We start from the raw sequence: 56,645 nt of genomic DNA, 5'->3' as shown, positions 1-56,645 counted from the left end.
CGGGTCCATGCGCGACGCCGGAGATCCCACCCGGATGCTCTGGCACGTCATGCAGTCCGGACTCGGTCTGCCCGATGAGTCCTACTACCGCGACGAGAAGCTGGCCGAGATCCTCGCCGCGTACCAGGACCACCTGGTCCGGGTGCTTGAGCTCAGCGGAGTCGACGACGCCGCGGACGCCGCCGCCGCCGTCGTCGAACTCGAAGGTGTCATCGCCGCCGAGCACTGGGACAAGGTGACCCTGCGTGATGCGCAGAAGCGCTACAACCTGGTGACCGACGACGAGGCCGAGACCTTCATGCCGCTGCTGCGCGAGGCGTTCGCCGGCTGGGGGCTGCAGCCGCGGCACACCGAGCAGCTCGTGCTCGCCCAGCCCGACGTGCTCCCCGGGATGCAGGCGGCGCTGACTCAGCAGCCGCTGCGCACCTGGAAGCTCTGGCTGCGAGTCCAGCTGCTGCGCTGGGCAGCCCCGCTGCTCCACGAAGAGCTGGTGAACGAGAACTTCGACTTCTACTCCAAGCGGCTCTCCGGAGCCCAGCAGCTCAAGGAGCGCTGGAAGCGCGGGGTCGCGCTGACCAACGCCCACCTGGGTGAGGACGTGGCGCAGATCTACGTGGCCCGGCACTATCCGCCTCAGGCGCGGGCCGCGATGGACGAGCTGATCAACGCGCTGATCGAGGCCTACCGCCAGTCCATCAGCGAGCTGAGCTGGATGGGGGAGGAGACCAAGGGCCGCGCGCTGGAGAAGCTCGACGCGTTCAAGCCGATGGTCGGCTTCCCTGAGCGCTGGATCGACTATTCCCGCGTCGACGTGGACCCGACCGACGTGGTGGCAAACGTCCGCCGTGCCGCGGCGTTCGAATGGGAGCGCGACATCACCAAGCTCGACGAGGGACCGGACCCCGACGAGTGGCACATGCACCCCCAGACGGTCAATGCCTACTACTCGCCGCTGGAGAACGTGATCTGCTTCCCGGCCGCGATCCTGCAGCTCCCGTTCTTCTCCGCCGAGCGGGACATGGCGCAGAACTTCGGCGCCATCGGGGCCGTCATCGGCCATGAGCTCGGACACGGCTTCGACGACCAGGGGTCCCGCTACGGCGCCGACGGCTCGCTGAGCAACTGGTGGACCGAGGCTGACCGCAGCGCCTTCGAGGAGCGCACCACGAAGCTGGTGGAGCAGTACAGCGCACTCACCCCCTCCCAGGCGCCGGAGCACAAGGTCAACGGCGAGCTGACCCTGGGTGAGAACATCGGTGATCTCGGCGGGCTCGGCATCGCGCACAAGGCCTACCGGGTGTGGCTGCAGGCACAGGGCGCTGAGGCCGCCGACGTCGAGGGCTACAGTGCTGACCAGCGGTTCTTCTTCGCCTGGGCGCAGGCCTGGCGGAACCTCACCCGCCCCGAGCGGGCGGTCACGCTGATCAGCATCGATCCTCACGCACCGGCCGAGTTCCGCGCCACCCAGGTGGTCAAGAACCTCGACGCCTTCCACTCCGCCTTCGAGACCCAGCCCGGGGACGGGATGTACCTGTCGCCGCGGGAGCGCGTCACCATCTGGTGACTGCGGGGCCCAGGCTGCCTGAGGGCTGCCTCGGCCCGGTCGGAGCGACGGGGTGACGGGACTGCCGCCGCGATTCAGGCAGGGCGCACGGCACGTAGAATGGCCGACTGTGACTGCCCAGAATTCCGCCGCCTCCGGCGCCAATGACCTTGACACCCACGACCAGCGCGCCGTGCGCCTGGACAAGCGTGAGCGCCTGCTCGCCGCCGGGGTCCAGCCCTATCCGGTGAACGTCGAGCGCTCCGCCTCGCTGAGCGAGGTCCGGGAGCGCTTCCCGGACCTGGAGCCCGGGGCCTCCACCGGCGAGACGGTGGCGGTGACCGGTCGCGTGATGTTCGTGCGCAACACCGGCAAGCTGTGCTTCGCCACGCTGCAGGAGGGCGGCCCCGACGGCAGCGGAGTCCGGCTGCAGGCGATGATCTCCCTGGCCGAGGTGGGGGAGGCCGCGCTCGCCGACTGGAAGTCGCTCGTGGATCTCGGTGACCATGTCCGGGTCAGCGGTGAAGTCATCGCTTCGCGCCGCGGGGAGCTCTCCATCATGGCGAGCTCCTTCGAGATCGCCTCCAAGGCCGTGCGGCCGCTGCCGGTGCTGCACGCGGAGCTCAACGAGGAGACCCGGGTGCGTCAGCGCTACGCGGATCTGATCGTGCGGGACGAGGCGCGGCAGATGGTCTTCCGTCGTGCCGCGATCACCCGCTCCCTCCGCGAGACCCTGCACGGACGCGGCTACGTGGAGGTGGAGACCCCCATGTTGCAGCTGATCCACGGCGGCGCCCAGGCGCGGCCTTTCCAGACGCATCTCAACGCCTTTGATCAGGGCATGACGCTGCGCATCGCCACCGAGCTCTACCTCAAGCGCGCCGTGGTGGGCGGCATCGATCGGGTCTTCGAGATCGGCCGGGTCTTCCGCAATGAAGGTGTGGACTCCACGCATTCCCCGGAGTTCACCACGCTGGAGTCCTATGAGGCATGGGCGGACATGTACGTCATGGCCGAGCGGATGCGCGAGATGATTCTGAATGCAGCAGATGCCGCCGGGGCGAGCCGTCAGATCCCGACGGATCAGGGCGTCATCGACCTCGACGGCGAGTGGGCCTGGGTCTCGGTCTACCCGGGCCTCTCCGAGGCCGTGGGGCAGGAGATCACTCCTGAGACTCCCGCCGAGACGCTGCGCGCCGTCGCGGCCGCACGCGAGGTCTCCGTGGACCCGGCCTGGGACGCGCAGAAGCTGGTGATCGAGCTCTTCGCCGAGATCGTCGAGCCCACGCTGATCCAGCCCACCTTCGTCTGTGACTACCCGCCTGCGGCACAGCCGCTGGCCCGCGCCCACCGAGACAAGCCCGGCGTCATCGAGGCCTGGGACCTGATCATCGGGGGCATGGAGCGCGGGACCGCCTTCTCCGAGCTGGTGGACCCCGTGCTGCAGCGGGAACGCCTGGTGGAACAGGCCCGGATGGCGGCCGCCGGTGACGACGAGGCCATGCAGCACGACGAGGACTTCCTGCGGGCCCTGGAATATGGTGCACCACCGATGGGGGGCATCGGTCTGGGCGTCGACCGCCTGGTGATGCTCTTCACCGGCACCGGTATTCGCGAGACGATCCTCTTCCCGCTGCTGAAACCTGAAGCGCAGGCGTGAACGTCATGCCGCGCAAAGACGTAGCATGATTAGCAATGGCAGCGACAGTTTTTTAACCTGAATGTAAGCAAGGAATTCCATGGAAAATTTCTGGACGTACTTCGAAGTTCTTGCCCCCTCCATCGGCGTCGGGCTGGTCTTCTGGCTGGCTATCCGCGCCATCTTCCGGGCTGATCGGAATGAGCGCGCCGCCGAGATTCAGGTGCGCGAAGAGGCCTCTCAGCAGGGAGTTCAGCGCGATGAGCCGACTTCTGGCCCGCACAGCTGAACACCTGATCTGCTGCCGGATCCATGATTCTCATGGCGCTGTCATGGCCGTCTCCAGCCGAGAAACTGGTTCCATATGAGAATCATCTTCCGGGTCCGAAAAAGTAACAATCTCTCCAGCTTGACCGTGAATTGTATTTCTTGAAATACTTGGCTTCACATAGATCGTTCTTGATCTATCGCAGCGAGAAATGCGCCGAGCGAGATGAGACCCATTGCGTCTCGGCGTGTGAGTGAGCAGTGAGGTGTATGAGATGGCCCAGAAGGTGGAAGTGGTTCTCGTCGATGATCTTGACGGCAGCGAAGCAAAGGAGACGGTCACATTTGGGCTGGACTCCCGCTTTTATGAGATTGACCTCAGCGAAGAGCACGCCAAGGAGCTTCGCGAGACGCTGAAGAAGTACATCCGCAAGGGTCGGGCCATCGCCCCGCCCTCGCCGCAGAATGAAGCCCGTCAGATTCGTGACTGGGCCGTGAAGAACGGATATCAGGTCTCCAGCCGAGGTCGCTTGCACCGCGACATCGTAGAGGCCTACCGAAACGCCAAGAAGCGCTGATTCTGCGCACCCGTTGCGGTGCGGCGAAGACGACCGACCGAGGTTGGCCTCAAGCCCGGACGCAGCATGATGCTGCGGCCGGGCTTCGCTCGTGCCCGGCGCAGCGACCCTTCCGGGGAGCCGTCGGAGCAGGCAGAACTTTTCCCTATGGCGAACAGCGGCGACTAGACCGCGCGATGCCCGTAGCCTTGAGGCAGAGCACCAACGCTAGGAGTGTCTGTGGCTATGTTCGAGAGATTTACTGATCGCGCCAGGCGCGTGGTTGTGCTTGCCCAAGAAGAGGCACGCATGCTGAACCACAACTACATCGGCACCGAGCACATTCTGCTCGGCCTGATCCACGAAGGTGAGGGTGTCGCGGCCAAGGCCCTTGAGTCGCTGGACATCTCACTGACCGGCGTGCGCGAAAAGGTGCAGGAGAAGATCGGACCCGGCCAGAACGCGCCGAGCGGTCACATCCCCTTCACCCCGCGCGCCAAGAAGGTCCTGGAGCTCTCGCTGCGCGAGGCGCTCCAGCTGGGCCACAACTACATCGGCACCGAGCACATCCTGCTGGGCCTGATCCGTGAGGGCGAGGGTGTCGCAGCCCAGGTGCTCGTGGAGCTGAACGCCGACCTGAACAAGGTCCGCCAGCAGGTCATCCAGCTGCTCTCCGGCTACTCCGGGGGCAACCAGGAGAAGGCAGGCGCCGGCGTCGGACAGGGCGGCGCCAACGAGGGCACCCCGGCTGGATCCGTGGTGCTCGACCAGTTCGGTCGCAACCTCACAGCCGCCGCCCGCGAAGCGCAGCTGGACCCGGTGGTCGGCCGTGACTACGAGCGTGAGCGCGTGATGCAGGTGCTCTCCCGCCGCACCAAGAACAACCCGGTGCTGATCGGTGAGCCCGGCGTCGGCAAGACCGCCGTCGTCGAAGGCCTGGCCCAGGCCATCGTCAACGGCGATGTGCCGGAGCTGCTGAAGGACAAGCAGCTCTACACCCTGGACCTCGGGTCCCTGGTGGCCGGCTCGCGCTACCGAGGCGACTTCGAGGAGCGCCTGAAGAAGGTGCTCAAGGAGATCCGCACCCGCGGTGACATCATCTTGTTCATCGACGAGATCCACACTCTGGTCGGTGCAGGCGCCGCCGAAGGTGCGATCGACGCCGCGAACATCCTGAAGCCGCTTCTCGCCCGCGGTGAGCTGCAGACCATCGGCGCGACCACGCTCGATGAGTACCGCAAGCACATCGAGAAGGACGCCGCGCTGGAACGTCGCTTCCAGCCGATCCAGGTCGAGGAGCCCTCCGTGGAGGTCACCGTGCAGATCCTGCGCGGACTGCGCGACCGCTACGAGGCCCACCACAAGGTCTCCATCACCGAGGAGGCGCTTGAAGCCGCCGCCTCGCTGGCGAACCGGTACATCAACGACCGCTTCCTCCCGGACAAGGCCATCGACCTGATCGATGAGGCCGGCGCCCGGCTGCGGATCCAGAAGATGACCGCGCCGCCGGAGCTCAAGGAGTTCGACGGCAAGATCGAAGACGTCCGGCGGGAGAAGGAATCCGCCATCGACGCCCAGGACTTCGAGGGTGCTGCCAGCCTGCGTGACAAGGAGCAGAAGCTCGTCGAAGAGCGCCAGGCCAAGGAAGACGCCTGGAAGTCGGGCCAGATCGACGAGATCGCCGAGGTCGACGCCGATCTGATCGCCGAGGTCCTCGCGTTCTCAACCGGCATCCCGGTCTTCAAGCTCACCGAGCAGGAGTCCGATCGCCTCCGCCGCATGGAGGAGGAGCTGCACAAGCGGGTCATCGGTCAGGACGAGGCGGTGAAGTCGCTCTCCCGGGCGATCCGCCGCACCCGCGCCGGGCTCAAGGACCCCAACCGGCCCTCGGGCTCGTTCATCTTCGCCGGGCCCACCGGCGTCGGCAAGACCGAGCTGGCCAAGTCCCTGGCCGAGTTCCTCTTCGGCGACGAAGACGCCCTCATCACCTTGGACATGTCCGAGTTCTCCGAGAAGCACACGGTCTCCCGGCTCTTCGGCGCCCCTCCAGGCTATGTGGGCTACGAGGAGGGCGGTCAGCTCACCGAGAAGGTGCGTCGCCGTCCGTTCTCCGTGGTCCTCTTCGATGAGGTCGAGAAGGCCCACGCGGACCTGTTCAACTCGTTGCTGCAGATCCTCGAGGACGGTCGACTGACCGACTCCCAGGGCCGCGCCGTGGACTTCAAGAACACGGTGATCATCATGACCACCAACCTCGGCACCCGGGACATCTCCAAGAACGTGATGACCGGCTTCACCTCCAGCGGGGACACCTCGACCAACTACGAGCGGATGAAGGCCACGGTCAGCCAGGAGCTGCGCCAGCACTTCCGGCCCGAGTTCCTCAACCGTGTCGATGACACGATCGTGTTCCCGCAGCTCAAGCAGGAGGAGATCGTCCAGATCGTGGACCTCTTCGTGAACAGGCTGCGCTCACGGCTCGCCGAGCAGGCCATGACCCTTGAGGTCACCCAGCCCGCTCGGGTGTTCCTCGCCGAGACCGGCTACGATCCGGCGATGGGTGCCCGGCCGCTGCGCCGCACCATCCAGACCCTGATCGAGGACGAGCTCTCCGAGCGGATCCTCTACGGCGAGATCCCCCACGGCGCCGGCATCGAGATCGGCGTCGAGGGTGAAGGCAAGGAGCGCAAGCTCACCTTCGAGTGGCACGAGCCGCAGGATCAGATCGAGGCGTCAGAAGAGCCCGCCGCCATCGAGAGCTGATCCCTCGGGTCGGCCAGCGCTGACCCAGACATGAGTGAAGCGCCGTCGGAATCATCCGGCGGCGCTTCACTCATGTCTGGGTCCCTGCAACGCTGAAGCTCTCGGGCCTTCCGGGGCTGTCAGCCCCCGGGCGGGCCGATGATCAGCAGCACCACGAAGAGCATGACGACCCCGGCGCTCAGCACCCCGCCGACGAGCCCGGGCCGGTTCAGCAGCACCCGCAGTGCGCGGTCATGCCAGCTTCTGTCCCGCGGATCTTCGGTGAGCGCCGTGCGCCAGGGCCCCTCGAGCCGGCCGCTGCGCTTGAGCCAGAGATCCACCGGAATCGTCGCGTAGGGGATCACCGCGCTGATCACCGCCACCGAGGTGGGGCCGGCGCTCCAGCGCTGATTCTTCGCGACGATCACTGCGGTCGCGGCATAGGCCAGGAACACAAAGCCGTGGATGCCGCCGCCGATGCTCACCGCGATGTCCAGGCCGTTGGTCGCGCGCAGGATCATCCCGCCGATCAGCAGGGTCCAGGAGACGGCTTCGGCGAAGGCCAGCACGCGGAAGAACATCTTGGGGGAGCGGAACACAGGTCTCCTGAGTCGAAAGGGGGATGGGGGCTCCGAGCATCGTACGGGTTGTGACCGGGGTGCGCCGAAATGTGTCTGTGCCCCGCGGTAACGTAGGGACCATGGCAACTCGCACCGCGTCACGGAGTACGGGGAAGTCCCGGTCCAAGGGATCCCCGGCGTTTGAATGCACTGAATGTGGCTGGCAGACCGTCAAGTGGGTCGGCCGCTGCCCGGAGTGCCAGGCCTGGGGCTCGGTGGAAGAGAAGGGCCAGGTCACTGCCAGAACAACGGCGGCGAGCCAGCTTGCTCAGCCGGCCCGGGTGATCCACGAGGTGGATGCCTCCGAAGCGGAGTTCCGTCCCACCTCCATCGGGGAGCTGGACCGGGTGCTCGGCGGAGGGCTCGTCCCGGGCGCGGTGATCCTGATGGCCGGCGAGCCCGGCGTAGGCAAGTCCACGCTGCTGCTGCAGGTGGCCTCCGCGGTGGCCCGCGCCCACCCCGATGCCCCGGTGCTCTACCTGACCGGTGAGGAATCCGCAGCCCAGGTGAAGAAGCGCGCCGAACGCATCGACGCGATCTCCGACGGCCTCTACCTCGCCGCCGAATCCGATCTGGGCCAGGCGCTGGGCCAGGTGGAGAAGCTCTCACCCCAGCTGACGATCATGGACTCGGTGCAGACCTTCTCCTCGGCCGAGGTCGACGGCGCCCCCGGCGGCGTCACCCAGATCCGCGAGGTCACCGCCTCGATGATCGAGTCGGCCAAGCGCAAGAACATGACCACCATTCTGGTGGGGCATGTGACCAAGGACGGAAGCATCGCCGGGCCGCGGATGCTCGAGCACCTGGTGGATGTGGTCTGTCAGTTCGAAGGGGAGCGGCATTCCCGGCTGCGTCTGCTGCGCGCGGTGAAGAACCGTTACGGTCCCACCGATGATGTGGGCTGTTTCGATCTCAATGAGGACGGCCTGACCTCGCTGGCGGACCCCAGCGGGCTCTTCGTCTCAGCGATGACCGAACGCGTCCCCGGCACCTGCATCACCATCACCCTGGAAGGTCGCAGGCCGCTCACCGCAGAGGTCCAGGCCCTGGTGGCCGAGTCTCAGGCGGCCCAGCCCCGCCGTGCGGTCTCCGGCCTGGACTCGCCTCGGGTCTCGATGCTGCTCGCAGTGCTCCAGCGTCGCGCCAAGCTCACCGCGCTGATGAAGTCCGAGGCGTATGTGGCCACAGTGGGCGGGGTCAGGATCACTGAACCCGCGGCTGATCTCTCCATCGCTCTGGCGGTGGCCTCCGCGGCGCTGGAGAAGCCGCTGCCGAACCGGTTCGTGGCCTTCGGGGAGGTGGGCCTGGCTGGGGAGGTGCGCCCGGTGCCGGGTCTGCGTCAGCGACTGGAGGAGGCCCAGCGGCTGGGCTTCACCCATGCGATCGTCCCGCGCAGATCCACCGGCACGGAGAAGGACGCCACCCCGGAGGGGATGCGGGTCCGCGAGGTCGGCTCACTGGCCGAGGCGCTGAACCTGGTGCTCGACGGCGGCCAGTCAGGCTGAGCCTGCAGAATCTCTGGCGGCAGTTCCGGCAAGGACAGGCGCGGAGGCGCCCAGCCCACCGGGAAGGCTGATCTGCCCTTCATCGGCGGCGGCGAGCCCGTCGCGCAGCAGCGAGTCCAGGCACCGGCTCCGCTGTTCTTCCGCGGCCTCGGGCAGCGCCAGTCCGGCGAGAAGCTCCGTGCGCTCCACGGTCTGGCCCGTGCGCAGCACAGCCATGATCGCGCCACGCACCTGACGGTCTGTGCCCGCCCAGGCCTGGCCGCGGGTCTGCTGCTCCGCGGTGGGCGGTGGCGATCCTGCGGCACGCCAGGCACACAGGTCAGCCACCGGGCAGGACTGGCACTGTGGCGCGCGTGCGGTGCAGATCAGCGCCCCGAGCTCCATGGCCGAGGCGTTCCAGGCGCAGGCGGTGGCGCCGCCGTCGTGCTCGGTGGTGGGCATCAGCTCCTGGGCGAGCCGGCGCTGCGCGGAGGTGTAGGTCTTGCCCGGCAGGGCGTGTCCGGTGAAGGCTCGGGCGTGGACTCGTCGGATATTGGTGTCCACCACAACTTCGGGCTCCTGAAAGGCGAAGCAGGCCACGGCGGCGGCGGTGTACTCGCCCACTCCCGGCAGTGCGCGCAGCTCCGTCGCAGCGCTGGGCACCTTCCCGCCGTGGCGTTCGACCATGGCCGCCGCGGCGGCCTGCAGTCGCAGTGCGCGGCGTGGGTAGCCGAGCCGGTCCCAGGCGGTGAGGATCTCCGCGGTCGGCGCCGCAGCGAGGTCAGCCGGGCGAGGCCAGCGCTTCATCCAGAGCTCCCAGCGAGGGAGAACCCGGACCACCGGGGTCTGCTGCAGCATGATCTCGCTGACCAGCACGCCCCAGGGGGTGCAGCCGGGCTCACGCCAGGGAAGCGGGCGGGCGTTGTCCTCGAACCACTCGATCACACGGTCATGGACCAGCGTGGGCTCGGGCGTGAAGCCAACGTCGGGACGGACGGAGCCGTCCCGAGCGGCAGCAGGAGGGCTCGCGGGAGTGGCGCTGGCGGGAGACTCGGCGGCGGGTGTCATCGCCATGAGTCTAGAGAATCTCGGCCTCCGCCGTGCTCAGCTGGTGGAACCGGCTGAGCTCAGACCTTCACGTTCAGGCTGCCGAGAAGCTGGCGCACGCGGGTGCGGATGTCATCGCGGATCACCCGGACCTTCTCGAGGCTCTGCCCTGCCGGGTCATCGAGCTTCCAGTCCTCGTAGCGCTTGCCCGGGTAGAACGGGCACTCGTCCCCGCAGCCCATGGTGATGACCACGTCGGACTGCTTCACCGAATCATCGGTGAGCTTCTCAGGTGTGTTCTCCGAGATGTCGATCCCGAGCTCCGCCATGGCTTCCACCGCGATGGGGTTCAGCGACTCCTTCGGCGCCGTGCCGCCGGAGAACACCTCTACGGCATCACCGGCGATCTCGCGAAGGAATCCGGCGGCCATCTGCGAGCGCCCAGCGTTGTGGACGCAGACGAAGAGGACGGTGGGCCTGGGGGTGCTCATGGTGTTCCTTCCGAGAAGCTGTGAGAACAGTGGGGGTCAGAGACTGTGTGGGGCAGCTGCAGCGATCGGGCTCTCCTGCTTGGCGGGGATGTTCGATCCGATGAAGAACCGGCGCGCCCACAGCGCCACGTAGACCAGCGCGACCAGCACCGGGACCTCGATCAGCGGGCCGACGACTCCTGCCAGGGCCTGACCGCTGGTGGCGCCGAAGGTGGCGATGGATACCGCGATGGCGAGTTCGAAGTTGTTGCCGGCCGCGGTGAAGGACAGCGTGGTGGTGCGCTCGTAGCCCATCCGCAGCATCCAACCGATGACCATCGAGGCGGCGAAGATGACCACGAAGTAGACCAGCAGCGGGACGGCGATCCGGACCACGTCCATCGGACTACTGAGCACCTGTTCGCCCTGCAGCGCGAAGAGCACCACGATCGTGAAGAGCAGGCCGTAGAGCGCCCAAGGGCCGATCCTCGGCAGGACCTTGGCCTCGTACCATTCGCGACCCCGGGCTCGTTCGCCAAGGGTGCGGGTGAGGTACCCGGCGAGCAGCGGGATGCCCAGGAAGACCAGCACCGAGACCGTGATCGCAACGATGGAGAACTCGGCCGAGGTGGTCTCCAACCCGAGCCAGCCCGGCAGGACCTGCAGGTAGAACCAGCCCAGCACGCCGAACATGAAGACCTGGAACACAGAGTTGATGGCCACCAGCACCGCAGCAGCCTCACGATCACCGCAGGCCAGATCGTTCCAGATCAGCACCATGGCGATGCAGCGGGCGAGACCGACGATGATCAGCCCGGTGCGGTACTCCGGCAGATCGGCGAGGAAGACCCAGGCCAGGACGAACATGAAGGCCGGTGCGAGGATCCAGTTGATCAGCAGCGAAGTGACGACCAGCTTCTTGTCCGAGAGCACCCGGCCGGTCTCGTTGTAGCGGACCTTCGCCAGCACCGGGTACATCATGATCAGCAGTCCGATGGCTATCGGCAGCGAGACGCCTGCCACCTCCATGGACTCCATCGCCACACCCACCTGGGGGACGACGGCGCCCAGCGCCAGTCCCAGCCCCATGGCCGCGATGATCCACACGGGGAGGAAGCGATCGAGCACCGAGAGCTTGGCCACCACGGCCGAGGGGTCCGGGACGGGTGGGGCAGACTGGCTCACAAACACTCCTGGGAAGATCGACAAACTTCGATGCCCCGAGTATCGTCAGAAACATCGATGCATGTCAATCCATGTGACGTTCGCCATGGGGGCAGGCTGGGACGATAGAGCTCGGAGCACTGCTCCCAAGACCGATGACGAACCCTCGAGGAGAAGCGATGATCACCCAGATCGACTGCACGCCCCCGCAGGCGCCCCTGGCGGAGAGCGTCACGCTGGACCCAGAGGGCGCCGCCGAGCTCGCCGTCGGATTCAAGGCGCTCGCGGACCCGAATCGCATCACGCTGCTCACCCTGATCGCCGCCGAGGAGACCGGGGAGGCCTGCGTCTGCGACCTCACCGAGCCGCTCGGCCTCGGCCAGCCCACCGTCTCCCACCACCTGAAGGTGCTGGTCGATGCCGGATTGCTCATTCGTGAGAAGCGCGGCACCTGGTCCTACTACTCGGTGGTGCCCGGCGCCCTGCAGGACCTCTTCAACTCCATGACCGAAAGGACCGCACACTGATGCGCGAGACGACCACCCCGGAGAACTCCACGAGACCCTCGGATCAGCCGGTGCGCGGCGCAGAGGAGGAGGTCGCCCCGGTGGCGCACTCCACTGAGCGCGCCGAGAAGCCAGCGGTGCTCTTCGTGTGCGTGAAGAACGGCGGCAAATCTCAGATGGCCGCCGGGCTGATGCGCCAGGACCTCGCTGCGGCGGGACTCGAGGGCGCCGTCGTCGTCTCCTCGGCCGGCACGCGGCCGGGTTCGAAGGTCCATGCGCTCTCGACAGAGGTGCTTGCGGAGATCGGGGCCGACATCGCCGGAGAGACTCCCACCCAGCTGACCCCGGAGGCGATGCGTGAGGCTGGGCACGTCGTGATCATCGGTGCCGAAGCTGAAGTGGAGCCATTGGAGGGTGTTGAGATCGAACGCTGGGAGGTCGATGAGCCCAGCAGCCGCGGGATCGAAGGGCGGGAGCGCATGGAGCTGGTCCGCGATGACATCCACCTGCGCGTGCGCGAGCTCAGGGAACGCCTGCTCGGCTGAGAAACAGCGCCAGTCTCCTCCGCTAACCTGGGGCCATGGGTTCCCAGCGAAGGCGGCAGTCTGCCGAGGTGTACAGGCGCCGACGCATCCTGGTCGGGGTGCTCGCCGTGGTGCTGCTGGTCCTTGCAGGATGGCTCACCGGCCTCGCCATGGGCGGGGGCCAGGACACGGACGAGGCCGATCCGCAGGAGGCCGCTGAGGGTGCCGCTGCGCAGGACGAGGCAGGTTCAGATCCAGGGTCCCAGAATGACTCGCAGCCAGGCTCCGAGGACTCCGCCGACGCCGACGGCCAGGACTCCGAGGCGGAGGCGCCTCAGGACCAGCCTCCCGAGGATGGCAGCTGCCGCACCGGCGATCTCGAGGTTCGGGCATCCACCGGTTCAGAGTCCTACGGACCTGGCTACGCCCCCAGGCTGGTCATGGAGGTGGAGAACACCGCCGACTACGCCTGTGAGGCTGACCTGGGTACGGCGGAGCAGGAGTTCCTGGTCGAGCACGCCGGAGCCACCGTCTTCTCCACCGCCGAATGCTCCGTCTCCCGAGAGTCGCTTCCGGTGCAGCTGGAGCCGGGCCAGGTGGAGCAGGCGCATTTCACGTGGCCACGCTCAGACTCAGCCGAGGACTGCGCAGAGCCGATCGCGCTGAATCCCGGCAGCTATCAGCTGACCGTGAGCCTCAGCGGCATCCGTTCGGAGCCGCATGACTTCACCCTGAACGAGGGCTGATCGACTCAAGTGCAGTCCGCGATGCGCAGCCCGCCTGGCTCTGCGTCCGCGCTTAGACTGTGCCGATGGGTTCCTTCATCATCAGGCCGGCGCGCACCGCCGATGTCGCCGCGATCATGGGCATGGCGGAGCCCCTGGTGGATCAGCGCGTGCTGGTGCACAAGGAGGCCGTCGCCTACTACGAGGCGATCCAGGAGTTCGTCGTCGCCGAAGCCCAGGACGGTGCCCTGATCGGGTTCGGCGCCCTGCACGTGATGTGGAAGGACCTCGCCGAAGTGCGCACCCTGGCCACCGATTCCCGCTGTCGGGGTCACGGAGTGGGTTCAGGACTGCTGAAAGAGCTCACGGCTCGTGCCCACGCCCTCGGTGTCAGCAGGGTGTTCTGCCTGACCTTCGAGGTGGAGTTCTTCACCCGGCATGGCTTCGGGATCATGGATGACCAGGCGGCGGTGGATCCGGAGGTCTACACCGAGCTGCTGCGTTCACCTGATGAAGGTGTCGCGGAGTTCCTGGACCTCGCCCGGGTCAAGCCCAACACCTTGGGCAACACCAGGATGATCCTGCAGCTCTAGATGTATTGAGTCACGACGTCGATGACACCTGATTGGCAGGACTCGTTCCGATGTTGGCGCGGATGCGATCAGCGCTGCGACCGGGTCAGGATCTCCACGAGAAGGTCTCGCTCGCCAGGGGCCGCGCCGAGGGGGCCCACGTTGACGAAGGTCATGGCTCCGACTGTGGACGAGAAGGGTTGCAGCCGCTTCACCTGCCATGGACGTCGCATCAACCGCCGCCGTACCGGGTCTGGGAGACGCAGACCCTCTCGCCACTGATCGACCGTCGGTTAGGGTGCTTGTGACGAAGGCGGCACATCATGGACCGAGCATGGGTGACATGGACGGCAGCTGCGGTGCTGCTCCTGGGGGCAGGCTCTGTCGGCTGCGGGCGGCCGTACCTGCACGCGGTGGATGACGGGGTGTACGGCGCGCTGCTCCCTACGACGGAGCAGTGGGCCGAGGAGGGGTCTGAGGGGATCCCGGGAGGCTACGCCGCTCTCAGCGCCGACGGCGCGGAGCGTGTCGTGCTGCGGATCGAGGACGACACTGTCACGTTCGAGCTGGACGGGGAGAGCGCGGTGACCCGACAGGTGGTGCAACGCCGCGACATCCAGGACAGCGAGGGATCGGGCCCGTTCAAGGCCGACTCCCAGGCCCTGGCCCTGGGGGATGAGCCTCTGGTCCTGGGCTCGCTGACGATCAGCGACCCGGTGATCTGGTACGCCGGAGGCTATGACAGCACCGAGGTGGTCGCGATCAAGCCGTGGGACCCCGAAGAGCGGGGGCCGATCGTGCAGTGCGCGGCCGCGGACGAGCAGTGCCTGGCGCTTCCGGTCGGCGAGAGCCTGGTCGGAGATCCGATCGGTGACTACACGGACATGACCCGGCCCGGCGCTGCGGAGAACCCGGTTACCGGCATTCGGGTGACCGCCACGGACATCGTGTACACGCTCGACACCGGACAGGAGGTGCGCAGCAGCCGTGCGGAGGAGACCCTCATCCAGGCATGTGCTCTCTGGAAGTCGGCGGTGTGGCCAGTCCCAGCCGAGATCGGTCTCTCCTTCGACGAACCTGTGCTCGTGGAGACCAGCTGCCCCTTGCCCTCCGGGGAGGCGCCCAGACTCACCGTGATGGAACGCGCCTCGCTCCCCGTGCTCGCGCCGTTGGAGCCTCATCGGGCCGGGCAGTGGTGCCGGCCGGGGCCAGACTGCCTGTGGTTCGTCGACGAGGAAGGCGGCCCTGGCTGAGCGCGACAGCCTCACCCCGGCGACCAGGCCATGTCTGAGCGTGCACATTCATCCGCGTGTGGCACTAGCCGGCCTGAGTCACGACGTAGGTGACACCTGGTTGGCGGGGCCTCAAAGCTCGGGCAGCTGCTCGGTGGCGTCTTCGTGGCTGGCCCCTGTCGCCTGAAGCATGTCCACCACCAGCGTGCGCAGCAGCAGCACCACCGTCTCACCCTCGAGCGTCCCGATGCCCAGCGATTTCGGGTGCAGCCGCTGGGCCAGAGCGGACAGTGCCTCCTGGGCGGTGTTCATCCGGCGCGTGTAGGCCGAGCCAGGTTCAGACACTGCCTGGGAGAGCAGCAGCGAGCCGTCGGCGAACTCGTCCAGCACCGCCGAGAGGTTCGCCACCGCTTCGTCACTGAGGGTGGCGTGGTCCACGGTGCTGATGATCCGGCGTGCCACCACCCGCATGCTGCGCACCGAGAGGTCCACGTGGTCCGCGACCTCGGCCATGTGCCGGACGTAGTGGCGGTGCTTGCGGTAGGCGGGGGAGAAGACCGTCAGCTCCTTGGCTGAACGCACCGCATCGCGCAGCTCATCGATCTGCGGCTGCAGGCCGCGGCAGCGGATCAGCGAGTGCCAGGCCTGGCGCGAGTCTGAGTTCCGCACCGCCTCGGCGACGTCGCGCAGCGAGGCGGTCATCGCGTCCACCACGCTCTTGAGCTCAGCGATCGGCTCGCGGCGCGGGTCCTTCGGGGTCAGCAGCGTGATCGCCAGCGCCACCGCACCGCCGACGATGGCGTCCAGGCTGCGTGTGAACGGGCCGAGTGCGGCTGCCTCGGGGGGCGGGATCAGCACCACCAGGAGGGCCTGGAGGCCCATCTGCATGGCCAGCACCGGTCCTGAGTCCAGGAATCGGGCCAACATGATGGAGAGGAAGAGGACCAGCGTGGCGGTGCCCAGGTTTGAGCCGAGCTGGTGCAGCAGCAGGTCACCGATGAGGATGCCCAAGGTGCAGCCCACGCTGACCTCGAGGACCTTGCGCATCCGTGGTTCTTTGGTGAAGCCCAGCGCGATCATCGCAGCGATGGCCGCGAAGAGCGGATCGTCGTGGCCCAGGACCCGTTCAGCAATCGTGTAGGCACCCACGCCGGCCACGGTCATCTGCAGCGCAGGAATCACCGAGCGTCGCATCCTGCGGGCACCGACCTTGACTCGGCGCTGCGTGAAGCGGCGCGCACGGGCCAGCAGTGGGGGAGTGGAGCGCTCGGTCGTCACCCCATGAGTGTAGGCCGCGACCAGTCCCGGGGATACGAGGAGCCTCACATCCGCCAGGCCTCCGGTGTGGTGCAGGACACACCGGTGAGGCGCGCCAGTTCACCGAGCGTTCATCTTAAGTGGGCACCTTGGCCACCTGTTGAGCGGCCCACTGTCACTTGCCCCTCCTAATGTGATTCGAGGTTCGCCGAGGCATCCGCGGAGAACCTCATAAGGCTTGAAAAACGGCGCTTCCTCGCGCTTGATGAATCACTCAGAGAGGCATACCCGTGAAGATGAGAACTTTTGGTCGTTCAACGGCCATCCTGTCCATTGCAACCCTGGCACTGGTCGGATGTGGCGACGGCGGAGAAGAGGGCGAAGCTGAGACTGGCACCGAAGAGGGCGGCAACGGGGCCTCAGGCCAGGTCACCATCGACGGCTCGTCGACCGTGGCGCCGCTCGGTGAGGCTGCAGCTGAGATGTTCATGGAGGAGAACCCCGACGTCCAGGTGACGGTCGGCACCTCCGGCACCGGTGGCGGCTTCGAGAGCTTCTGCCGCGGCGAAACCGACATCTCCGAGGCCTCCCGCTCGATCTCCGATGAAGAGATCGCGGCATGTGATGAAGCGGGAATCGCGTACGAGGAGATCGGTGTCGCGAACGATGCGATCTCGCTCATCGTCAACGAGGAGAACGACTTCCTGCAGTGTGCCTCTGTTGAGGAGCTCTCCGAGGTCTGGAACCAGGACTCGGAAGCGACCAACTGGTCTGACATCGATCCTTCCTACCCGGATGAGCCTATCGAGCTCTACGGCCCCGGCACCGACTCCGGCACCTTCGACTACTTCACCGAGGCGATCAACGGTGAAGAGGGCAACATCCGCGCCGACTACAACGACATCGGTGAGGACGATTTCGCCGCCATCACCGGCACCTCCGGCAACGAGTTCGCCATGGCCTTCGTCCCGCTCTCCTACACGATCGAGGCCGAGGCAGAGCCGATCCGCACCCTCGAGATCGAGAATGAAGACGGCGACTGCGTCGAGCCGGCCACCGAGACCGTCCAGGACGGCAGCTACAACCCACTGGGTCGCCAGCTGTTCATGTACCCATCGGACCTCGCCCTCGAGCGCACCGAGGTACAGGACTTCCTGGCTTTCACGCTGGAGAACAACGAGGCCCTCGCCGAGGCTGCGAACTTCATCCCGCTTACCGAGGACCAGGCCACCGAGGCACAGGCAACTGTGGACGAGCTCGCCGGGAACTGATCTACCCCACAGCGGAGGCTCGGTGCCCTCTCCAGGGCGCCGAGCCTTCGTTCTTCACGTTTTTCACAGCAGAAGGAGCAAGGTGAGCACTACGACGCGAACCGACCGGCCCAGTGTGGTCCTGGTCGCGCAGTCCTCTCGCTGGGGCGAGAAGCTGATCCAATTCTGGCTTGGTTTCTGCGCGATCGCCTCGGTCATCATCACGGTCGGCATCGTTCTGGCCCTGTTCTCGCCGCTGCCTGAATTCTTCAGCCGGGTCGATTTCCGGGAGTTCTTCTCCACCGACACCTGGGCGCCGGCGCTGGCCACCCCCAGCTTCGGTGTCTGGAACATCGTCGTCGGCACCCTGAACGTCACCATGTACGCGCTCATCGTCGCGCTCCCGGCAGGGCTGGGCGCCGCGATCTACCTCAGCGAGTTCGCCGGTCGGCGTGCCCGGAAGGTATTGAAGCCGATCCTCGAGGTGCTCGAAGGCGTCCCCACCGTCGCCTACGGCATCTTCGCCTTCACCTTCGTCACGCCGCTGCTGCGTGACAACTGGCCCACCTGGCTGCCCGGCGATCTCGGAGATCCCCCAGGGATCTTCTCGGCCGGCGCCGCAGGCATCGTGCTGGGCATCATGATCATCCCGACCGTCGCTTCCATTGCAGAAGATTCAATGTCTGCAGTGCCGCGCTCGCTGCGCGAAGGCGCCTATGGACTTGGCAGCACACGCATGCAGGTCGCGACCAAGGTCGTCGTTCCCGCCGCGCTCTCAGGCATCGTCGCCGGGTTCGTCCTCGGTGTGTCTCGCGCCATCGGCGAGACGATGGTCGTGCTCCTGGCCGCAGGTGCCAGCCCCAACATGACTCTGATGCCCAACGAATCGGTCCTGCCGATGACAGCGTTCATCGGACGCACCGCCACGGGCGACATCTCCGCCGGCACCGATGTCTACTTCACGATCTTCGCAGTGGGTGCCCTGCTGTTCACCATGACCTTCGTGATGAACATGATCTCCATCGCCCTCGTCCGCCGATTCCGGGAGAAGTACGAATGATGAGCACGCGCGCCGAGAAGGCGTCAACTGCCGCCCGCGACACCACCCGCCGCATCGCGATGGGCAAGCGCAGTGGCATCTGGAAGGAAGAGCTGTTCAAGTACGTCCTGATCCTGTGCATCGTGATCGCCTTCGTCACGCTGCTGGCGCTCATCATCCATTCGGCATGGCTGGGTCGTTCACGTCTGGACCTCAACCTCATCACGCAGATGCCCTCCACGCTGGATCCAGAGACCTCCGGAATGCAGTCTGCGATCTGGGGCACCGTGATCCTCATGGTCGGTGTGCTGGTGACGGTGGTCCCGTTGGGCATCTCCGCAGCGGTCTACCTGGAGGAGTACGCGGACACCGAACGCTGGTGGAATCGGTTCATCGAGCTGAACATCCAGAACCTCGCTGCGGTCCCGTCCATCGTCTTCGGCATCCTGGGGCTGGCCTACGTGGTCCGTGAGGGCTTCGCCTTCGGGCCGGTGGCCTACGCCGGCTCACTCACTCTGGCGATGCTGGTCCTGCCCACGGTGATCCTCGCATCCCGCGAAGCGCTCAAGGCCGTGCCGGACTCGATCCGACAGGCGTCATACGGCATGGGCGCCACCAGATGGCAGACGGTCTGGCACCAGGTGCTGCCCGTCGCCGTCCCCGGCATGATCACCGGCACGATCCTTGCCATGTCTCGGGCCATCGGTGAGACGGCTCCGCTGCTGCTCGTCGGTGCCACGACCTTCGTGACCTTCAACCCAGACAGCGCCTTCAGCGGCGCGTACACCGCGATCCCGGTGCAGATCTTCCAGTGGGCCTCACGTCCGCAGCCGGAGTTCCGCGAACTCGCGGCCGCTGGTGTGATCCTGCTGATAGCCGTGCTGCTGATCATGAACTCCGCGGCGATCTGGCTGCGCAACCGCTACTCTCGCTACGACCTGTGAGTCACGCGCGCTCCTCCATCTTCACGACTTGCTCTGCACCACTGATCGACAAGGACCCAGGACTATGACTTCACAGACCAGCACAGATGCTTTCACCGACACCCGCGGTCACGTTCCTCCGGTGATGGCGACCAGGGGGCTCAATGTCTATTACGGGGATTTCCACGCCGTGGACGACGTGAACCTCGACTTCAACCGCCGTGAGGTCACCGCGCTCATCGGTCCCTCGGGCTGCGGCAAGTCAACGGTGCTGCGCAGCCTGAACCGGATGAACGACCTGATTCCCTCGGCGCGGATCGAGGGTGAGGTCACGTATCACGGTCAGAACATCTACCAGCCGAAGATCGACCCGATCGAAGTGCGGCGCCGCATCGGCATGGTCTTCCAGAAGCCCAACCCCTTCCCGAAGTCCATCTTCGACAACGTCGCCTACGGACCGCGGGTGACCAAGATGAAGGTCGATTCGATGAGTGACCTGGTGGAGCAGTCGCTTCGCCGCGCGGCTCTCTGGGATGAGGTCAAGGACAACCTGAAGGGCTCGGCATTCGGGCTCTCCGGCGGCCAGCAGCAGCGACTGTGCATCGCTCGTGCGATCGCCACGTCTCCCGACGTGATCCTGCTCGACGAGCCGTGCTCCGCACTCGATCCGATCGCCACCGCCGCGATCGAGGATCTGATGACAGACCTCAAACAGGAGTACACCCAGATCATCGTCACGCACAACATGCAACAGGCCGCCCGGATCTCTGACACGACCGCGTTCTTCACCGCTGGCCTCGATCAGGACAACGGAAAGCGTATCGGGCGCCTGGTGGAGTACAACGACACCTCCACCATCTTCAACAACCCGGCCGAGAAGTCCACCGAGGACTACGTCTCCGGACGCTTCGGCTGACCATTCTGCTGCTGGCTGGGCGCGTCCGATCAGGACGCGTCTAACCGAGCAGCAGACTCATCACCGTGGTGAGCAGCGCCGTCACTGTGGCGGCGACCAGTGGGGTCAGCACCCAGTAGAGGCAGATCCGGCGGAACTGACGCCAATGGACTGTGGCGAAGCGCTGATTCGATCCAGCCCCGATCACCGATGAAGCCGCGGTCAGTGACGTGGACAGCGGCAGCGCGAACCCCAGTGAACCGACGAAGAGCAGTCCCGAAGTGGTGGTTGTGGCCACCATGCCGCGCAGCGGGTCGATGTCCACCAGACGATGGCCCAGCGTGTGAGCGATTCGCCACCCTCCGGTCAGGCAGCCAGCACCGATCAGCAGCGCGAACGCGACATACGCGTAGGGCAACGAGGCCTCAGCCGCTTCGATCTGCGCTGCCGTTGAGGCGGTGATCAGCACGAAGGAAAACCGTTGACCCTGCTGCAGCCCGGTGCCCAGGGATGTGACGCCGACGCTCACCGACTGCGCCATGCGGGAGGTGGAGTTGACGGCGTCGGGATCACCACCGCGAGCGAAGCGCACAGCCGCGAAGACCAGCAGGTAGGCCAGCCCGAACGCGACCAGCGGAGACAGCAGGAGCGTGAGCACGACCCCGACCCACGGCATGGCAAGAACTTCCGCGAAGTCGAGATCCGCGACGACCGCGGCAGCCAGGGTGCCCCCGAGGAATGCCGCCAGCAGAGCATGGGTGATTGATGTCGGCATTCCCCTGAGGTAGGTGAAGATATTCCACCCAAGCAGGGTCGACGCCGCGCAGAGCGTCACCGTCAGCAGCAGTACTGGATCCATCTCCGGGAATTCGAACCAGGTGAAGAGGTAGATCCCCAGCGGGAGAGTGAGCAGAACCCCCAGGGCGTTGAAACCCGCCGCCACACGTGTCGCCACCCGAGGTGTGAGCGCCCTGGTGCGCACCGGAATGGCGATGGCATTGGGAACATCATGGAGCCCGGCCACGTAGGCATTGGGAACCAGCACCAGACAGATGAGTCCGAGCAGGATCATCTCCACGCGGGCGCCTCAGGACTCGCGAACGATGATTGAACCGGCAGTGACCGCCACCATCCGCTGGTCGTCTATCGCGGCCAGCAGCGCATCTGCGATCTGCGCCTGCTGCAGCGCGATGTTCGGTTGGAAGGCATTGTCGGTGCTGGTCATCCACACCCGGTGGGTCCGGTTTGCCTGCTTGGTCAGGCGCTGCATCTGAATCCAGTACTCCTCCAGCAGATCGAAGTCCTCCAACCGGGACATCGCGGCCACCGTGAGGTCCAGCTGGCGGCTCAGCGTCTCCAGCTGGTCGGCGCTCTGGCTGGGCAGGCTCAGATGTGGGCGGGCGAGGATCAGGTCACCTGCCGCGACCACGTGCTCCATGGTGCGGTTGAGCTGCTGGGAGAGGGCATAGATGTCATGACGCGGCAGAGGGGTCAGGAAGACGCTGCGGATATGAGTCATCAGATTGAAGTGCAGGTCCACCGCCCGACCCTCCAGGCCGAGCAGCTGGTCCCGCAGTGCGGCCCGGTCCTCGTTCGGACTGCCGAGCAGCTGCGAGATCAGCTGCACCCCGGAGCGCACTTCCCGGGCGATGCTGGCCAGCAGGTCGGTGGCCTCAGGCTTTCGCTGGCCTCTGCGTACGATCATGCGGTGTGTTTCCCCAGGTGAACGAGTGTCGACGTGTCGGCCACGAGTGTATAGCCCGAACATGAACTCGGCCGTGATGGCCTGGGATGAGCGCCGGTGAGGGCACGTGCAGAAGAGCTGGCCGAATCGGCGTGGAAGATTAAGGTGTGCCGGGCTGGGAACGCCTCACGGCGCGGGGCCGCTCGAAGCGGCTCAATAATGGAGCCCGGGGGTTACCGCAGCCCGGCACACCTCAAGTGTGCTCCTTGTTCGGGCACTCGGTCAACTACGCGTCGGGGCAGGTTCGAAATCCACCCCCCGATGAAGTATGCCCAGGCCTACGCTGAGCGCTGACCTGGGCATACCTGTCTCCAGTGGAGGGCTATGGTGGGCCCTGCGGGACTCGAACCCGCGACCAGCGGATTAAAAGTCCGATGCTCTACCAACTGAGCTAAAGGCCCCTGTGAAGCCTCTGAAGACGTGCCCTATGGTATCGCCGCCGGGGCCTGCGGCATAATGACGGACACTATGCAGGTCGTCAGTTGAGCGGCCCGCAGACCGAAGCGAATCTCTTCAAGGAGGACGCGATGACCAGACAGCCCCGCCACCGTCGGCCGAGCTACACGGAGCCGGCAGCCTTTGATCAGCGGGAGGGCGGCGCGGATCCGGCCATCATCTCCCAGGCCGCCCACGACACCGCCCACGCGCTGGTCTTCCACGGTCGCGACTCCGATGATCCCGAGGTGACGGAGCGGTTCATACGACTGGCCGAGACCGAAGGCATCGAGGCCATCGCCGAGCTCTGGGCCGACTCTCCGGCACACTCGCTGGCCGGCGGTCTCTGGAGGATCTACGCGATCCGAGCCGCTGTGAACAAAGATCCACAACGGATGAGTGAGTACTACCAGCTGGGCAAGACCGACTCGGCGCCCCACGCGATCGCGGGCGTCGCCGAGCCGCCCACCGCCCAGGAGATGGACCGACTGGCAGATCTGGTGCTCGCGGGGATGTACCGCGGAGACATCGATTCGGCCTTCGACCGGGCTGGGGCATTCTGTCGGGTCATTGCCCGCGGGCAGGCACTGTGGGCGGGAGGCTCCGAAGAGCACAGCCCGGAATCGGCCCGCCGGCTCACCGAGCGTGCCGACCAGCTGCTGCGCACCGCGGAGGAGCTTGAGAGCGCCGCACGGGGCTGTCGCGCCGGAACCCTCGACTGAGCGGCCGCTCCGCGCTGCACTTGGGGATGTGGGCACCCTCGGAACCCCTTTGGTCGACATGACTGCCGATGAGCTGAAGGTCATCTGGGAGTAGGGTCCCCTCCCGCGGGCTTACACTCTCCTCGTGCACCAGAACACTGCGAATCTTCCCACGGCGCTGCCCACCGGTGAATCCGTCCTGCAGGGCCTGCCCTGGCGGTGGAACACCCAGGGCCGGATCTTCCTCATCGGTGGGCTCGGCTTCATGTTCGACGCCTGGGACGTCTCGCTCAACGGCATCCTGATCCCGCTTCTCTCCGAGGAGTGGAACCTGACACCCTCGGACGCCGCCTGGATCGGCACGGCGAACCTGATCGGCATGGCCGTGGGTGCGGTCATGTGGGGCACGATCGCCGACCGGATCGGGCGCAAGAAGGCCTTCGCCTGGACGCTGCTGATCTTCTCGCTGTTCACCGTGGCCGGTGCCATGACCGGAAGCCTGGAATGGTTCGTGCTCTTCCGCTTCCTCGCCGGCGTCGGCCTCGGCGGCTGCATCCCGGTGGACTACGCCCTGGTGGGCGAATTCACCCCGGCCAAGCAGCGCGGACGGGTGCTCACCGCCATGGACGGCTGGTGGCCCATCGGAGCGGCGCTCGCCGGCTTCGTCTCGGCCTGGCTGGTCGGGACATGGGGCGACTGGAGGCTGCCGCTGCTGGCCATGATCCTGCCCGCGCTGCTGGTCTTCGCGGTGCGGCTCTACGTGCCTGAGTCTCCGATGTATCTGATGCGCCAGGGGCAGATGGAGGAGGCGCGCAAGGTCATCGACTCGATGGTGACCCGCACCGGGGCTCCGGTCCAGGAGTACACGATGGAGACCACCCAGGCTCCCGCGAAGCTCAGCTTCCGTGCGGTGGGAGAGCAGCTGAAGCTCGTCTGGGCGCACGGCTGGCGGGTCACCACCGTCTCCTGGGTGCTCTTCCTCGCGATCATGACCGTCTATTACATCGCGATTCAATGGATGCCCACCCTTCTGATCGACGCCGGGTACGAACAAGATCAAGCGTTCATCCGCACCGCAGGAATGGCCGCCGTCGGACTCGTCGGGGTGGTGATCTCCACGGTGCTCGTGGAGATCACCGGACGCCGGGTGCTGCTGGCGATCTCCGCTCCGGTGGCCACCGCGATGCTGGTGGTGCTCGGGCTGACCATGCACCTGCCCACCGCCGTGCTGATCCTGCTGCTGGGCTTCGGCATGGTGATCCAGATCGCGATCCCGGTGCTCTACACCTACGTCTCTGAGCTCTACCCCACGGAACTGCGCGGATCGGGCTTCGGCTGGGCATCGACCATCTCGCGGATCGGCGCCGGGCTGGGCCCGCTGCTCTTCATCGCCTGGATGGAGCCGACCTTCGGCCTGGCCGGAGCCTTCGGGATCTGCCTGATCGGGGTGGTTCTGGCGGTGCTGCTGATGCTGAAGCTTGCTCCGGACACCACGGCCAAAGAGCTTGCCTGAGCCGAGTTCTGCTGCATCAGGCCGGTGAACATCACCGAAACATCCGAGCAATGTTTGAGCGGGAAATGTGCCGTACTATTGCCTGCATCACTCGTTTCTCGGCACCCGTATGGGTGCCGTTCTTGCACCATGAGGAGAACCCCATGAAGAGGTCCTTCAAGACCAGCGGTGCCATCGCCGCGACGGCCGCCGCAGCACTGATCCTGTCCTCCTGTGGAGAGGCCCCTGAGGAGGAGGGCGACGGCGCCGCCTCCGAAGAGGTCGACTACAAGGCATGCCTGGTCTCCGATGAGGGTGGCTGGGATGACCGCTCCTTCAACCAGTCTGCGTTCGAGGGCCTGGAGATGGCGATCGACGAGCTCGGCGTCGACTCCGCCGATGCGCAGTCCACCGCCGAGTCTGAGTACGGCCCCAACGTCGACACGATGGTCCAGCAGAACTGCGACGTCGTCTTCGGCGTCGGCTTCCTGCTTGAAGAGGGCCTGCGTGAAGCCGCCGAGGCCAACCCCGAGACCGACTTCGCGCTGATCGACTCCTACTTCAACTTCGAAGAGGGTGAAGAGCCGGAGAACGCGAAGCCGCTGGTGTTCAACACCGGTGAAGCCGCCTACCTGGCCGGCTACGTCGCCGCCGCGATGTCTGAGACCGGAGTGGTCGGCACCTGGGGCGGCATCCAGATCCCCTCGGTGACCGTCTTCATGGACGGCTACGCCGACGGCGTGGAGCGCTACAACGAGGACAACGACGGCGACGTCGAGGTGGTCGGCTGGGACAAGGACGGCCAGAACGGCAGCTTCTCCGGCGACTTCAGCGACCAGACCCAGGGCCGTGAGGTCACCGAGCAGCTGCTGAGCCAGGACGCCGACGTCATCATGCCCGTGGCCGGCAACGCCGGCGTCGGTGCAGGTCCCGCCCTGGAGTCAGCCGACGCCAAGATGATCTGGGTCGACTCCGACGGCTACGAGTCCACCGACTACGGAGACATCGTGCTGACCTCGGTGATGAAGGAGATCGGCGCCGCCGTCTACGCCACCATCGATGAAGGTGTCCAGGACGGCTTCACCAACGAGTCCTACGTGGGCACCCTTGAGAACGAGGGTGTCGGACTCGCACCGTTCCATGACTTCGAGGACGAGGTGCCCTCCGAGGTGGCAGAGGCCATCGAGCAGCTGCGCCAGGAGATCATCGATGGCGAGACCGTCGTCGAGTCCGAGAACGCCCCGTCCTGACCCGCGAATAACTGATTGGCGACACCGCAGCGATGAAGCTTGAGCTCAGAGGAGTCACGAAGCGGTTCGGCTCCTTCACCGCCAATGACCGGATCTCCCTCACCGTGGAGCCGGGCGAGATCCACGCCCTGCTCGGGGAGAACGGAGCTGGCAAGTCCACTCTGATGAACACCATCTACGGGCTCTACAGCCCCGACGAGGGTGAGATTCTGCTGGATGACCAGGGGGTCAGCTTCAACGGGCCCGGTGACGCCGTGGATGCCGGGATCGGCATGGTGCACCAGCACTTCATGCTGATCCCGGTGTTCACCGTGACCGAGTCGGTCGCGCTGGGCTACGAGCCCACCCGCGCCGCCGGCATCATGGACATGGCTCAGGCTCGCGCGAAGGTCCTGGAGATCTCCGCGCGCTTCGGCTTCGACGTGGACCCCGATGCGCGCATCGAGGACCTCCCGGTCGGGGCTCAGCAGCGCGTGGAGATCATCAAGGCGCTGTCCCGCGACGCGAAGGTGCTCATCCTCGACGAGCCCACCGCGGTGCTGACCCCGCAGGAGACCGACGAGCTGATCACCATCATGGGACAGCTGCGCGACTCGGGCACCTCCATCGTCTTCATCACCCACAAGCTGCGTGAAGTCCGCGCCGTGGCCGATCGCATCACCGTGATTCGGCGCGGCGCCGTGGTGGGGGAGACCTCCCCGCAGTCCACCGAGACCGAGCTCGCCGGGCTGATGGTCGGCCGCGAGGTCAACCTGACCACCGCCAAGGAACCGGCGGATCCCGGTGAGGTCTGCTTCGAGGTGCGCGGACTGACCGTGCTCAACAGCGCGGACAAGGTGGTCGTCGACCACGTCGACTTCCAGATGCGCCGGGGCGAGATCCTGGTCATCGCCGGGGTCGACGGCAACGGGCAGAGCGAGCTCGCCCAGACCGTCTTGGGGCTCCGGACCCCGGTGGCGGGCAGCATCCTGCTCGATGACAAGGATCTGGCTCCGCTCAGCGTCAAGCAGCGCCTGGCGGCCGGACTGGGCTTCGTCCCGGAGGACCGCAGCACCGACGGCGTCATCGGCGCCTTCACCATCACCGAGAACTATGTGCTGGACATGTATGACCGGCCCCCCTACGCCGGGGGCCCCGGAAACGTCGCGCTGCGTCTGCCGGTGATGCGCGAGGCCGCGCAGACCCAGGCGGAGCGCTTCGATGTGCGCATGGGCGGCGTGGATGACCCGATCTCTACGCTCTCTGGGGGCAATCAGCAGAAGGTCGTGCTGGCCCGTGAGATGAGCCGAGACCTGCGGCTGTTCGTGGCCAGCCAGCCCACCCGCGGCCTCGATGTCGGCTCCATCGAGTTCGTGCACCGCACGATCATCGAGGAGCGCGACAAGGGCACGCCTTGCCTGATCGTCTCCACAGAGCTTGACGAGGCGCTGAACCTTGCCGATCGGATCGCGGTCATGTACCGCGGCAGGATCGTAGGGATCGTGCCGGCCAGCACCAGCCGCGATGTGCTCGGACTGATGATGGCCGGGGTGCCCGCCGATGAGGCGCAGGCCCAGGCAGCCACCCACCACACCGTGCTGGCCGAGGCCGACGAGCAGGCCGAAGCAGAGGAGAACAAGTGAGCGCATCAGGGTCGCAGCAGGGAATGACCCCTGCCCCGAAGCCCGAGCAGCAGAGCCCTTGGGCCGAGGCCGAGGGCCGGCTCTCGCGTGTGCTGCGCGAGCTGGGCCAGACCTCCTGGCTGGTGACCGTGCTGGCAGTCGTCGTCGCCCTCGTGGTCGGCGCGGTGCTGATCCTCGCCGCCAACCGCGACGTCCAGGCCAGCCTGAGCTATTTCTTCGCCCAGCCCACCGGCTTCCTGGAGACCTCCTTCCAGGTGCTGCGGGAGGCCTATTCATCGCTGTTCCGCGGGGCGGTCTTCGACTGGCAGGCGCCCTCGGCGGCGCGTTCGATCCGACCGCTGACCGAGACGATGGTCTACTCGGTGCCGCTGATCCTGGCCGGGCTCGGCATCGCCATCGGCTTCCGCTCCGGGATGCTGAACATCGGCGGCCAGGGACAGATCATCCTGGGCGCCACCTCCGCCGGGTTCCTGGGCTACGCGCTCTCGATGCCGGTGGGACTGCACGTGCTGCTCGCGCTCGCCGGCGGCATCCTCGGCGGCGCCATCTGGGGTGGGATCGCCGGTGTGCTCAAGGCGCGCACCGGGGCCAACGAGGTGATCGTGACGATCATGCTCAACAACATCGCCATCTATCTGCTCGCCTGGTTGCTGCAGCAGGAGTGGTACAAGCAGACCGGCTCCAACCAGCCGCTCTCGAGCTCGGTCGATGAATCCGCCCAGCTCTTCTCGCTGCTCGGATCCGGGTTCCGACTCCACGCCGGGTTCCTCATCGCCATCCTGGCCACCCTCGGTGTGTGGTGGCTGCTGGAGCGCTCCACGCTCGGCTTCGAGTTCCGCGCCATCGGGGAGAACCCGGAGGCAGCGCGGACTGCCGGGATCAACGTGCCCAAGGCCACCGCGCTGGTGCTCGTGATCGCCGGTGGTCTCGCCGGCCTCGGCGGCGCCGCCCACGTGCTGGGCACCGAGTATCGACTCGCCGGCGGTGTGGCCGGCACCTTGGGCTTCGACGCCATCACCGTGGCGCTGCTCGGACGCTCCAAGCCCCTGGGCACCTTCCTGGCGGGGCTGCTGCTGGGCGGGCTGCGCGCCGGCGGCGTGCTGATGCAGGCTCAGACCGGCACCCCGATCGACATCGTGCTGGTCCTGCAGGCCGTGATCGTGCTGATGATCGCGGCCCCGCCGCTGGTGCGCGCGATCTTCTTCCTGCCCCACGCCGATGGGCGCCCGCGGATCCGCACCCGACGCTCCCGGCGCACGGCGAAGGGTGCGGCCCCCACCGGCTCCACGACGGAGCGGGAGCTGCAGACCTCCGGCGCACCGAGCGCCGGTTCGCGGAGCACCGGACCATCGGGCACCCAGGCGTCGGGCACCGGGCCGAATGACACGCAGCCACCGAGCACCACGACACAGGAGCCTGGCAAGTGAGCGAACAGACCGTGAGCACCGCTGCCGTCCAGACGGACCCGCTGAAGCGGGCGTCCACCGGGGTTCGTCCGATCTCCTGGAAGTACCCGATCACCTACGCCGTGCTGGCAGCGTTGAGCGTGCTCTTCGCGCTGACCGTTCCGGAGGGCGCGCGGACTCACTTCCGACTCTCCTCGGGCGGGGACTTCTTTCAGATCCCGATCGTGGAGCTGCCCTCGCGCCCAGCAGGTTGGATCTCGGCGGTGGTGCTTGTCGTGCTGGCTGGCTTCGCCTTCTGGCAGGCGTCTCGCCGCGCGCAGGCCCGGCTGTGGCTGCCGCTGCTCTTCGGCGTGCTCTTCGTGTTCGCGTTCCTGGTCTGGGCCGGCGCCGACCGCGGCGCCGTCATCCCGCTGGTCACCATGCTCACCGGAGCGTTGGCACTGTCGGTGCCGCTGATCTTCGGCGCCATGTGCGGACTGGTGGGTGAGCGCTCAGGCGTCATCAACATCGCCATCGAGGCGCAGCTGCTGGCCGGAGCGTTCCTCGCCGCCGTCGCCGCCTCGGTGTTCACCAGCGCCTACATGGGGCTGGTCTTCGCCCCGATCGCCGGTGCGCTGGTCGGTGCGCTGCTGGTGTTCTTCTCGGTGAAGTACCAGGTGAATCAGATCATCGTCGGCGTGGTGCTCAACGTGCTGATCATCGGGCTGACCGGATTCCTCTTCTCCACGGCGCTGACCCAGAACCCAGAGCTGTGGAACGCCCGCCAGCAGCTGCCGCGACTGCCGATCCCGGGACTCTCGCAGATCCCGATCATCGGCCCGGTGCTGTTCAACCAGACCATCCTGGTCTACCTGATGTACCTGATCGTGGGGCTCCTGAACATCTTCCTCTTCCGGTCCCGCTGGGGCCTGCGCACCCGCGCGGTGGGGGAGCACCCCAAGGCCGCAGACACCGTGGGCATCAAGGTCAACCGGATGCGGGTCTACAACGTGATCCTGGCCGGGGCGATCGCCGGACTCGGCGGTGCCTTCTTCACCATCGGACAGGGGCTCGCCTTCGGCAAGGAGATGTCGGCAGGCGCCGGCTTCATCGCGCTGGCTGCGATGATCCTCGGTCGCTGGCACCCCATCGGGGCGCTGCTGGCAGCCCTGTTGTTCGGGTTCTCCACCTCACTGGGCAACGTGCTGGCCACCATCGGCACTCCGGTGCCCTCCGAGGCGCTGCTGATGCTGCCCTATGTGATCACCATCTTCGCGGTGGCAGGCTTCGTGGGCAGGGTTCGGCCTCCTGCGGCCAACGGCACCCCATACGTGAAGTAGGCAAGGCGCCGATAGGGCGTCTTTACCGCAGACGACCTTCCCTATAGGCTCTTACCAGCTCAAGCAGCGGGCTCTCGGTTCACTACTTGAGGGTTGCCTATGGAGCACATTTCACGTTCGACCGCACGGCTCACCGGCCGCCACGCCACTCTTCGCTCGCGGGGGGCGCGCGAACTCCGCGTCAGCGACCTCATGTCTCCCGTCGAGTCGGTCGTCTCGGTGACCGCGTCGCTGAGCGACGCCGCGGCGCTGGTGCGTGGTCTGGACGCGGCCGCACTGGTCGTCGGACTCTCCCACCAGCCGCTGGGCCTGATCACCGAAGCCGTCCTGGCCGAAGTGGCCTTGGAGCATCCTGCGCAGTGGGAGAAGAAGCGCTGCGCCGCGCTCATCGGGGTCGCCCCCGGCCCACTCAGCCCGGAGGACCCGATCGAGGAAGTGCTGGCCCGGTACCGCATCTCCGGAGCGCAGCCGCTGCTGGTGCTCGACGGAGACTATGCGGTGGGGATCATCTACCCAGACCCGGTCTTCAGCTGGTGCCTGACCCAGCCCTCCTCAGTGTTCGACGCACTCGGCCTCGGCCGTGCCCCACACTGATCCTCGACCCACACCGACCCTGGGAAGAAGGCAACCAGTGAGATCCCGCTTGGTCGCCGCTGTGGATTACTGTGGCCACTGGATCCGTTGAGATCCAGCACACAGTCCCAGCACACACCAGAATGAGGCGCCATGAGAATCGCAGTCACCGGATCCACAGGCAAGCTCGGCACCGTCGTGGCGCGGGAGCTGCGATCCGCGGGTCATGAGGTCATCGGCCTCGATGTCGAAGGCACCCGCGGCCCGGGCTTCGTGAAGCTGGATCTGACCGACTACGGCCAGGTCATCGACGCGCTGGGCGGGGTCGCGGATCAGCACGACGGCGTGGACGCCCTGGTGCACCTGGCTGCTGTCCCGGCGCCCGGAATCCGCACCGACGTCGCGACCTTCCACAACAACGTCACGGCCACCTTCAACGTCTTCTGGGCCGCAGTCCGGCTCGGGATCGACCGGATCGTCTGCGCCTCGAGCGAGACCGTGCTGGGACTGCCCTTCGACACCCCTCCGCCCTACATCCCGGTGGACGAGCAGTACCCCGCACGGCCCGAGTCCACCTACTCTCTGGTCAAGCACCTGGAGGAGCAGATGGCGGTCGAACTGGTCCGCTGGAACCCGCAGCTCTCGATCACCGCGCTGCGCTTCTCCAATGTGATGAACCCCGAAGACTACGCAGACTTCCCGGCCTTCGACTCCGACGCGAGGCTGCGCAAGTGGAACCTCTGGGGCTACATCGACGCGCGCGACGGCGCCCAGGCCGTCCAGCGCGCCCTCGAGGTCGCCGGCCCGGGGTTCGAGCGCTACATCATCGCCGCCGCGGACACGGTGATGTCCCGGCCCAACGCGGAACTCGTCGCAGAGGTCTTCCCGGAGGTCGCGCTGCGCGGTGAGCTCGGCGTCAATGACACGCTGCTCTCCATCGAGAAGGCCCGCCGGGAGCTCGGCTACGAGCCGAGGCACTCCTGGCGCGATGCCACAGACCCCGCCTCGGGCTGACCCTCAGGCTGACCGCGGGCCCTGCGCCTGCCCAGCGTCAGCTCCGAACCAACCCTCAGCTCCGAACCCAGCGTCGGCTCGGAACCGCAGGCCACAGACGAGCGGCCCCCGCTCCAGTGATGGAGCGAGGGCCGCTTGTCTGTGTGGGTCTGCCGCAGCAGGCCGATTCAGGAACGCACATTCGCCTTTCGGGTCTGCGGGTACCGGATATCTTCGACCATCTCCTGCACGTGCTCGCTCGGCGGCGCCGTGAGTTTGGAGACCACCACGATCACGATGAAGTTGATCGCGGCACCGATGGCACCGATGCCCTCGGGAGAGACGTTGAAGAGGTGATCGTTCGCGCCGGTTCCGAAGACCTCCAGCGTGTAGATCATGTAGGTTCCGGTGAACGCCAGACCGGTCAGCATGCCTGCGGTGGCACCCGGACCGTTGGCCTTCTTCCAGAAGATCCCGAGGATCAGGATCGGGAAGAAGGTCGCCGCTGCGAGGCCGAAGGCGAACGCGACCACCTGGGCCACGAATGCCGGCGGGTTGATGCCGGCCCAGATGGCGAACAGGATCGCAACGCCCATGGCGATGCGTCCGACCATCATCTGCTCCTTCTCGGAAGCACCGGTCTTCTTGAAGACCCGGAAGTACAGGTCGTGCGAAGCGGCGGAGGAGATGACCAGCAGCAGACCTGCCGCGGTGGACATGGCTGCCGCCATGCCGCCGGCGGCCATCAGACCGACGATCGGAGCGGGAAGCCCGCCGATCTCCGGTGAGGCCAGGACCAGGATGTCGTTGTTGACGATCAGGTCCGCCCCGGATGTCGCCAGGTTGGACACGGTTCCGATCGTCTCGACGTCCTCGTTCACGGTCACCAGACCCGTCGGAGCCCAGGTGTTGATCCAGTCAGGCAGGCTGTCAGGACCCTGGCCCTGCACACCCTGAAGCAGGTTCAGCTTGGTGAAGGCACCCACGGCAGGAGCCGTGAGGTAGAGCAGCGAGATGAAGAACAGGGCCCAGAAGGCCGAGTAGCGAGCACCGCGGACCGTCTTGGTCGTGTAGAAGCGGATGATCACGTGCGGCAGACCTGCGGTGCCCAGCATCAGCGAGAGCGTGACCAGGAAGACGTCGATCTGGCCGCCTGCGCGGCCGGAGAACGCCTCGGTGAACTCATTGAGCCCGAACTCCACGCTGAGCGAGTCCAGCTCCGCGAGGATCTGCCCGTAGGAGATCTGCGGAACCGGGATGCCCGTGGTCTGGTAGGCCACGGCGAAGGCCGGGATCAGGTAGGCGATGATCAGCACGGTGTACTGCGCGACCTGGGTGTAGGTGATCCCCTTCATGCCGCCGAGCACTGCGTAGATGAAGATGACGACGGCGACCAGCACCACGCCCCATTCGACGCTCAGTCCGAGGAAGCGGCTGAAGACGATGCCGCCGCCGGCCATCTGGCCGACCACGTAGGTGAAGGAGACGACGATCGCGGCGATGGCCGCGACGATGCGCACCGACTCCGAATACCGGTCGCCCACAAACTCGGGCACCGTGAACTTGCCCCATTTACGGAGGTAGGGAGCCAGCAGCAGTGCAAGCAGGACATAGCCGCCGGTCCAGCCCATCAGGTAGACGGAGCCGTCGGAGCCCAGGAAGGCGATCAGGCCGGCCATGCCGATGAAGCTGGCGGCACTCATCCAGTCCGCCGCGACCGCGGCGCCGTTGGCGAGGGTCGGGACGCCCTGAGAGGCGACGTAGAACTCCTTGGTCTCCTTCACCCGAGAGCGCCACGCGATGATGATGTAGATGCCGAAGGTCAGGATGATGAAGAAGAAGGTCCAGAACTGAGTCTCGTTCACTTGTAACCACCTTCTTCGTTGCGCTCGGCCACGCCGAACTCGTCATCGATCTTGTCCATCCACAGCGCGTAGACCAGGATCAGGATCACGAAGACGTAGATCGATCCCTGCTGGGCGAACCAGAGGCCGAGTGGGAAGCCGAGGATCACGATGTTGTTGAGCGGCTCGATCAGCAGAATGCCGAAGCCGAATGAGACGGTGAACCAGATGACCAGCAGGGTGATCATCAGTCGGAGGTTCTTCTTCCAGTAGCGCTTGCGCCAACTGGTGTCCTCCGCCTCTGGCGGACCGCCGGAGGTTCCCTCATGTGCCACATCGGACATGGGAGACTCCCTTCTTCCTAGTGCGAGTAGTGCGGGGCGATTCACCCACGCGGATGCGCAGGGACTGGTCTAAGAAAGTCAAAATGTGGCACAAATCACAAGCCCGGGGACCTCCAGCGGTGCATCTGTGTTTGCCAGCGGCGCGAATCCCGCGCTGAGCGGGTCAGTCAAGCAGAATCACCGTTCACCTGCCGGAATACGCCGCTCAGCGCCCGGAAGCCGCCGTTGATCAGTTTCTCCGGCGCATGCTTCGTCTGTGGCGCCGATCACATCTAGGATGACGGCATGACCACGACAGCGGACAAAGGGATCTACGGCGGCATCACCGCGCGGCTGAAGGCTGGCAGCGCCACGGGCTGGGGCGTCTTCCACCCCGGCAGCAAGGCCATGATCCTCGGCGGTCTCATGCTGATCGTCTCGGCCTTCCTTCCCTGGGTCTACCTGCCCTTCATGGCGCAGGTCACCGGGGAGACCTACGCTCTGCGCGGCACCGACGGCCCCGGAGTGATCACCCTGGCGGTGGGCTTCCTGGCCTTCGCCGGCGCGTTCGTGCCGCGCCGCAAGCTGGCGATCGCCCACGCCGGGATCCCAGGCCTGATCGTCACCGGCATCGTGCTGCTGCAGACCTGGAACATCCTCGCCTTCTCGGCCAGCTCCGGCGCCTGGGGCGGGCTCCTGCCCGGCATGGGTCTCGTGCTCGCCGGCGGCGGCGCGGTGGTCCTGCTCAAGTCCTCCTGGAACATGTACCGGACGTGGCTCCCCGCCTGAGGGGACATGGACCTGAGGAGGTGAAACCGTCTTCTGCAGGCTCGACGCCGGAATCCCCCCACCCGCGTCCTCCCTCGGCCGGCGAACACCGCGCCGGTGCCGACTTCCCCGCGGACTCTGACTTTCCCTCTGACAACGAGGTTCGTGACACCCCCGCCGAGGTCGATGCCGCCTTCCGCGCCCAGCGCGGGGTGGCGCTGGCCTACTTCGTCGTCTTCCTGGTGCTGGTGGCCGCCTTCCCGGTGCTGACCATGACGCTGCAGTGGTGGACCCAGGCGCGGGTCTTCGGAGACCTCAGCCCCGGCTTCGTCGCCGCGGCCGGCGGACTCTACCTGGTCTTCGCCATCATCGGCATCGCTGCGGCTCGGCTCAGTGCCTCGGTGGAATCGCGCATGCTCGGGGGTCAACACGGACTCGACGACGACTCCGCCGCAGGGGAGGAGCTCAAGTGACCTCGACCGCGGTGGTGACACTGGCCGCGGTGCTGATCATCGTGCTCGGAGTCTCCTTCATCAGCCGCCCTCGGGGTCCCTCCACCGTGGACTTCTATCTGGCGGGCCAGCGGGTCGGTGTGATGACCAATTCCTGGGCGATCTGCGGGGACTACCTCTCGGCCGCCTCCTTCCTCGGGGTCGCCGCTGCGGTGTATGTCTCGGGTCTGGACGGCGCCTGGTATGCGGTGGGCTTCGCCGCCGGCTTCGTGCCCGTGCTGCTGCTCATCGCGGCTCCGCTGCGCCGCTTCGGAGAGTTCTCGCTGGCCGACTTCCTCGGCCGCCGGATGGATTCGGATCCGGTCCGGCTGGCGTCGGTCGGTGTCGTCCAGCTCGTCATCCTCTGTTATCTGGTGCCGCAGTCGGTGGGTGGAGGCATCACCTGGGAGCTGCTGGTCGGGCAGGGCCTGTTGGGCCTCTCTCCCTACGCGACCGGAGTGCTGCTCTCCACTGCGGTGGTCGCCGTGGTCGTCGCCTTCGGGGGGATGCGCGGGACCACCTGGAATCAGGCCGTACAGTTCCTGCTGCTCTTCGCCGCGCTGGTCTGGCTCGCCGTGGTGGTCACCGCGGACGGCTTCCGCTATGGGGAGGCCGTGCAGAGCCTGAGCGAGGCCCCGCTGGCGAATCCCACGCTCGGCGGCGCCGACGGGCAGGAGTGGACGCTGACCGAGGAGACCAACCACATGCACCCGGGGGAGCCGGCGCTCTTCGGTGAGCCCGGCGCCCGCTACGGGCCGCTGGGTCAGGTGGCGCTGGTGGTCACCCTGGGGCTCGGCACCGCCGGGCTGCCGCATGTGATGAACCGGTACTTCACCTCTCCCACCGGCAAGGCCGCCCGCACCACCACCGTCTGGGTGCTGGTGCTCATCGGCGCGTTCTACGCGATGGCGATCATGCTGGGCGCCGCCGCACGGGACATCATCCCTGACGCCGTCGCGGGCAGGCCCTGGCTTCAGGAGCTCACCGTCGACGGAGTGCTGCACACCCCTGAGCACGCGCTGCCGGTGCTGGGCCGGATCTACGGCGAGCAGACCGGGCTGGGGCTGATCGCCGCCGCCGCCCTGATCGCCGCCATGTCCACGGTGGCCGGGCTGCTGCTGGCCTCGGCGGCCACCTGGGGCCACGACGTCTATGAGCGTCATATCAACCCCCGCGCCACGCAGCGCCAGGCAGTGTGGGCCGGGCGGATCACCACGCTGCTGGGCGCAGCGCTCGCGGCGGGACTGGCCATCGCGCTGCGCCCCGAGGCCTTCGCCCCGGCGATGCCCTCGCTGGTCGCGACCATGGTGACCTGGGCCTTCGCCGTGGCCGGCTCCGCACTGACGCCGGTGCTGGTGCTCGCGATCTGGTGGCACCGGACGACGGCGGCCGGTTCCCTGGCCGGGCTGCTCACCGGGGCGACCCTCTCGGTGAGCATGTTCATGACGGCCGGACTGATCGAGGCCGACTGGCTGCGCGAGCTTCTTGCCGCTCCGACCCTGGTGGTCGCGCCGATCACGGTGGCGGTGGTGGTGCTGGTCTCGCTGCGCACCAGGGCCCCCGACGGGGTCCAGGCGCACTGGGTGCGGATGCACGGCACCGCGGCGGATCGCCGCGCCGAACGTATGGCCCGACTGACCCGAGGAGGCGTGGATGCGCGGTAGCGCGATGCTGGCAGCGGGAGTGACGCTGATCTGGATGCTGGTCTATCTCGGCACCCAGGTGTTCGCCGACCCGGCCCTGCCGATGCTTCCCACTCTCGGGCTCGGGCTCGGGCTCACGGTCGGAGCGGTGCTGGGGTACCCGTCGGCGCTGCGCGGGGCCACCGGTCGGCGTCGCCAGCGTCCGGTCTCACCGCGGGAGGTCGAGGTCAGCCGTGGGGTGCGCAACCTCGCCGCAGCGGGACGCTCCATGCCGCTGCGCGCCGGACTCACCCCGGAGGCCGCCCGGCGGACCTGCGAGCTGCTGCGCCCGATGCTCTCCGGTGATGCCGTCTCGATCACCGACCGCGAGCAGATCCTCGCCTATGTGGGACCTGGCGCGGATCACCACCGCGAGGGGGCCCAGATGCAGACCTCCGCGGCCCCGCGCACCATCGCCAAGGGCCGGACCCAGGTGGTCCGCGACCGCGCCGGTGTGGGCTGCCGCAAGCCCGACTGTGAGTTGACCTCCGCGGTGATCGTGCCGCTGCGCGTGGGTGCCCGGGTGATCGGGACCCTCGGGGTGTACCAGGCCGAGGCCGACATCCCGCCGCGTCAGCTGGTCGAGGACATGGCCGCGATGCTCTCGCTGCACCTGGAGCTGGCCGAGCTCGACCGTGAGAAGCAGCTGGCCACCGATGCGCGACTCAACGCGCTGCGCGCCCAGATCAACCCACACTTTCTGTTCAACATCCTCAACACCATCGCCTCGAAGGCTCGCACCCGACCCGATGAGGCCCGCGAGCTGCTGCTGCGGCTCTCCGAGTTCTTCCGCTACGCGGTGCGCCAGGAGGGGCATTACGCCGAGTTCGCCCAGGAGTACTACTTCGTGCGCACCTACGTCTCGCTGGAGCAGGCGCGCTTCGGGGACCGGCTCAAGGTCCGCTATGACATCGACCCGCAGGTGCTCACCACCAGAGTGCCGGTGCTGATGATCCAGCCGCTGGTGGAGAACGCGGTCAAGCACGGCATCGCGGGCAAGCCCGCGGGCGGGACCGTGCATCTGCGGGCCAGAGTGGACCCGCTGGCGCGCACCACGAGCATCCGGGTCAGCGACGACGGCGTAGGGATGGCCCCCGAGGTGTTGGCGCAGATGGCCGACGGAGCCGGTCGCCTCGACGGGAGTGAGACCCTCACCGATGACCCGAAGCATGCCGGTGTCGGCCTGCAGAACATCACCGAACGGCTGAACTCGCTGTTCGGGGACCGCTATGACCTCTCCATCTCGACCCCGCGCTCCGGAGGCACCGTGGTGGAGCTGCAGATCCCGCTTCGGTGACCGCGATCACAGTGACCTGGATGTTCCCCCTATACTGAGTCAATGCACCCACGCGCTCTGATCGTGGACGACGAGGCTCCTGCCCGCGAGGAACTCCGGTTCCTGCTCGAGGAGGTCGGCGGCGTCCAAGTGGTGGGAGAAGCCACCAATGGTGAAGAGGCGCTCCTGCTGCTGAACTCTCTTGCCTACGACCTGGTCTTCCTCGACATCCGCATGCCCGGGCTCACCGGACTGGAGGTCGCGCAGCGGCTGCGCGGCGCGAGTGCTCCCGAGGGCGTGCGCCCGCCTCAGGTCATCTTCACCACCGCCTACCCCGATCACGCCGTGGAGGCCTTTGATCTCGCGGCCGCGGACTACCTGGTCAAGCCGTTCTCCGCCGACCGGCTCCAGCGAGCTGTACAACGCGCGCTCGCCGGGGCCGAGGCCGCCTCGTCACCGGCCGCGGCGGCCTCAGCTGCGGCAGTTCCGGAGCCCGCCCGGGCCGAGGCCGCCCCCCGACGAAATGCGCAGCAGCTGGTGCGGATCCCGGTGCAGAAGGACGGCCGGACGGTGCTCGTGGACGGTGATGCGATCGTCTACGCCGTGGCGGCGCGCGGCTACGCCTCGCTGAAGCTCACCGATGATCGCGTGCTGGTGTCGTTCTCGCTCAATGAGCTCGAGCGTCGCCTCCAGGGCCATTTCTTCCGGGTGCACCGCTCATATCTGGTCAATCTGCGCTACGTCCGGGAGCTGGTGCCAGACTTCCGCGGTGCACTGGTCCTGGTGCTCAATGATCGCCAGCGCAGTCGGGTAGAGGTCTCCCGACGGCACGCACCCGAGCTGCGCCGTCGACTCGGGGTGTGAGGCCCGGACCCTTCCGGGTGTCCGGTCGTCCCCAGGCGCGCTCAGGGGCGCGGGCGATCTTCGGGAAGCTCCTGTGGCAATGGCCTCGTCGGCGCGGTGCCGGTCCGCGGGGGCTGCGCGTGGGGTGCGGCGCCTGCCTGGGTGCCTGGCTGCGCCGGCGCTTCGGGAGTCCGGTCAAGCCCCCGCGGGGTGTTCCCGGCAGCCGGCTGGCGGCTCTGCTGCCCCTTCGTCCTGGAGTCCTTCGCGGCGGTGACGGGATCGCGCGTGGCCTCGGGTCGCTTCGCGGCGGCCGACGGTGGCTGCTCCGTCGCCGGCTGGTGTCCCCACGCCTTGATGCAGCCGAGGACGACATAGGCGATGAGCAGAGCCACCGCGAGCAGCCCGTGCAGGATCATGGTCGCCGTGGCGCCGGTCGCGTCCTGATTGAGGAACGCCAGCACGAACATTCCGATGCTGTGCACGATGGTCAGCTCCATCAGGCCGGGGTAGGCCCGGGGGCGCCAGGCGACGAGGGCGAAGAGCCCCGCGAAGACGATCAGCCCGAAGGCGTGCCACGCTTCCGAGAGAAACGTCTCGGAAGTGGTGAGCTGGAGCTGCGCCAACGACCAACCGGCGAATCCCGCGCAGCCGAGGGCTGAGACGATCAGCAGGGTGCGCCCAGTGGCTCGGCGTCGTGAAGCGGTGACCTCTGCGGCCATGATGAATCCTCTGATCGGTGCGGAGGAGCGCGCCCGGCACGGTGCACTCCTATGACTTCAGCTTAGGCCCGTCTGCATCGGCTGACCAGTGAGTAGGCACTCTGACGAGGGGTCTGCGGAAATGGACCCTTGTCGACCGACCTCATGGAATGATCCTGACTGTTGCGTGGTTCACACAACACGAGGGCAGGGCTGCCCTCAGACATGTACGCAGGATGAGAGAGGTTGCCGATGGCTACTGTTCCCACGATCACACTCAATGATGGGACCGCGATCCCCCAGCTCGGCTTCGGGGTCTGGCAGGTTCCAGCCGACGACGCCGAGAAGGTGGTCGCCGAAGCGCTGAAGGTCGGATACCGGCACATCGACAACGCCGCCGTCTATGGAAACGAAGAGGGCGTGGGACGCGCCATCGCTGCCTCGGGCATTCCTCGCGAGGAGCTCTTCATCACCACCAAGGTCTGGGTGAACGACTTCAAGGCCGGAAACACCAAGCAGGCGCTGCGCACCTCGCTGCAGAAGCTCGGCCTGGACTACGTGGACCTCTACCTGATCCACTGGCCCTCACCAGCCGACGAGGCCTACCTGGACGCGTGGAAGGCGATGGAGGAGCTCCAGGCCGAGGGACTGACGCGCAGCATCGGTGTCTCGAACTTCCTGCCTGAACACCTCGAGCGTGTGGTCGAGGCCGGCACGGTGATTCCAGCGATCAACCAGGTGGAGATCCACCCTGCGCTGCAGCAGCGCAACATCCAGGACGCCAACGACCGGCACGGCATCAAGACCCAGGCCTGGAGCCCGCTCGCGCAGGGTGCCGTCTTCGAGGACGAGCCCGTGGTCGCCGCGGCCCAGGCGCACGAGGTGTCTCCCGCGCAGGTCGTGATCCGCTGGCACCTTCAGCGTGGACGCATCCTGTTCCCCAAGTCAGTCACCCCGGATCGGATCGCGTCGAACTTCGACGTCTTCGGCTTCGAGCTCACCGAGGAGGAGCTCTCAGCCATCGACGGGCTTGAGCGCGACGGTCGAACCGGCCCGAACCCGGGTGAGTTCAACCCCTCCTGATCCCGAGCAGGAGGTGTCTGATCCGGCCGGACACGGCTGGGCAGATGAGAAGGGCGGGCCCCAGTTCATTTGAACTGGGGCCCGCCCTTCTTTCACGTGATCAGATCGCGCAGTGCATCAGCGCTGCGTGTCATCACCCGTGGGCGTGTCAGGATCTGACTCGACTTCGCTGTTTCCGACGGCCTCGTCGTAGATCTGCTCGGACTCCCACTGCTGACCGGTGGCGGAATCCGCGAACTCCGGAGTCGCGAACACCTGATCGGCGATCGGATCGTTGAACGCGACGTCCTCGTCCCAGCCGATGGTGCCCGTCTGCGGGTTGACCACGGTGGAGTGGGGCGGGACGTCCTGGATCGCGAACACCATGTCGTCGGAGTCGAACGGCGTGGAGATGCTTGATTCCTTGGAGGTGGGCTTGTCCAGTCCGGCCAGAGTTGCTGAGGTGCCTCCGAGGAAGCCCTTCAGCGCAGCGCGCTGACCGGTGAGGATCGAACGCACGTTCCGGTGCACGCCTGGAGCCGAGTCCCCGCCGCCCGGAGCATTGCGCGCGGTGTCGACCAGCGCCGATTTGCTGGCCGTGGGCCGGATGCGGACGTATCGAGGCATCGTCTTCGTCTCGTAGTTGAACATCCGGACCTGAGCGATCACGGCCAGAACCATCACGATGGACATCGGAGCCGCCGCGCTGATCGCAGCGACCTGCAGCACGCGCAGGGAGGCATCTGCGGCCTCTCCGCCTCCGGCTGCCAGCAGCACGATGGCGGTGATCGCGATGAACACAGTCCAGAACACGCGGGTCAGCTTCGGTGTCTCGGTGCGTCCGCCATAGGAGAGCACATCGGTGACCAGTGAGCCGGAGTCTCCGGAGGTGACGAAGAAGATCGCGATCACCAGAATGGCCACCACCGCTGTGATCGACGCCAGGGGCAGCTGCTCGAGCAGGGTGAAGGTTGCACCGACGGTGTCGATGCTGCCGTCTTCGCCCACCATGACACCCTCGGTCACCTGGTACCAGATGCCGGAGGAGCCGAAGATGGTGAACCAGATCAGTCCGACCAGGGTCGGCGCGAGGAGCACGCCCATGACGAACTGACGGATGGTGCGTCCGCGGGAGATCCGCGCGATGAACATGCCGACGAAGGGCGCCCAGCTCATCCACCAGCCCCAGTAGTAGATGGTCCAGTCGGCGGACCAGCCGCCATCTTCACCGCCGGCGTAGCTGGCCCCGGTCTCGAACAACAGCTGCGGGAAGGCCATCAGGTACTCGCCGAGGTTGCCTACAAGAGACTGCAGCAGGAACAGAGTCGGACCCGCGATCAGGACGAACAGCGCCAGCAGCGCGGCGAGGACCATATTGAAGTTTGAGAGCCACTTCAGACCCTTGTTCACGCCGGTGATCACCGAGAAGGTGGCGATCGCCATGATGACCACGACGATCATGGTCAACAGAACGGTGTTCGCCGGATCCTCGATCCATCCCATGAAGCCGAGGCCGGCCGCGATCTGCTGAGTCCCGATCCCCAGTGAGGTCACGATGCCGAAGACGGTGCCGACGATCGCGACCACATCGATCACGTGCCCTACCCAGGACTCGATGAGCTTGCGGCCGAAGATCGGCTCCAGCAGCCACCGCACCGAGAGTGGGCGTCCGCGGCGGAAGGTCATATAGGCCATGCCGAGTCCGATGACCACGTAGATGGCCCATGCATGCAGGCCCCAGTGGAAGACGGACTGGCCCATCGCGGCGCCTATGGCGGCTGACTCGCCCGCCGCGACCATCTCGTCGCTGGCGTCCATGCCGACGGCTCCCGTGACGTCTGGCGGAGCGATGAAGTGCCACAGCGGCTCGGCCACGCCCCAGAAGACGAGTCCGATGCCCATGCCTGCGGCGAAGAGCATGGTGAACCAGGAGCCGAGCGAGAACTCAGGCTTCTCGTCGTCGCGACCCAGACGGATGTTGCCTACCTTGGAGGCTCCGGCCCAGAGGGCGAAGACCACGAAACCGGTGGCGACCAGGACATACCACCAGCCGATGGTGTTCACGATGGTGGCGTTCAGCGTCTCGAAAGCTTCAGCGCCATTGGCTTCGCCCCAGATGGTTGCGAAGATCAGGCCAGCGACGATGATGAGCACGGCAGGGATGAATACGGGCTTGTTCAGGCCGCGCCAGGCGTCAGCCGGCGACCAGTCCCGTAGTCGAGCTTCGGGTTGCGAAGCCATGTGGTCCTCCTCGGTGAAGTGAGAGTGTTCTCTAGTCATGTGCAAGACGATTCAGTGCGCAGCGATCAATTCGTTCCAGACACAGAAAAAGACGACGTCGGCTCTCCGGTCGCTGCGGCGGGGTTGGTTCCCTGCGCCAACGCGACTGTCGGCAGAACTCTGCGTCGTCGTCAGAAGTGTCGTGCACTCTCGAATTTGAAGCGTATATCTTCTATTTACACACCCGTTGGTCTTATAATGCAACTGCTGGCGACCGGGGGAGAGTTTCATCACGGCCCGGCCCGGCGGCGGAGGTCGATCGCTCCTCATTTCCACTGTTACGCCTTGGTAACTGTTTCCACAAGTTGCGTTCTGGGCTTGGCACGGCCAGAGTGCCGCATTACGGTGTAACCCATGCCCAATGGCCAGCAACGATCTGAGCTGCGGGCCAGAGGATTCATGCGCAGCGGTTTCTCCAGCTGCCTCGTGGCCGGTCTGCTAGTGGCTGGATCTTCCGGTGCGCACGCCACGACCACCAGCAGCGACAGCATCAGCAGCGAGACCGGGAGCGGCGCCGCCGACGGCCCGACCACCGCTTCCTACTACCCCACCCCGGGGCAGCCCCTCGTGACGCCTGAGTCCCAGGAGTTGACCACGACCGTGGAGAAGGCCGCCGGGGACATCCGGGTGGCTACCCTTCACGCGCAGATCCGCGGGGCCTCCTCCGCGGAGGTCCTTGAAGAGCTCCACGGCGGGATGCATCCGCAGGCCCGGGTCCTGGCCGAGACCGTGCAGGTCAATGCCCCCGACGTGTTGGTGCTGACCGGGCTCAGCTACGACGAGCACCAGCAGATCGCCACGACGGTCAATGACGAGTACCTCTCCCGCGGCCAGAACGGCCAGACCGGCATCAAGTACTCCCATGTATATACGGCGCCGACCAACTCGGGCATCGACTCGGGTGCGGACCTGGACGGTGACGGACGGATCGGTGGCCCCGCCGACGCGCTGGGCTACGGACGGTACGCGGGGGAGCGCGGCATGGCGGTCTTCTCCACCTACCCCATCGCTGAGGATGAGGTCCGCACCTTCCAGGAGTTCCTCTGGCAGGACATGCCGGAGAATTCCATGCCCGCGGACGAGTTCTCCGATCTTGAGAAGTCGGTGCTGCCTCTGCCCAGCACCAGCCTGTGGGACATTCCGGTCGAGGTTCCAGGCGAGGCGGATCACGTGCACGTCGTGGCCACCGATCTCAACAGCCCTCCCGGGCCCACGACGCCCGACGTCGCTCGCAGTGAGGACCAGCGCCGGATGGTCGCGGAGTTCGTCTCCGGAGCATCCTGGTACCTCTATGACGACGAGGGCGCCTATGGTGGCCTCGAGTCCGGCACGCCATTCGTGGTCGCGGGCAGCCTTGCCGACGCGCAGGAGCTTCAGACCTGGCCCAACCGCCAGGTCCCAGAGCTCGCCTCGCTGTTGAACGACGCCACCATCCAGGACCCGGGCCCCGAGGCGATCACCGACGAGCCGCTGCCGCAGCGCCGCGACGCTGCCGCAGATCCTCAGGCGACCCACGGACTGACCGGCGGCGATGCCGTGCGATCCTCGTACGTGCTCCCCGCTGCCGCCCTCGACGTCGACAGCTCCGGCGTCTTCTGGCCCGCGGAGGGCGAGTTCGGCTTCAACCTGGTGGACCCTGCCGACCCTGACTCGCCGGTCGGACGACTCGTCTGGCTGGACATCGCCGGGAGCTGAATGGCTTCCCATCTGGTCGGGGTCACGCCCTAGACTGAGGCCATGAAGAAGTCTTCGGGGAACGGGAAACTCATGGGTGCTGCAGCTTCCGGCTTCTTCGCCCAGCAGACGGTATCCATGGTCAAGGGTCACGCCTTTGACGATTCCGGCAAGCTGACCCCGCGTGCGGAGACCTGGCTGACCCGGGCGGTCACCGTGCAGCGGCCGCTGGTGCTGGCCAATCTGCGCAGGCTGCGCAAGGCGCACCCCAGCTTCTCCAATCACCAGCTGGCCGCCCAGCTGGACAAGGACTTCACCCGCGGAATGACCGGCGGAGGCGCCCTGATCGGCGCTACCGCGGCAGTGCCTGCAGTGGGCACCGTGACCTCACTCGGACTCTCCGCGGCGGCCACGGGAAGCTTCCTCGAGGCCTGCGCGCTCTACGCGCAGTCGATCGCTGAACTCTCAGGAATCAGCACCGCAGACCCCGAACGGGCGAAGCTGCTGGTGATGGGTGTGATGCTCGGCGATCAGGGCCGCCAGCTCTTGGGGGAGCTCTCCCAGCAGGCGGGCGGCAAGGGTGCCGGCCCGTTCTCCTCCCTGGTCCCGATGAACAGCTCCGCCAACTCCTCCGGGGTGTCCGGACTGGTGGTCAACCAGATCAAGCGGCAGTTCATGCGCCGATTCTTCATCCGCTCGGGCACGACGATGATCGGCCGCGCTATTCCCTTCGGCATCGGGATGGTCGTCGGAGGCGCCGCGAACCATCGACTGGCCAGTCAGATCGTGAAGTCTGCCCACAAGACCTTCGGTGAGCTGCCCGAGCAGACGCCTGCGGCCCTGGTGGCGGACATGAAGCGAGCGCTGGAGCGCGAGCGGCTGCGCGCCGAGCGCAAGGAGCGCCGCGGACGCAAGCGCGAGATCCTCGCTGCGCGTGGATCCCAGAAGCGCCGCGGCGACAGATCCTCCGCCGACGCGCTCGAAACCACCCGCCCCATGGCAGACGCGCCCCGGCGCTGAACACCCACCCCCACACCGCGAGGTCATTCACTCCATGTTCACTGAAGCTTTCCCGAATGTGCCACCCGATCGACGCGCCCCGTTGTCCCTCTAGGCCCAGTCTGGAACTGTGACATTGGAACTCGCCCAGAACCAGGAGTCCGGCGGCGCGCTTCGGCCGGCTCCACCGGTCAGCCTGGACACCGCGCTGCTGCACGATCATTCTCCGGAGGATCCGCTGGATCTCGGTGCACCAACGGACTCCCGCGGTCGGCGGGCAAGGGTCTTCGCGCACCGGGGGGCTTCAGGACTGTTTCCCGAGCACACCCGTGCGGCCTACCGCCGGGCGATCCAGGAGGGTGCAGACGGCCTGGAGATCGATCTGCACCTGACCGCTGACGGTGAGCCGGTCTGCTTCCACGACGCCACGGTTGACCGCACCAGCAACGGCACCGGCTCGGTGGCGGAGCTCAGTCTGGCCCACATGCGCAGCCTCGACGTCACCAGTTGGAAGACGCCGAAGCTTCCCGGCGACTACGGCACCCAGCATCAGCAGCTGATGACCCTCGCCGACGTCCTGGAGCTGATGATCGACGCCGGTCGCGATCTCGACCTCGCCGTGGAGCTGAAGCACCCCTCGCCATATGGGGATCGGCTGGAGACCAAGGTGCTGCGCACCTTGCTGCGCTTCGGATGGGACCCAGAGACCTCGGCGATTCCCGCCGGTGAGTTCGGCCAACATGCAGTGACCGTGTCCTTCATGAGCTTCTACCCCGGATCCCTGCTCTACCTGGCGGATATGGTGGCCCCTGACAAGCTCTGCGCCCTGCTCAGCTCGGTCACCGAGGCGCAGGTGCAGAAGCGGCTGGAGAAGGTGCCGCTGGCGATGGCGGTCCGGCCCGTGATGGCCGCCTTGATGCGCGGAACCCTTCGCGACTCCGAGGCGCTGGTCTGGAACGGACGGGCCGGAATCGCTGGCCCCGGACTCGCCTACGTCAAAGACCACCGGGCCGAGGTCAAGGCCTGGGTGGCACAGGGCTCTCGGCTTCGCGTGTGGACGGTCGATGCTCCGCAGGACGCAGCGCTGCTCATCGATCTCGGGGTTCAGGAGATCACCACGAACTACCCCGCACGACTGTTGCAGACGGTCGCCTCTTCCGGCTGAGCGCGCCGAGTCCGTGCGCCCCGCCCGCCGAACCCTCGGATCAGCGGCGTCCGGACGACGCGGCCACCCGCGGATGTCTCCAGTCGACATGGAGCGATATCATGGGCCCAAGCTGACCGCCACGGCCTCCAGGAGCTCATCATGAACCCCGCACCGCACCGTGAACCCCCAGACAGTGCCTCCCTGCGCAGCGGTCGCGCGTCCCACCCGCCCGCGGCAGAAGAGACACCGCGCCCGGCCCGTTCGGCACGGGGCAGAGCCCGCGGCGTCGTCGTCGGTGTGGACGGCTCGGAGCAGTCGCTTCGCGCCGCGCACTGGGCCGCGGCCGAGGCTCATCGCCGCGAGCTGCTGCTGACCGTGGTCACCGCGTATTCGATCCCGGCCTTCGCCGCCTCCTCGATGGACGGCGGCTACGCGCTGATGGATGACTCGGCGCTGCGTCAAGGCTCAGAGAAGGTCATCGAGCAAGCCGCGGAATTCCTGCGTGACTACCCCGGGGAGGTCCGTTACGAGGTCGAGTCCGGGGACCCGGCCGGGGTGCTGCTGGACTACTCCCACGACGCCGTGGTCCTGGTGGTCGGCAGCCGCGGCCGGGGAGGGTTCCTCGGGCGGCTGCTCGGCTCTGTTTCATCTGCGCTTCCGGCCCACGCCAAGTGTCCGACCGTCCTGGTGCCGCTGAAGTTCTCCTCCAAGGAGTCCAATGCCGTGACCACCGCCACCGGAGCCATCCCGCTCGTGGGTGGGCCGGCACAGGGTGCGACGACGACTCATGCGACTCCGCCGGGCAGCGCCGCGCCCGCCTCGGTGATCGCCGAGGGTGCGCACCCGATCCGACCCAAGGACTCGCGTCCGGTGTCGGCAGGCGTGGACGGATCGGACTTCGGTCGCGTCGCCGCGCTGGTGGCCGCCCGTGAGGCCAGCGAACGGGGAACCAGCCTGCGCATCGTGTGCGCGTTGCCGCCGGTGGGCGCGACGCTGGTCTGGATCCCGACCAGCATCGACAACGACGCGGCGCTGCAGGAGCTGCGCGAGAAGCTCGAAGCGGGTCGACTCTGGCTGCACAGCCACTACCCGGACCTGCAGATCGAGGCCGAGGTGATCGACGGCACCGCCGTGGATGTCCTGGTCCAGGAGACTCGTGGCGCGCAGCTCACCGTCATCGGCACACGCGGCCGTGGTGGTTTCGCGGGGATGCTGCTGGGATCTACTTCCCAGGGCGTGCTGCACCACGCGGAGGGCCCGTTGATGGTGGTCCCGGACAACGAGGACACGCGGCTGGAGAACCGCCCTGAGTTCGGACCGATGCTCGGAGACTGACGCTCCCCGCTTGACCCAGACACAGAGAAATGAGGGCCCCCGGTGTCCGACGCCGGGGGCCCTCATCATCTTCATCTTCTATCCGTCTCGCCGCCCTACCGCGAGCGGGAGAACCAGTGAGAGGTCATTCAGTTGTGCGTGTGGTGGTTCAGATCATGCGGCGCACGACTGAGGGTGTCTGGTAGACCGAGCGGACCTGGAGTCCACGAGCGGGGTTCGAGGCATCGACCATCTGGCCGTTGCCGAGGTAGATGCCTACGTGGCCCGGTGCAGAGGCGCTGCCGAAGAACACCAGGTCCCCGCGGCGCATGTCACCCACGGAGACTGCCCGTCCCTCGTTGACCTGGCTGAACGTGGTGCGGCTCATGCTGACTCCGGCCTGTCCGAAGGCCTGCTGCACCAGGGAGGAGCAGTCAAAGGCATTCGGACCGTTGGCGCCCAGCACGTAGCTGACGTCGCCGCGGTTGGCCTGCGCGACGGCCCAGTTGATCGCAATCTCAACACCGTTGGAGTTGCTGCTGGCCGGGACCACGTTCGAGGACTGCGCCTGGCTCTGTGCCGGGTTCTGTGCCGGGGCAGGCGCGGGGGCCTGCGTGCGCTCCGGGACGGGCGCAGGGGCCCGGGTGGGCTCCGGCTCTGGTGCCGGCTCGGGCTCAGGTTCTGGTTCGACCTGGGCTGCGAGGTAGTCCACGTGCCAGCGCATCTTGTTCCACGAGGCATTTCCGTCCGCGTTGGTCAGTGCTCCGTTGCTCAACACTGCCCGGTAGTAGTCCTGAGCGCCTCCGCTGAAGGAGGCCTCAAGCTCAGCGCCCTCGCGCATCAGCGTCTGCATGCTCGTGCTGAGACTGCTGAACGACGCGATCGTGGGCTCCGGTGCAGGCGCAGTGGCCGGCGCAGGCCGTGGCTCCTCGGAAGGTGCGGCTTCCCCGGCCGCACCTTCCGAGGAAGTCTCTTCAGCGGCGGCCTCTTCGGCTGCTGCTGCTTCGGCCGCTGCCTGCGCGGCGGCGGCTTCTTCAGCTGCTGCTGCCTCTTCGGCTGCTTCTTCAGCGGCGGCCTCTTCGGCTGCTTCTTCAGCGGCGGCCTCTTCGGCTGCTGCTTCAGCGGCGGCCTCTTCGGCTGCTGCTTCAGCGGCGGCCTCTTCGGCTGCTGCTGCTTCGGCCGCTGCCTGCGCGGCTGCTGCCGTTTCGGCGGCCTCCGACTCTTCAGCTGCGGCCTCAGCTGCTGCCTCAGCTTCTTCCGCGACGGTGGCCTCGGCTTCGGCCTCTGCTGCTGCCGCCTCTTCAGCTTCGGCGGCGGCTGCTGCCTCAGCCTCGGCGGCCTCCTCCGCGGCTTCATCGGTGATGCGAGCCTGCTCGGCGTCTGCGCGAAGCGCGGTGATCCGGTAGCTCAGCTGCTCGTGATCGACTTCGCCGTTCTCGTCGACGAACTCACTGTTGCCGAGGATCTGCTCGAAGAAGCTCTGCAGGTCACCTTCCCAGCCCTCAAGCTCCATCAGGTTCTCGAGGAGCTCCTGGAGCCGCTCCCCGACCTGTTCGACGTCGGTGCGGGTGGTCTCGGTGGCGCGCTCGGCGTTCGCGCTGGCCTCAGCGGCGCTGGTGGAGTTCTGGCGAGCCTGTTCGGCAAGGCTCTCGGCCTCGGCGGCCTCCTGCTCTGCGGCGATGGCGTCTTGTTCAGCCTGCTCCTGAAGCCGTGTGTCAGTCGCGGCGTCGGCCAGGCTGTCCTCTTCGGTGAGCAGGACCTCTGCGACGGAAGTCTCAGGTTCCTGGTACGCCTCCACGGCAGCCGCCTGAGTCTCCTCAGCGGCCGTGCGCGCTTCATCGGCTGCAGCGGCAGCCTCATCGGCGTCGACCTGTGCCTGTACGGCGGCCTGGTGTTCTTCCTGCATTGCAGATTCCAGCTCCAGCGCACGTTGGCTGGCCTGGGAGATCCGGTCAGAGATCTCGTCGATCATCTGTTCGGTGGCCTGGGACGAGTCCCGGGCGGTGGAAATCTCTTTGGCGGATGGAACCGCGGGGAGTTCAGTCAAAGTGACTGAGTCGGCGGAATTCTTATCATTCTGTTCGACGGCATTGGCGGCGCGATCGGCCACCAGATCGGGGAGAGTTGTCCCGACCAACGCTGTCGTCACGACGGCGGCAGTAATTGCGGCCACCGCAAGATTGCGACGGTATTTCACGGTAGATCCTCACTTAGTCCTCACTGGGGAAGCGCCGCAGCCCGTCTCACAGGGCAAGGTTCGAATCGCGGTTGCCTCAGCTCTTGGACTCACGTGACCAGGCGGACCCAGGGAAAGACAGTTTAAAAACCCTCAATCAAAAAGGTGATCGCCGTGCGGTGATAGCCGTGTGATCCAGAGGCCGAAGCGTAACGATGGGAAACGCGATTCGAGCCTTTTGGCGCTACGCCGGTAACGATAGTTGTGGATTTGTCATCTTGGCAACAGGTCGTGTCGTTCCTGTGATCAAGCTATGGAGGGCTACTTCCCTGTCATTCCGGGGATCTAGCGGCACAAAGCCTTAGTTGCAACCTTCAAGTAGGTTGAAGGTTGAGCCTCCCCGACATTGCAATGACACTGTGCTAATAGCGTTATAGGTGGCGGCCGATATCCTCGGTGCCGCTGTATTCAGCCCCAGCCGAGACGATGCAGAGTGTCATCGTCGATCCCGAAGAAGTGGGCCACCTCGTGGATCACCGTGATCGTGATCTGATCGAGCACTTCCTCGCGGCTGTGGCACATCTGCAGGATCGGCTCCTTATACAGCGTGATGTGATCCGGCATGGACCAGCCTTCCCCGCCGCGCTCAGTGAGCGGGGTCCCCTCGTAGAGCCCCAGCAGCACCGTCGAGGGATCCTCCCATGACTGTGGTTCGTATCGGTCCTCGACGAAGACCGCCACATTCTCGAGCTGGTCGGCCAGTTCTGCGGGAATGCTGTTCAGGGCTTCGGTGGAGGCGGCGTCAAATTCCTCGTCGCTCATGGGAAAGACCATGGCTTCATCCTAGAGAGACCCGCACCCAGAGGGGGTCTTCGCCGGCGGATTTGCTCTCCGGGGGTGCTGGACCTAAACTTTTACAGGTTCCCACCAGGGATCGGGCCCCCATCGTCTAGCGGCCTAGGACACCGCCCTTTCACGGCGGCGGCACGGGTTCGAATCCCGTTGGGGGTACTCCGGTGAAACGGGGACTGCGATGGCAAGTCGCGGATCATGGTCTTGAATCTCACGGAAGTGTGATTTGGATCGAAGGGGTGGGACTGGTAAGGTTTCACTTCGTGCCAAGCGGCACAAAGTAAGGCCCTGTAGCGCAGTTGGTTAGCGCGCCGCCCTGTCACGGCGGAGGTCGCGGGTTCAAGTCCCGTCAGGGTCGCTTCACTCTCTGTACAGAGAATCTGGGCGGAGAGCGAGTCGTCGTCGCAGTTGGCGATTTATGGCTCTGTAGCTCAGTTGGTAGAGCGTTCGACTGAAAATCGAAAGGTCACCGGATCGACGCCGGTCGGAGCCACCTTTACCCGGTATCGGGTGAGAAAACCCCTGGATCTCCAGGGGTTTTCTTGTGTCTGGGGTCAGGTGCGAACCTGCATCCAGTCGCGCATTCCGGAGATCCCGGATATTCAGGTCAGTCCAGCGAGCTGCTTCTCTACGACTCTGGCTGCATCCGTGGCCGCCTTCAGCGTCTATGCAGACGACACGGGTGATGGAAGGATTCCAGGGCCTGTGATTCCATCTCGCCCGCACAGTGGGATGCCCGAGTGCTCGGGAAGCCGTAGAAGAGGCGCAGCAGCTTGTACTTCACAGATGGGTGGAGCCTGGAAGCGTGCGCTTCCAGGCTCCACCCATCTGAAGTATTCATCGCTCTCTAGCGCTTCTTGGCGTTGCGATAGGCCTCAACGATGTCGCGGTGCAATCGGCCCCGCGTGGAGACCTGATAACCGTTGTTCACCGCCCACTCACGAATCTGCCGAGCCTCATTCTGCGGTGACGGAGGGGCAATGACCCGCCCCTTGCGGATGTACTGCTTCAGCGTCTCACGCAGCTCCTTCGTGTGCTCATCGCTGAGGTCGATCTCGTAATACCGAGCATCCAGACCAAAAGCCACGGTCTCTTTCGCTTCACTGCCGTCAAGATCGTCGACGAGCACCACTTCAATCCTCTGAGCCATATTCAACACCTCACTGCTTAATCGAGGATGAGGCAGTACCTGCCTCGTCCATCGCATCGACTCCTGCAAGGAGAAGTCCTGCAGAAGGTATAGCTAATGATGGTTACTCCGGAAAGGTGCCCTGCGTTCAAGCTTGTCCCAAATAAAAATTTAATTCGAAAGAAGAGCAGATGTCCGGGCATGAGTGCCCGACAGGTTGGCTGAACCGTGGGTCTGGTCATATAAAGCAGAGACACATTTACCACCCTCGTCTTATGGGTGGCACGAGAATCATCACTGATCACGAGCTGGTCAGGGTCGGCGAAAGGTTTGGTGCGAGGGGCTGAAGCTTTCCACTTGTTTGTGAGATTTATCACATTCGATGGACCCCGGATGGTTTATGGATACTCTGGTAGAGATTTAGTTCAAATTTTTATTAGCTATTCGTTGCTAGTCAGCCTCCTTGCACGGAGCCCGGCTCTGGCAGCGGGAAGGCCCGTTCCGATGCCTGATCAACTGACCGTGAAAAGCAGCTTCTGTGCGAGTCTTCCCGTCGCCAGCACCAGAGCGCACAGCTGGCCCGACCGGAGGTCACTGGCCGGCTGGAGACGGTCAACGGCGGACTGGGAAGGAAAGCCAGTGGGCGTCGTGGGGCTCACCCGCACCGACGGGAAGCGCAGACTCTCGTCGTGGCCAGGTCCAAGGTTCCCTGTTTCTCCAGCGATCCGGGGTCCGAACGCACAGCAGTTTCACCGCTTCGGCACCTGTCCGGGCCGTGACGCCATGGAGTGCAGCGCTCAGAGAAATGAATCCCGGAGTCCTGAGGCACCAGAGGGAGCTTTCGATGCGTCACGAAGGTGAGGCGCCCTTCGACGTCTGTGCAACGTTCGCTGTCCACGGGTCTGCTCTTTTTGCGTTCGCACTCAACGCGCTGGGTGACCGGGCCGAGGCGGAAGACTGTGTTCAGGAGGTCTTCATCCGTGCCTGGCGGAACAGAGGGCAGTACAGCAGTGAACGGGGCTCGGTGAGAACCTGGTTGTTCGCCATCGAACGGGACCTCGTCGCGGACGCGTTGCGAGCTCGCGCTCGGCACCCGGCGCGATCGGGTCCGGAGGGGATCGAGGGGGCGACCGAGCCGGGGACAGAGGATCTCCTCCTCGTGGAGCGGTTGGACCTCTATGCGTCTCTGGCTACGCTCACGTCCGAACACCGCGAGGTCATCGTTGCTGTTCAACTGCACGGCGTTGGATATCAAGAGCTTTCGGAACAGACAGGAGTTCCGGTCGCGACCTTGCGGACGCGCATGTACTACGGGCTGAGATCGCTGCGGACGGCACTGGAAGTCTGAGAATGCGATCGAGCGCAGTGCGGTCGGCAAGGTGCGAGCGGTGTCCGCGATGATGAACGCCTTCCTGGTTTCGGCCTTCGCGGACCTGGCGTGCATATGCGCGAGCTCGATCGCGTCGGTGGCCCGGGTGACCGGGGCGCCGATCGTTGCCGATTGATCCACCCACGATCAGCGCTGCGCCATGATCATCGGTCAGCGCAGCGCCACGGCACTGCTTCCGGGACACTGTCGGGAAGAAATTTCGGATTGACCTTGAACGCGCTCGCAGTTAGTGACGTACCACCCTATGGACCCTTCACCATGCGGCACCGGGTCCTCTAAGTGGTGCCACAAAACCATGAGGCGCTGACGTCTCCAGCCGAAAAGGTGATTGATTGTTCTATACGAAGGCTCGCCGAGCACCCTCCCCACGGCGACCCGGGAACTTGCACTCAAGATTCACCCGTCGCACGTGCGACGGGAAGAACTGCCTGGACGCGGAGAAAGACGCCGAGCAGTACGCCCCGATCACCGCGCTCGGTTGGTCTCGGGCCCACCGAGGCGGGCATATGGTCAGGCTTCGTTGCCAGGAGGGTTATGGATGCCGATGAACTTCGGGTGACCTACCTTCCGAAGCTTGAAGCCAATGGTGCGGTGGGGGATTCCATCGCGCGCACTATCCGGGTCCTCAGCTCCCAGCGCAGACTGCAGACCCTGCTCGACGCCAGCAACGTCGTGGCCAGCGATCTGGACCTGGAACATGTTCTGCGGCGCATCGCCGAGGAGGCCAGGATCGTCGCGGACGCCGAGTACGCCGCACTGGGCGTCATCGCCGCTGATGGCTCCCTCGAGCGGTTCATCCACGTCGGGATGGCGCAGCACGTGGCCGAGAAGATCGGAGACCTGCCCGCCGGGCACGGGGTCCTGGGCGCGGTGAACCAGAGCAGCAACCCGATCCGACTCACCGACCTCACCACGGATCCCCGGGCGGTCGGCTTTCCCGCCCACCACCCGCCGATGAACAGCTTCCTCGGGGTCCCGATCAAGATCCGCGGCGAGACCTACGGCAACCTCTACCTCACCAACCGGGCCGATGGGCCCTTCACCGACGAGGACGAAGAACTCGTCACGGCGCTGGCCGCCACGGCTGCGACCGCGATCAACAACGCCCGACTCTACGAAGAGGCCCGCCGAGCGCAGCAGCTCAGCGCCGTCCTGGGCGATGTCACCTCAGCACTGCTGGCCTCGGAGACCATCGATGTCTTCGGCGTCCTGGCCCACGGGGTCGCGACCCTCACCGAAGCGGACTTCGCCGCCATCGTGACCTCCGACGCGGTGGGCGAAGAGCTCTTCATCGACACCGCCCGCGGACAGGGCGCCTCGCTGATCGAGGGCGAGGTGCTGCCCTGGGTCGAAGGCGCGGTGTCGCGGGCCATGGAGGGGACGGCGAGCATCTCGCCTCCCGAGGGAACAGATGTCCCACCGTTCTGTGAGCGGGTCCCGAGCTCCTCGGTGATCGCTGTTCCGCTGATCGTCTCCGGGGACCGCATCGGTGCGGTCTGCGCGACCCGGGCCGAGTCCCGGCCGGCCTTTGACTCCGGTGACCTGGAGCTGCTCTCGGACTTCGCGACCCAGGCGGGTCTGGCTGTGGCGCTGTCCTGGGCGCGAGCGGATCGGCAGCGGCTCGGCGTGATCGAAGACCGGGCGCGCACTGCTCGGGATCTCCATGACCATGTCATCCAGCGGCTCTTCGCCACGGGCCTGGGGCTGCAGGCCTTCGCCTCGGCTCACCCCCGACATTGCGGGAGGATCGACAGGCATGTGGCGGAGATCGACGCGGCCATTGAAGACATCCGCAACGCGATATTCACTCTGCGCACCCGTAAGACCACCAGGACCATGCGTCATCGGCTGCTCGATGTCGTCACCGAGCTCTCGGCCGGGCTTGGCATGGCTCCGAAGGTGACCTTCACGGGTCAGATCGATGCGTTCATCAAGGGTGAGCTCGCAGATGATGTCGTCGCGGTCCTGCGTGAGACGGTCACCAACGTGACTCGCCATGCCAGGGCGACTGCGGTCTCGATCGAGGTCCAGGCAGACTCCGCCGGAGTCACGGTCACGGTCGGTGACGACGGGGTCGGCCTGGCTGCCGGTGACAAGACCGCGAGCGGCACTGCGAATCTGCGGGCCAGGGCGGGTGCTCGGGGTGGTGCCTTTGGGCTGACCCCGGGGGAGAACGGCGGGGTGCGGGCGCGCTGGCACGTCCCGGTCCATGGTCAGGACGTCCCATGATCAGACCACCCGTGTCGCGGCGGTCATCGCTGGCGCCTCGGGGCACCGGATCGACACCGGACGGAGCCACACAGAGCCGATATCGGGTAAGAAGACGCCTGGATTCCCCGGGAGTTTCTTGAGACTGAGGTTGGGTGTCAGATTCTATCCAGGCACACGATCCGTGCAGGCTCCGGGGCGTCATGCCGGTCCAGTAGGCCGCCGCTGTCCCCGTGTCGGAATTCGGCCCTCTCCCGACTCATTCCCAGGGGCTCTGCGCATCCGCAGGACGGGGCCCGCCTTCTGATCGAAGCCGGCCCCGTCCTGTTTCGGTGAGTCTCAGCTGCCGCGGACCTCCTCTGCCGAGGACCTGGCCGAATCCGTGACGGTGCTCTTCTGCTCCTGACCCTCAGACCTCACGTTCTGAGCGCTCTCCGCCGCGGAATCACGAACCCGCTGCACAGATTCCTGCGCAGGCTCCTTGAGCTCCTCAGCCAT

At 66.2% G+C, this 56,645-nt stretch carries 49 protein-coding genes and 4 tRNA genes (1 of these 53 running past the window's edge); 38 read left to right on the top strand and 15 right to left on the bottom strand.

Annotation, left to right across the window (positions count from 1 at the left end; genetic code table 11):
- From LTH96_RS12755 to LTH96_RS12735, 5 genes are all read left to right on the top strand, one after another.
- Positions 1-1,564, top strand: the 3' portion of a protein-coding gene (locus LTH96_RS12755) for a M13 family metallopeptidase (RefSeq protein WP_241466345.1). Its footprint begins 437 nt before the window's first position; the window shows 1,564 of its 2,001 coding nt (coding positions 438-2,001); the start codon falls outside the window, past its left edge; the stop codon is at positions 1,562-1,564.
- Between the two features lie 109 nt (positions 1,565-1,673).
- Entirely contained in the window at positions 1,674-3,203 is a 1,530-nt protein-coding gene (gene lysS / locus LTH96_RS12750; protein WP_241466344.1) for a lysine--tRNA ligase, read from the top strand.
- Positions 3,204-3,282: 79 nt separating this feature from the next.
- Positions 3,283-3,471 carry a hypothetical protein gene (locus LTH96_RS12745; protein WP_241466343.1) on the top strand — a complete coding sequence of 63 codons (189 nt, stop codon included), beginning with the start codon at positions 3,283-3,285 and terminating at the stop codon, positions 3,469-3,471.
- Positions 3,472-3,724: 253 nt separating this feature from the next.
- Positions 3,725-4,027 carry an Lsr2 family protein gene (locus tag LTH96_RS12740; RefSeq protein WP_036474614.1) on the top strand — a complete coding sequence of 101 codons (303 nt, stop codon included), beginning with the start codon at positions 3,725-3,727 and terminating at the stop codon, positions 4,025-4,027.
- 225 nt (positions 4,028-4,252) lie between these two features.
- Positions 4,253-6,769, top strand: coding sequence for an ATP-dependent Clp protease ATP-binding subunit (locus tag LTH96_RS12735; RefSeq protein WP_241466342.1), 2,517 nt, complete (start codon positions 4,253-4,255; stop codon positions 6,767-6,769).
- A gap of 119 nt (positions 6,770-6,888) precedes the next feature.
- Here LTH96_RS12735 and LTH96_RS12730 read toward each other — a convergent pair whose 3' ends face one another.
- Positions 6,889-7,347 carry a DUF3817 domain-containing protein gene (locus LTH96_RS12730; protein ID WP_241466341.1) on the bottom strand — a complete coding sequence of 153 codons (459 nt, stop codon included), beginning with the start codon at positions 7,345-7,347 and terminating at the stop codon, positions 6,889-6,891.
- 101 nt (positions 7,348-7,448) lie between these two features.
- On the opposite strand from LTH96_RS12730, the gene radA reads away from it, so the two are divergent.
- Positions 7,449-8,873 (top strand): DNA repair protein RadA, encoded by a 1,425-nt coding sequence (radA, locus tag LTH96_RS12725; RefSeq protein WP_241466340.1) that lies wholly within the window; start codon positions 7,449-7,451, stop codon positions 8,871-8,873.
- On the opposite strand, the gene LTH96_RS12720 is transcribed toward radA, so the two are convergent.
- The 3 genes from LTH96_RS12720 to arsB are packed head-to-tail and all read right to left on the bottom strand — an operon-like array spanning position 8,865 to position 11,554.
- Entirely contained in the window at positions 8,865-9,920 is a 1,056-nt protein-coding gene (locus tag LTH96_RS12720; protein WP_241466339.1) for an A/G-specific adenine glycosylase, read from the bottom strand. The two genes, radA and LTH96_RS12720, sit on opposite strands and share 9 nt — an antisense overlap.
- A gap of 59 nt (positions 9,921-9,979) precedes the next feature.
- Positions 9,980-10,390 carry an arsenate reductase ArsC gene (locus LTH96_RS12715; RefSeq protein ID WP_241466338.1) on the bottom strand — a complete coding sequence of 137 codons (411 nt, stop codon included), beginning with the start codon at positions 10,388-10,390 and terminating at the stop codon, positions 9,980-9,982.
- 36 nt (positions 10,391-10,426) lie between these two features.
- Positions 10,427-11,554: an ACR3 family arsenite efflux transporter gene (gene arsB / locus LTH96_RS12710; RefSeq protein WP_241466337.1), complete on the bottom strand. Its 1,128-nt coding sequence runs from the start codon at positions 11,552-11,554 to the stop codon at positions 10,427-10,429.
- Positions 11,555-11,712: 158 nt separating this feature from the next.
- On the opposite strand from arsB, the gene LTH96_RS12705 reads away from it, so the two are divergent.
- From LTH96_RS12705 to LTH96_RS12685, 5 genes are all read left to right on the top strand, one after another.
- Positions 11,713-12,060 carry a metalloregulator ArsR/SmtB family transcription factor gene (locus LTH96_RS12705; RefSeq protein ID WP_241466336.1) on the top strand — a complete coding sequence of 116 codons (348 nt, stop codon included), beginning with the start codon at positions 11,713-11,715 and terminating at the stop codon, positions 12,058-12,060.
- Positions 12,060-12,584 (top strand): low molecular weight phosphatase family protein, encoded by a 525-nt coding sequence (locus tag LTH96_RS12700; protein WP_255728166.1) that lies wholly within the window; start codon positions 12,060-12,062, stop codon positions 12,582-12,584. The genes LTH96_RS12705 and LTH96_RS12700 overlap by 1 nt, the downstream gene beginning before the upstream one ends.
- A gap of 35 nt (positions 12,585-12,619) precedes the next feature.
- Entirely contained in the window at positions 12,620-13,309 is a 690-nt protein-coding gene (locus LTH96_RS12695; protein WP_241466335.1) for a hypothetical protein, read from the top strand.
- Between the two features lie 65 nt (positions 13,310-13,374).
- Positions 13,375-13,881, top strand: a complete 507-nt coding sequence (locus tag LTH96_RS12690; protein ID WP_241466334.1) for an amino-acid N-acetyltransferase — start codon at positions 13,375-13,377, stop codon at positions 13,879-13,881.
- Between the two features lie 302 nt (positions 13,882-14,183).
- A complete protein-coding gene (locus tag LTH96_RS12685) occupies positions 14,184-15,113 on the top strand; it encodes a hypothetical protein (RefSeq protein WP_241466333.1) in 930 nt (309 codons plus the stop codon).
- Between the two features lie 111 nt (positions 15,114-15,224).
- Here LTH96_RS12685 and LTH96_RS12680 read toward each other — a convergent pair whose 3' ends face one another.
- Positions 15,225-16,370 (bottom strand): FUSC family protein, encoded by a 1,146-nt coding sequence (locus LTH96_RS12680; protein ID WP_241466332.1) that lies wholly within the window; start codon positions 16,368-16,370, stop codon positions 15,225-15,227.
- A 275-nt stretch (positions 16,371-16,645) separates the two neighbouring features.
- On the opposite strand from LTH96_RS12680, the gene LTH96_RS12675 reads away from it, so the two are divergent.
- From LTH96_RS12675 to pstB, 4 genes are all read left to right on the top strand, one after another.
- On the top strand, positions 16,646-17,620 hold the full coding sequence (locus LTH96_RS12675; protein ID WP_241466331.1) for a phosphate ABC transporter substrate-binding protein PstS family protein: 975 nt from the start codon (positions 16,646-16,648) through the stop codon (positions 17,618-17,620).
- An 82-nt stretch (positions 17,621-17,702) separates the two neighbouring features.
- Entirely contained in the window at positions 17,703-18,659 is a 957-nt protein-coding gene (gene pstC / locus LTH96_RS12670) for a phosphate ABC transporter permease subunit PstC (protein ID WP_241466330.1), read from the top strand.
- Positions 18,656-19,582, top strand: coding sequence for a phosphate ABC transporter permease PstA (gene pstA / locus LTH96_RS12665; protein WP_241466329.1), 927 nt, complete (start codon positions 18,656-18,658; stop codon positions 19,580-19,582). Before pstC ends, pstA begins: the two co-directional genes overlap by 4 nt.
- Before the next feature lie 124 nt (positions 19,583-19,706).
- On the top strand, positions 19,707-20,477 hold the full coding sequence (gene pstB / locus LTH96_RS12660) for a phosphate ABC transporter ATP-binding protein PstB (RefSeq protein ID WP_241466363.1): 771 nt from the start codon (positions 19,707-19,709) through the stop codon (positions 20,475-20,477).
- Between the two features lie 40 nt (positions 20,478-20,517).
- On the opposite strand, the gene LTH96_RS12655 is transcribed toward pstB, so the two are convergent.
- The 3 genes from LTH96_RS12655 to LTH96_RS12645 all read right to left on the bottom strand — a co-directional run bounded on the left by LTH96_RS12655 (position 20,518) and on the right by LTH96_RS12645 (position 22,601).
- A complete protein-coding gene (locus LTH96_RS12655; RefSeq protein ID WP_241466362.1) occupies positions 20,518-21,528 on the bottom strand; it encodes an inorganic phosphate transporter in 1,011 nt (336 codons plus the stop codon).
- Between the two features lie 15 nt (positions 21,529-21,543).
- A complete protein-coding gene (locus LTH96_RS12650) occupies positions 21,544-22,161 on the bottom strand; it encodes a DUF47 domain-containing protein (RefSeq protein WP_241466328.1) in 618 nt (205 codons plus the stop codon).
- A 364-nt stretch (positions 22,162-22,525) separates the two neighbouring features.
- Positions 22,526-22,601, bottom strand: a tRNA-Lys gene (locus LTH96_RS12645).
- 126 nt (positions 22,602-22,727) lie between these two features.
- Between LTH96_RS12645 and LTH96_RS12640 the strand changes: the two genes are divergently transcribed.
- The 8 genes from LTH96_RS12640 to LTH96_RS12605 all read left to right on the top strand — a co-directional run bounded on the left by LTH96_RS12640 (position 22,728) and on the right by LTH96_RS12605 (position 32,012).
- The gene (locus tag LTH96_RS12640; RefSeq protein ID WP_241466327.1) at positions 22,728-23,357 is read left to right on the top strand and encodes a hypothetical protein; all 630 of its coding nucleotides are present in this window, start codon (positions 22,728-22,730) and stop codon (positions 23,355-23,357) included.
- Positions 23,358-23,481: 124 nt separating this feature from the next.
- Positions 23,482-24,849: an MFS transporter gene (locus LTH96_RS12635; protein ID WP_241466326.1), complete on the top strand. Its 1,368-nt coding sequence runs from the start codon at positions 23,482-23,484 to the stop codon at positions 24,847-24,849.
- 143 nt (positions 24,850-24,992) lie between these two features.
- Positions 24,993-26,078 carry a BMP family protein gene (locus LTH96_RS12630; protein WP_241466325.1) on the top strand — a complete coding sequence of 362 codons (1,086 nt, stop codon included), beginning with the start codon at positions 24,993-24,995 and terminating at the stop codon, positions 26,076-26,078.
- 32 nt (positions 26,079-26,110) lie between these two features.
- A complete protein-coding gene (locus LTH96_RS12625) occupies positions 26,111-27,700 on the top strand; it encodes an ABC transporter ATP-binding protein (protein WP_241466324.1) in 1,590 nt (529 codons plus the stop codon).
- Between the two features lie 23 nt (positions 27,701-27,723).
- Positions 27,724-29,127 (top strand): ABC transporter permease, encoded by a 1,404-nt coding sequence (locus LTH96_RS12620; RefSeq protein ID WP_255728170.1) that lies wholly within the window; start codon positions 27,724-27,726, stop codon positions 29,125-29,127.
- A complete protein-coding gene (locus LTH96_RS12615) occupies positions 29,124-30,425 on the top strand; it encodes an ABC transporter permease (RefSeq protein ID WP_370644449.1) in 1,302 nt (433 codons plus the stop codon). The genes LTH96_RS12620 and LTH96_RS12615 overlap by 4 nt, the downstream gene beginning before the upstream one ends.
- Positions 30,426-30,524: 99 nt before the next feature.
- Positions 30,525-31,019 carry a CBS domain-containing protein gene (locus LTH96_RS12610; protein WP_241466322.1) on the top strand — a complete coding sequence of 165 codons (495 nt, stop codon included), beginning with the start codon at positions 30,525-30,527 and terminating at the stop codon, positions 31,017-31,019.
- Positions 31,020-31,151: 132 nt separating this feature from the next.
- The gene (locus tag LTH96_RS12605) at positions 31,152-32,012 is read left to right on the top strand and encodes an NAD(P)-dependent oxidoreductase (protein WP_241466321.1); all 861 of its coding nucleotides are present in this window, start codon (positions 31,152-31,154) and stop codon (positions 32,010-32,012) included.
- A 167-nt stretch (positions 32,013-32,179) separates the two neighbouring features.
- On the opposite strand, the gene LTH96_RS12600 is transcribed toward LTH96_RS12605, so the two are convergent.
- Positions 32,180-33,856: a sodium:solute symporter family protein gene (locus LTH96_RS12600; RefSeq protein WP_241466320.1), complete on the bottom strand. Its 1,677-nt coding sequence runs from the start codon at positions 33,854-33,856 to the stop codon at positions 32,180-32,182.
- On the bottom strand, positions 33,853-34,179 hold the full coding sequence (locus tag LTH96_RS12595; protein ID WP_241466319.1) for a DUF4212 domain-containing protein: 327 nt from the start codon (positions 34,177-34,179) through the stop codon (positions 33,853-33,855). Before LTH96_RS12595 ends, LTH96_RS12600 begins: the two co-directional genes overlap by 4 nt.
- A 285-nt stretch (positions 34,180-34,464) precedes the next feature.
- Here LTH96_RS12595 and LTH96_RS12590 point away from each other — a divergent pair, with 285 nt between their 5' ends.
- The 5 genes from LTH96_RS12590 to LTH96_RS12570 are packed head-to-tail and all read left to right on the top strand — an operon-like array spanning position 34,465 to position 39,239.
- Positions 34,465-34,947: a hypothetical protein gene (locus tag LTH96_RS12590; RefSeq protein WP_241466318.1), complete on the top strand. Its 483-nt coding sequence runs from the start codon at positions 34,465-34,467 to the stop codon at positions 34,945-34,947.
- 20 nt (positions 34,948-34,967) lie between these two features.
- Positions 34,968-35,399, top strand: a complete 432-nt coding sequence (locus LTH96_RS12585) for a hypothetical protein (protein WP_241466317.1) — start codon at positions 34,968-34,970, stop codon at positions 35,397-35,399.
- On the top strand, positions 35,396-37,081 hold the full coding sequence (locus tag LTH96_RS12580; protein WP_241466316.1) for a cation acetate symporter: 1,686 nt from the start codon (positions 35,396-35,398) through the stop codon (positions 37,079-37,081). Before LTH96_RS12585 ends, LTH96_RS12580 begins: the two co-directional genes overlap by 4 nt.
- A complete protein-coding gene (locus tag LTH96_RS12575; protein WP_241466315.1) occupies positions 37,071-38,396 on the top strand; it encodes a histidine kinase in 1,326 nt (441 codons plus the stop codon). The genes LTH96_RS12580 and LTH96_RS12575 overlap by 11 nt, the downstream gene beginning before the upstream one ends.
- A 42-nt stretch (positions 38,397-38,438) precedes the next feature.
- Positions 38,439-39,239 carry a LytTR family DNA-binding domain-containing protein gene (locus LTH96_RS12570; protein ID WP_241466314.1) on the top strand — a complete coding sequence of 267 codons (801 nt, stop codon included), beginning with the start codon at positions 38,439-38,441 and terminating at the stop codon, positions 39,237-39,239.
- Positions 39,240-39,280: 41 nt separating this feature from the next.
- Here LTH96_RS12570 and LTH96_RS12565 read toward each other — a convergent pair whose 3' ends face one another.
- A complete protein-coding gene (locus LTH96_RS12565; RefSeq protein ID WP_241466313.1) occupies positions 39,281-39,937 on the bottom strand; it encodes a hypothetical protein in 657 nt (218 codons plus the stop codon).
- A gap of 231 nt (positions 39,938-40,168) precedes the next feature.
- On the opposite strand from LTH96_RS12565, the gene LTH96_RS12560 reads away from it, so the two are divergent.
- Positions 40,169-40,999, top strand: a complete 831-nt coding sequence (locus LTH96_RS12560) for an aldo/keto reductase (RefSeq protein WP_241466312.1) — start codon at positions 40,169-40,171, stop codon at positions 40,997-40,999.
- Between the two features lie 117 nt (positions 41,000-41,116).
- On the opposite strand, the gene LTH96_RS12555 is transcribed toward LTH96_RS12560, so the two are convergent.
- On the bottom strand, positions 41,117-43,219 hold the full coding sequence (locus tag LTH96_RS12555) for a BCCT family transporter (RefSeq protein ID WP_241466311.1): 2,103 nt from the start codon (positions 43,217-43,219) through the stop codon (positions 41,117-41,119).
- 438 nt (positions 43,220-43,657) lie between these two features.
- On the opposite strand from LTH96_RS12555, the gene LTH96_RS12550 reads away from it, so the two are divergent.
- The 4 genes from LTH96_RS12550 to LTH96_RS12535 all read left to right on the top strand — a co-directional run bounded on the left by LTH96_RS12550 (position 43,658) and on the right by LTH96_RS12535 (position 48,413).
- Positions 43,658-44,953, top strand: a complete 1,296-nt coding sequence (locus tag LTH96_RS12550) for an endonuclease/exonuclease/phosphatase family protein (RefSeq protein ID WP_241466310.1) — start codon at positions 43,658-43,660, stop codon at positions 44,951-44,953.
- Between the two features lie 42 nt (positions 44,954-44,995).
- Positions 44,996-45,952, top strand: coding sequence for an EcsC family protein (locus LTH96_RS12545; RefSeq protein WP_241466309.1), 957 nt, complete (start codon positions 44,996-44,998; stop codon positions 45,950-45,952).
- A 109-nt stretch (positions 45,953-46,061) separates the two neighbouring features.
- Positions 46,062-47,096, top strand: a complete 1,035-nt coding sequence (locus tag LTH96_RS12540) for a glycerophosphodiester phosphodiesterase family protein (RefSeq protein ID WP_241466308.1) — start codon at positions 46,062-46,064, stop codon at positions 47,094-47,096.
- A 141-nt stretch (positions 47,097-47,237) separates the two neighbouring features.
- Positions 47,238-48,413, top strand: a complete 1,176-nt coding sequence (locus LTH96_RS12535) for a universal stress protein (RefSeq protein WP_241466307.1) — start codon at positions 47,238-47,240, stop codon at positions 48,411-48,413.
- A gap of 148 nt (positions 48,414-48,561) precedes the next feature.
- Here the strand turns inward: LTH96_RS12535 and LTH96_RS12530 are convergent, their stop codons facing one another.
- Positions 48,562-50,439: a C40 family peptidase gene (locus LTH96_RS12530; RefSeq protein ID WP_241466306.1), complete on the bottom strand. Its 1,878-nt coding sequence runs from the start codon at positions 50,437-50,439 to the stop codon at positions 48,562-48,564.
- 597 nt (positions 50,440-51,036) lie between these two features.
- A complete protein-coding gene (locus LTH96_RS12525) occupies positions 51,037-51,402 on the bottom strand; it encodes a metallopeptidase family protein (RefSeq protein ID WP_241466305.1) in 366 nt (121 codons plus the stop codon).
- A gap of 104 nt (positions 51,403-51,506) precedes the next feature.
- Here LTH96_RS12525 and LTH96_RS12520 point away from each other — a divergent pair.
- From LTH96_RS12520 to LTH96_RS12510, 3 genes are all read left to right on the top strand, one after another.
- Positions 51,507-51,579 (top strand) — tRNA-Glu (locus LTH96_RS12520).
- Positions 51,580-51,704: 125 nt separating this feature from the next.
- Positions 51,705-51,778, top strand: a tRNA-Asp gene (locus LTH96_RS12515).
- Between the two features lie 62 nt (positions 51,779-51,840).
- Positions 51,841-51,913, top strand: a tRNA-Phe gene (locus LTH96_RS12510).
- Positions 51,914-52,267: 354 nt separating this feature from the next.
- Here LTH96_RS12510 and LTH96_RS12505 read toward each other — a convergent pair.
- A complete protein-coding gene (locus LTH96_RS12505; protein WP_241466304.1) occupies positions 52,268-52,570 on the bottom strand; it encodes an Lsr2 family protein in 303 nt (100 codons plus the stop codon).
- An 823-nt stretch (positions 52,571-53,393) separates the two neighbouring features.
- Here LTH96_RS12505 and LTH96_RS12500 point away from each other — a divergent pair.
- Together LTH96_RS12500 and LTH96_RS12495 are read left to right on the top strand one after the other, a co-directional pair.
- Complete coding sequence (locus LTH96_RS12500) at positions 53,394-53,897, top strand: sigma-70 family RNA polymerase sigma factor (RefSeq protein ID WP_241466303.1); 504 nt, start codon at positions 53,394-53,396, stop codon at positions 53,895-53,897.
- Positions 53,898-54,473: 576 nt separating this feature from the next.
- Positions 54,474-56,168, top strand: a complete 1,695-nt coding sequence (locus LTH96_RS12495; protein WP_241466302.1) for a GAF domain-containing protein — start codon at positions 54,474-54,476, stop codon at positions 56,166-56,168.
- Positions 56,169-56,645 lie beyond the last annotated feature (477 nt).

The organism is Nesterenkonia sp. LB17, from assembly GCF_022565915.1.
GTDB lineage: Bacteria > Actinomycetota > Actinomycetes > Actinomycetales > Micrococcaceae > Nesterenkonia.
The sequence above is the reverse complement of the archived record's forward strand: the minus strand, read 5'-3'. Positions and strand labels throughout refer to the sequence as shown.

Excerpts from the sequence above, each read along its gene's own strand:
- LTH96_RS12700 (WP_255728166.1), top strand. The coding sequence starts at position 12,060 with ATGCGCGAGACGACCACCCCGGAGAACTCCACGAGACCCTCGGATCAG.
- LTH96_RS12605 (WP_241466321.1), top strand. The coding sequence starts at position 31,152 with ATGAGAATCGCAGTCACCGGATCCACAGGCAAGCTCGGCACCGTCGTG.
- LTH96_RS12690 (WP_241466334.1), top strand. The coding sequence starts at position 13,375 with ATGGGTTCCTTCATCATCAGGCCGGCGCGCACCGCCGATGTCGCCGCG.
- LTH96_RS12685 (WP_241466333.1), top strand. The coding sequence starts at position 14,184 with ATGGACCGAGCATGGGTGACATGGACGGCAGCTGCGGTGCTGCTCCTG.
- LTH96_RS12675 (WP_241466331.1), top strand. The coding sequence starts at position 16,646 with ATGAGAACTTTTGGTCGTTCAACGGCCATCCTGTCCATTGCAACCCTG.
- pstA (WP_241466329.1), top strand. The coding sequence starts at position 18,656 with ATGATGAGCACGCGCGCCGAGAAGGCGTCAACTGCCGCCCGCGACACC.
- LTH96_RS12525 (WP_241466305.1), bottom strand. The coding sequence starts at position 51,402 with ATGGTCTTTCCCATGAGCGACGAGGAATTTGACGCCGCCTCCACCGAA.
- LTH96_RS12720 (WP_241466339.1), bottom strand. The coding sequence starts at position 9,920 with ATGACACCCGCCGCCGAGTCTCCCGCCAGCGCCACTCCCGCGAGCCCT.
- LTH96_RS12595 (WP_241466319.1), bottom strand. The coding sequence starts at position 34,179 with ATGTCCGATGTGGCACATGAGGGAACCTCCGGCGGTCCGCCAGAGGCG.
- radA (WP_241466340.1), top strand. The coding sequence starts at position 7,449 with ATGGCAACTCGCACCGCGTCACGGAGTACGGGGAAGTCCCGGTCCAAG.
- LTH96_RS12505 (WP_241466304.1), bottom strand. The coding sequence starts at position 52,570 with ATGGCTCAGAGGATTGAAGTGGTGCTCGTCGACGATCTTGACGGCAGT.
- LTH96_RS12650 (WP_241466328.1), bottom strand. The coding sequence starts at position 22,161 with ATGATCGTACGCAGAGGCCAGCGAAAGCCTGAGGCCACCGACCTGCTG.
- LTH96_RS12575 (WP_241466315.1), top strand. The coding sequence starts at position 37,071 with ATGCGCGGTAGCGCGATGCTGGCAGCGGGAGTGACGCTGATCTGGATG.
- LTH96_RS12550 (WP_241466310.1), top strand. The coding sequence starts at position 43,658 with ATGCGCAGCGGTTTCTCCAGCTGCCTCGTGGCCGGTCTGCTAGTGGCT.
- LTH96_RS12655 (WP_241466362.1), bottom strand. The coding sequence starts at position 21,528 with ATGATCCTGCTCGGACTCATCTGTCTGGTGCTGGTTCCCAATGCCTAC.
- LTH96_RS12630 (WP_241466325.1), top strand. The coding sequence starts at position 24,993 with ATGAAGAGGTCCTTCAAGACCAGCGGTGCCATCGCCGCGACGGCCGCC.
- LTH96_RS12560 (WP_241466312.1), top strand. The coding sequence starts at position 40,169 with ATGGCTACTGTTCCCACGATCACACTCAATGATGGGACCGCGATCCCC.
- LTH96_RS12555 (WP_241466311.1), bottom strand. The coding sequence starts at position 43,219 with ATGGCTTCGCAACCCGAAGCTCGACTACGGGACTGGTCGCCGGCTGAC.
- LTH96_RS12640 (WP_241466327.1), top strand. The coding sequence starts at position 22,728 with ATGACCAGACAGCCCCGCCACCGTCGGCCGAGCTACACGGAGCCGGCA.
- pstB (WP_241466363.1), top strand. The coding sequence starts at position 19,707 with ATGGCGACCAGGGGGCTCAATGTCTATTACGGGGATTTCCACGCCGTG.
- LTH96_RS12545 (WP_241466309.1), top strand. The coding sequence starts at position 44,996 with ATGAAGAAGTCTTCGGGGAACGGGAAACTCATGGGTGCTGCAGCTTCC.
- LTH96_RS12705 (WP_241466336.1), top strand. The coding sequence starts at position 11,713 with ATGATCACCCAGATCGACTGCACGCCCCCGCAGGCGCCCCTGGCGGAG.
- LTH96_RS12610 (WP_241466322.1), top strand. The coding sequence starts at position 30,525 with ATGGAGCACATTTCACGTTCGACCGCACGGCTCACCGGCCGCCACGCC.
- LTH96_RS12535 (WP_241466307.1), top strand. The coding sequence starts at position 47,238 with ATGAACCCCGCACCGCACCGTGAACCCCCAGACAGTGCCTCCCTGCGC.
- LTH96_RS12495 (WP_241466302.1), top strand. The coding sequence starts at position 54,474 with ATGGATGCCGATGAACTTCGGGTGACCTACCTTCCGAAGCTTGAAGCC.
- LTH96_RS12500 (WP_241466303.1), top strand. The coding sequence starts at position 53,394 with ATGCGTCACGAAGGTGAGGCGCCCTTCGACGTCTGTGCAACGTTCGCT.
- LTH96_RS12735 (WP_241466342.1), top strand. The coding sequence starts at position 4,253 with ATGTTCGAGAGATTTACTGATCGCGCCAGGCGCGTGGTTGTGCTTGCC.
- LTH96_RS12745 (WP_241466343.1), top strand. The coding sequence starts at position 3,283 with ATGGAAAATTTCTGGACGTACTTCGAAGTTCTTGCCCCCTCCATCGGC.
- LTH96_RS12625 (WP_241466324.1), top strand. The coding sequence starts at position 26,111 with ATGAAGCTTGAGCTCAGAGGAGTCACGAAGCGGTTCGGCTCCTTCACC.
- LTH96_RS12565 (WP_241466313.1), bottom strand. The coding sequence starts at position 39,937 with ATGGCCGCAGAGGTCACCGCTTCACGACGCCGAGCCACTGGGCGCACC.
- LTH96_RS12715 (WP_241466338.1), bottom strand. The coding sequence starts at position 10,390 with ATGAGCACCCCCAGGCCCACCGTCCTCTTCGTCTGCGTCCACAACGCT.
- LTH96_RS12740 (WP_036474614.1), top strand. The coding sequence starts at position 3,725 with ATGGCCCAGAAGGTGGAAGTGGTTCTCGTCGATGATCTTGACGGCAGC.
- LTH96_RS12570 (WP_241466314.1), top strand. The coding sequence starts at position 38,439 with ATGCACCCACGCGCTCTGATCGTGGACGACGAGGCTCCTGCCCGCGAG.
- LTH96_RS12590 (WP_241466318.1), top strand. The coding sequence starts at position 34,465 with ATGACCACGACAGCGGACAAAGGGATCTACGGCGGCATCACCGCGCGG.
- LTH96_RS12620 (WP_255728170.1), top strand. The coding sequence starts at position 27,724 with ATGACCCCTGCCCCGAAGCCCGAGCAGCAGAGCCCTTGGGCCGAGGCC.
- LTH96_RS12695 (WP_241466335.1), top strand. The coding sequence starts at position 12,620 with ATGGGTTCCCAGCGAAGGCGGCAGTCTGCCGAGGTGTACAGGCGCCGA.